Source organism: Porphyromonas sp. (assembly GCF_030529325.1).
Lineage (GTDB): Bacteria > Bacteroidota > Bacteroidia > Bacteroidales > Porphyromonadaceae > Porphyromonas_A.
Window position 1 is genome coordinate 1 of sequence record NZ_JAUMXC010000008.1, and the last position, 57671, is coordinate 57671.

The window sequence follows — 57671 nt, forward strand, 5'->3', positions numbered from 1 at the left end:
ACAAACACAAGTAATAAAAAGCACTTTGCTCATTTCCAAATCGTTACCTGTCTACTACCCTCTTACTGGTAACGTGTTGTTGCTCAATAAGATGATACCGTCTTGAATTTTCGAGACAACCTTTTTTGTCCTCTTTATGTTTGTCTTTCTGTCGGGGGAGTTGTCGCTCATTTCGTGTGAGTTCATCACGATCTTATGCGACCTTCGAATTCTTGTTGGTCGTGATGCATGAGAGTCTACTTATTTATTGAGTGTTTCGAAGTGTGCTCCTTTGCGCTGATGCTGACTCGTTCTGGGGTGTAAGCCCTTTTGATATTGAATTTTGATGCTCGCACCTTCATGTTAATATTTTTGGTTTCTAATCTTGTAAATCCGCTTATTTTGGTGTAACTTTGCACAGTTTTACTGTATCATGGATCGTAGAGAAACGTATATATTGGACTTTACTCATCCTATGAAATCTCCTAAAACTCTTGAGTTCCAACTTGATCGGAGCTATTGGGAGATGATGGATCAGGAAGAGATCTTGGAGGGCGAGGTGTCGGCCTCTGTCTTCATTGAACCCGTGCGTGACCTCTATAGGGTGACTTTTTCGTTTGACGGATTTGTTGCTGTTCCATGTGACAGATGTTTGGCACCTGTCCGACTTGATGTAGATGTCGAGGAGGAGGTATCTTTTGATTTGGGTGACGAGTTGTGTGATGAGGATGATAAGGTAATCGTGCTTTCCATCCAAGATCCCAAATATGACATCTCTATATTGATGTATGAGATGATCGTACTGTCGCTACCGCTGCTGCGGACCCATGACATCGAGGATTGCGACCCTGAGATGGTCAGATTCCTCGTCTCAGACCTCCCGGATGCCGGTGAGCCGATCCAAGAGTCCAATCCTATATGGGATGACTTGAAGAAAGCTATAAGTGAGAAGAAGTAATAACAATTAAAATAGATCAGATATGGCACATCCCAAAAGAAGACAGTCAAAGACCAGAACTGCGAAAAGACGTTCGCACGATCATGCAACAGCACCTACACTTGCCCTTTGCCCTAACTGTGGCGCATGGCACGTATACCACACCGTTTGTGGTGAGTGTGGTTACTACAGAGGCAAGATAGCTATCCGTATGGAAGAGTAATCTTTTGTGGCGATCAGACTTCCGGTCTTTGCTTACAGAGAAAAAAGAGCATCCTTGAATATAAAGGGTGCTCTTTTTTATTGGCCACTGTTCTGAACACAGACAGTTGGGGATGAAATCTCTTTTTTTTGTCTTACATTTGCAGAGTATAGATCTAAACAGAGATTATGAAGATAGCTATTGTAGGTACAGGGTATGTGGGCTTGGTCTCCGGGGCTTGCTTTGCCGAAATGGGGTTACAGGTCTACTGTGTCGACATAAATAAGGAGAAAATAGACAAACTCTCACAGGGGATAATCCCGATATATGAACCCGGCCTGAGTGACTTGGTCACCAAAAACAAAAAGGTCGGTCGTTTGCATTTTGAGACCTCTTTGGAGAAGTGTATCAATGAGGGAGTTGAGGTTATATTCATTGCTGTGGGTACTCCGTCAGGTGAGGGTGGGGCAGCAGATCTTTCGGCTGTATATGCTGTCGCCAAAGAGATCGGGGGACTCATTTCCAAATATACACTTGTCGTGACAAAGAGCACGGTCCCGGTGGGTACGACGATGAAGGTCAAGGGACTTATACGAGAGGAGCTCAACAAGAGAGATGAATCGATAGAGTTTGATGTGGCATCGAATCCCGAGTTTCTCAAGGAAGGGGCAGCCATCAAGGATTTCATGAGTCCTGATCGTGTTGTCGTTGGTACAGACTCCGAGCGTGCCAAGGAGATAATGACAAAACTTTATCGTCCATTTACCATAAACAACTTCAGGGTGATCTTCATGGATATAGCCTCATCCGAGCTCACCAAGTATGCTTCCAACGCTATGTTGGCAACCCGTATCAGTTTCATGAACGAGGTGGCAAACCTCTGTGAGGCTATAGGAGCCGATGTAGAGAGTGTACGCAAGGGAATGGGCGCCGATAAACGCATCGGTAGCTCTTTCTTGTATGCCGGTTGTGGTTATGGTGGGTCATGTTTTCCCAAGGATGTCAAGGCATTATCTGATACAGCGAAGAAAGCGGGATTGGAGATGAACATCATCAGAGAGGTTGATCGTATCAACGATGATCAAAAACTCCAACCATATCGCAAACTATCAAAACAATTGGGAACAGATCTAACGGGAAAGGTCATAGCCGTATGGGGGTTGGCTTTCAAGCCTGAGACAGACGATATGAGGGAAGCTCCATCTATCTATACCATCTCAGCGATAGTAAGTGCCGGTGGAGAGGTTAGGGCATTTGACCCCGTGGCTGTAGAGGAGGCGAAGAAATGCTTGCCGAGTTCGGTCTATTATGCTGAGGATATATACGATGCAGCTAAAGGTGCTGATGCTGTGATCCTTCTCACCGAGTGGAAGCAATTCCGCATGCCTGCGTGGGAGCGTATCCTTGAGGCTATGAGAGGACGTGTCCTCATCGATGGGCGAAACATCTATCAACCTGACGAACTCAGGGCTTTGGGCTTTGAGTACATGGGTATGGGTCGGTAGTGGACTGTTGTCTCGGAATATTCACTTTTTAAATTTGGAAAAATCATGAATGAACGTGTCATCAAAAGTCTACTTGACACTGACCTATATAAATTTACGACAGGATATGCCTATTCAAAATTATTTCCGAGGGCATATGGCCAGTTTAGGTTTGTAGATAGGGATGGTATAGATTATCCTGAGGGGTTTGCAGACCTTGTACGGGATGAGATACAGAAGATGAGCGAGATCGCTCTCACCGCAGAGGAGGAGGCTTTCTTGTACAATGCTTTACCTTATCTTCCTCCGACATACATAGACTTTCTGAAGGGATATAGATTTAATCCTGCCGAGGTCTCTGTGGGTATGGAAGACGGGCGTCTGAGCATTGTTGCGGAAGGGTTGCTGTATCGTGTAACCCTTTGGGAGACACCTATTCTCGCTCTCGTTTCAGAGCTTTACTTCAAGGCTACGGGACAGACTCCTGACATGGAATATTTGCGCAGTACCCTTATAGCTAAAGCTGAGGGGATGAAAGCCAATGATCTTAGAGTCTCCCTTTTTGGTATGCGTCGTCGTTTCAGTGGGGAGGTTGAGAACCTTGTCACAAGTATGCTTAAGGAGCATGGTGGAGATAGTTTGTTTGGTACAAGCAATATGTATTATGCCATGAAGCATGGACTGAGGGTCACCGGTACGCACCCTCATGAGTGGGTACAGTTCCACGGAGCTATATATGGTTATAAGATGGCCAACTATATGTCTATGGAGCATTGGATTGATGTCTATGATGGAGATCTTGGTACCGTGCTTACAGATACATATACCACAGATGTTTTCATGCTTAACTTTAGCAAGAAGCATGCAAACCTCTTTACCTCTTTGAGGCACGATAGTGGAGATCCTTTCTTGTTTGCAGACAAAGCTCTGGCTCGTTATGCGGAACTCAGAATTGATCCTAAGATGAAGTATCTTGTCTTTTCTGACAGTCTCAATGTTCCTAAAGCTGTCAAAATCAAAGAGTATTGTGATGGTAAGATCGGAGCGACATTTGGCATAGGGACTAATCTCACAAATGATGTTGGAAACAACGTCAAACCTCTCAATATCGTGATGAAACTCTTCAAGTGTCGTATGTCTAAAAGTCAACCTTGGCAGGATTGTGTCAAGCTTTCCGATGTCGCCGGTAAACACACCGGTAATGAGAATGAGATCCGACTTGCCAAGGAAACTCTTGGTATAAAGTGAGCATCTAACCTAACATAAAATACATGCCATGAAAGAAGAATTGAAGAAACAGTGTGAGTTACCGGATAATGCTTTTCGCCCTCTCAAGCCGGGAGAAACCTATACTCCTATTATTCCTGATGCTGTGCAGTCTCCTCGAGAAGTGACCGTATGGTCTGTCGCATGGGGGATTCTTATGGCTGTCATCTTTAGTGCTGCAGCTGCATATCTTGGCCTGAAGGTCGGTCAGGTTTTTGAGGCTGCTATTCCTATAGCGATTATTGCTGTGGGATTATCAAGTGCGACCAAGAGAAAGAACGCTCTTCTCGAAAACGTGATGATACAGTCCATCGGAGCTTCGAGTGGCGTCATTGTTGCAGGGGCTATCTTTACTTTGCCTGCGATCTATATCCTTCAAGCCAAGTATCCCGAGATCTCGGTGAGTTTCTTTCAAGTCTTTATGAGTTCACTCCTTGGCGGTATCCTTGGCATTTTGCTTCTCATTCCTTTCCGTAAGTATTTTGTCAAGGAAAAGCACGGTGAGTTCCCATTCCCGGAAGCAACGGCAACAACTCAGGTCCTTATTTCCGGTGAAAAAGGTGGTAGCCAGGCTAAGCCTCTCGTTATTGCCGGACTTGTAGGAGGACTTTATGACTTTGCCGTATCTACTTTTGGATGGTGGCATGAGGTATTTAGCAGCCGTGTTCTTCCTTTTGGTGAAGCTATCGCAGATAAAGCAAAGATCGTCTTTAAGCTGAACACCGGAGCGGCAGTTCTCGGCCTTGGTTATATCATAGGTCTGAAGTATGTAGCTATCATCTGTGCCGGATCGTTTCTTGTTTGGTGGGTCATCGTCCCCGGGATGTCTCTTTTCTTCAATGACGTTGTGCTTACTTTCGGAGATCCTAATATTACAGCGACTGTCGGCAGTATGTCGGCTGAAGCAATCTTCCGTACCTATGCTCGTGACATTGGTATCGGAGGTATTGCCACTGCAGGTATCATCGGTATCATTCGCAGCCGCAGCATCATTGCTTCGGCGTTGAGCCTTGCCGGAAAGGAACTCAAGGGGAAGGAAGGAGCTCAGAAAGTCACCGATCCACGTACACAGAGAGATCTCCCTATGAAAGTCATTGCATGGGGAACTATCCTGGCTCTTTTGATGACCGGAGTATTCTTCTATTCGGGTGTCGTGGACAATCTCCTATTTGCTTGTGTCGGTCTTGTCCTTGTCGCTCTCATTGCCTTTCTCTTCACTACCGTAGCTGCCAATGCTATTGCGATCGTGGGCTCTAACCCTGTGTCAGGCATGACCCTTATGACCCTTATCATCTCCTCTATTATCCTTGTGGCTGTTGGAATGAAAGGATCTGCCGGTATGGTTTCAGCTCTTATTATTGGTGGTGTTGTCTGTACTGCTCTATCTATGGCCGGTGGGTTTATCACTGACCTGAAGATCGGCTACTGGCTCGGTTCTACTCCTATGAATCAGCAAAGATGGAAGTTCCTCGGGACTCTTGTCTCTGCTGCTACTGTGGGAGGAGTCATCATGATTCTCAACAAGACCTATGGTTTTACCGACGGTACTCTTGCTGCTCCACAGGCCAATGCTATGGCAGCCCTCATCGAACCTCTCATGTCCGGTACATCTGCCAAGTGGGCACTTTATGGTATCGGTGGTGCTCTTGCTATTTTGCTTACGATTTTCAAGGTGCCGGCACTTGCATTTGCCCTCGGTATGTTTATCCCACTCGAATTGAATACTCCGCTGCTCGTTGGAGGACTCATCAGCTGGTTTGTCAGCACGCGTAGCAAGGATGCAAGTGTAAATAAGGCTCGTCTCGAAAAGGGGACTCTCCTTGCATCAGGATTCATTGCCGGTGGCGCGCTCATGGGGGTTGTCAGTGCAACCATGCGCTATCTTGAGTTCAATTTTGTCGACAAAGCTTGGCTCGAAAGCTCTGCATCACAGTGGGTGACTGTTATTGCTTACCTTGCAATCATCGCTTATCTTGTCTTGGCATCCAAAACGAAGTCAAAGGAAGATGGCAAGTAAGCCTTTCTGAGGCTTCAGATGAGATTTCACCATAAAAACAGAGGGTCTGTGGTTGCAGTGTCAGCCACAGACCTTTTTTTGAAACAGGCTTTATCGTCACGATGATTAAGGCTTATTTCGTCGGGATAAATATTTCGATCAATGAACTATCTTTGTTCCCTCATGGTTCTAAGCATTAGTGAACTAACTACTTTAACGACAAAAATCTCATAAAACTATATCGCCCGATGGTACATCAATATCAATTAAAACTTAATCCGCAAACGGCAAGTAACGAAGACAATATTAAAAGGTTTGTCGCCAAACATCATGCCCTGAAGTACGAGGAGATTACCTCTGTCAGGGTCTTGAAAAAGAGTATTGATGCCAGACAGAAGAATGTTTTCATCAACCTAAAAGTCGATGTTTATGTCAATGAGCAGCCACCTGAGATAGCCTATGTCCCTACCGAGTATCCGGATGTTTCCTCGGCGAGACAGGCTGTTGTTGTAGGAGCAGGACCTGCCGGTCTCTTTGCTGCACTGCGATTGATAGAGTTGGGAGTGCGTCCTATCCTCATCGAGAGGGGTAAGGACGTGCACCGACGCAAGCGAGATCTTGCACTCACAGGTACAGAGCATATTGTCAATCCCGAGTCCAACTATAATTTTGGCGAGGGTGGTGCCGGAGCATTCTCCGATGGTAAACTCTATACGAGGAGTAAGAAGAGAGGTAATGTAGATAAGATCCTCAATGTCCTCTGTCAGCACGGAGCCAGCACGGCTATCTTGTATGATGCTCATCCTCATATAGGTACGGATAAACTTCCGCTGGTTATCGAAAATATCCGCAACACAATCATAAGATGTGGAGGCGAGGTCCATTTTGACACTAAGATGACAGGCCTTCTCATGTCCAAGGGGTGTGTTCAAGGTGTTGAAACAGCCGATGGCAGGACTATCCTCGGAGATGTCATCCTTGCCACCGGACACTCTGCAAGGGATGTGTATAGATATCTTGCAGCCTACGGGGTGATGATAGAGCCCAAGGGTTTGGCTATGGGTGTGAGGTTGGAGCATCCCTCTCACCTTATCGATCAGATACAGTACCATAGTCCGGAGGGTAGGGGAAAGTATCTTCCTGCTGCGGAATATAGTTTTGTTACCCAAGCACGCGAAAGAGGTGTTTACAGCTTTTGCATGTGCCCGGGTGGTTTCGTTGTTCCTGCTGCAAGCGACCTCAAACAGGTGGTTGTCAATGGTATGTCTCCTGCCAATCGTGGATCACGCTGGAGCAATTCGGGGATGGTCGTGGAGATACGCCCCGAAGATGTGATGAGTGGAGCGATCAAAAGTCCCAATGTTATTGATCCTTATGAGATGGATGAAAAACTGCGAGCCGTCAATACTTCTCTTTCTCCGGAGCGGATCAAGGAGCTCAATACTTACATCTTACCAATGCTCAATCTGCAGGAACAACTTGAGCGGCTCTGCTGGCTCAAGGGAGGACAGACACAAGTTGCACCCGCACAGCGAATGGCAGACTTTGTCAATGGTAAGCAGAGTGTAGATCTTCCCAAGACTTCCTATACACCCGGGCTCACCTCCTCTCCCCTAAGAGAGTGGATGCCTAAGTTTATCAGTCAAAGACTCAGTGAAGGCTTCCAAACTTTTGGTAAGAACAGTCGCGGTTTTTTGACCAACGAGGCCGTGATGATAGGTATGGAGACTCGCACATCTTCTCCCGTGAGGATCATAAGGGATAAAGACTCCCTCCAACACATCAGTCTCAAAGGTCTTTATCCTTGTGGCGAAGGGGCAGGGTACGCAGGGGGGATAGTATCTGCAGCCATCGATGGTGAACGCTGCGCTGAAGCCTTGGCGCAGAGCTATTCAAACGACTGATCCAACATTTACCTTAATACAAGCAATCACAGGCCTATAAATAGGCCTCAACGAAGATGCCTACCTTGTTTCATCAAGGTAGACACCTTCATTTCTCAAGTTCGACACATTGATTTTTTGGGGTAGCTTCAATTGTGGAAGCTGTTATTTGGGTTGTTAATAAATGTGTATATATTCGCGGTAGTCTTATTCAATAATAAGATTTACTTCGACAACTCAGAATAACACTTTACTATGATAAAGAACATAAAGCGTCTCTGCTATGCAATTAAGTTTATGGTTGGTTTCATGGGACTCGCTATTCTTATTCTCCGACTTAAAGGAGTTTCAGAGTCCGGAATTACAGAAATATTAAAAGGGGTGGGCTTTCTCGGCATAACCCTCATGTTTTTGTTGGATGCGTATTCGATGGTTCGTGAATTCTCGTCGACTGAAGGGGGTGTTAGAGAGAAGATTTATTTGGGTTTAAAGGTACTAATTTGGTTCGGTGGTGCTTATTATTTTGGTTATCTGGGAGTCAGTGCACTTCTGTAACTTTGAGTCATTTCTGTCTGATTGCCTTTTGTCTAACTGATATAATTGCAAAAAAATGACCGGGAAACCTATTCTCTACATTGATGATGGACAATGTGCTTGCCAACTTTCAATCGGGTATTGATCGGTTGGATGAGGCTACGCTGCAGGCTTATGAGGGGAGATTAGATGAAGTGCCGGGGATCTTTGTACTGATTGACAGCATTAAGGTGTGTCCTGCGGTGAATAACCCTTCAGCCCCTTTGGGGAATATTGAGGTATGATATTACAGATGAGGGTGATAGTATCCGAATAATTCACAAAAGATATAGCAGTCTGTTTTGTAAAACAAAGTGCAAAAGTGTTGTAAAAGAAGTAAATACTTTGTATCTTTGTGGTGAAATAGTATGGTTTCAGAGGAGACAGGTACTGTCTTCTCTTTTTTGTATTTGTAAAAAGCGAACTCTAAACTCTATGATTGAAGTCAGCAAGGTGCGTGAAGTCGTCGAAGAATTTGTGTCGACCCACGAAGGTTTTTTTATCGTACATGTGGAAGTTGCGTCGGGCAACAGAGTCATCGTTGAGATTGATCATGACGATCACGGTGTGGATATTGACACTTGCATTACTCTCAATCGATTTATCGAGTCCAGGATTGATCGTGAGCCGGAAGACTATGAGTTGGAGGTTTCCTCTGCCGGTATCACTACTCCTCTACGTTCGGTAAGACAGTACCGCAAGTACATCGGAAAAGAGCTTGAGGTGCTCCTCACGACGGGTGTCAAGGAGCTTGGCGAACTGAAAGAGGTGGGAGAGGAGTCTATTGTCCTTGCCGTCGTTAGGATGGTTATCCCCGAGGGAGGTCGCCGCAAGAAACCTGTCGAGCAGGATCTGACCATTGCGTACAAGGACATCAAGAAAGCCGTCTATAATATTCGCTTTTGAAAAAAGAAGAGATAATAAGAAACAATAATAAGATACGGTATACACACATGAGCAAGAAAAAAGAATCGGTGAGCATGATTGAGTCTTTTTCGGAATTCAAAAATCTTAAGAATATCGATAAAGAAACACTCGTAAAGGTACTGGAAGAGTCGTTCCGTAACGTCATCGCCAAGATGTTTGGCACAGATAGTAACTTCGACGTGATCATCAATCCTGACAAGGGAGACTTGGAGATCTGGCGTCGTCGTATCGTTGTAGAGGATGGAGAGGTTGAAAACCCTATGCAACAGATTTCTCTGTCTGAGGTGAATGAAAATGAGGAGGACTTCGACCTTGGGGAGGAGTATGTGGATAGAGTCTACTTTGAGGATTTTGGCCGTCGTGCAATCCTTAACCTTCGTCAGACCCTTTCATCAAAGATCCTTGAACTTCAGAAGGATAGCCTTTATGCTTACTACAGCCAAAAAGTAGGTGAGCTCATCGTGGCAGAAGTATATCAGGTATGGAAAAAGGAGGTGCTCCTTCTCGACTATGATGGCAACGAGCTTATATTGCCTCGTAACCTCATGATCCCAAGGGATAGATTCCGCAAGGGTGACAGCATCCGTGCAATCATCGATAGGGTTGAGTACAACAACAATAATCCTAAGATCATCCTTTCGAGAGTGTCAAACGAATTTTTGATGCGTCTATTCGAACTCGAAGTGCCTGAAATCAATGATGGTCTTATCAGCATCAAGAAAGTCGCTCGTATCCCCGGAGAGAGAGCAAAGATTGCTGTCGAGTCTTACGACGAACGTATCGATCCGATCGGGGCATGTGTTGGTATGAGAGGTTCGAGAATCCATGGTGTGGTGAGAGAACTGCATAATGAGAATATCGATGTTGTCCACTATACTTCTAATCTACAACTTTTTATCCAGCGTGCTCTCAGCCCTGCTAAGGTGTCAAGCATCAAGGTCATCGAAGAGACAAAGCATGTGGAGGTATTGCTCCGTCAGGATCAAATATCTCTTGCGATCGGTAAGGGTGGTAATAATATCAAGTTGGCTTCTCTTTTGACAGGATATGAGATCGAAGTCTTTAGAGATGAGGCTGATGCGATGGATGAAGAAGATATCTATCTCGATGAGTTTGATGACGAAATCGATGTGTGGGTCATCAATACATTCAAGAGCATCGGCTGTGATACAGCAAAGGCTGTATTGAGAAAGTCAAGAGAAGAACTGATACGTGCGACAGACCTCGAGGAAAGTACCATTGATCATGTGCTTGGGGTGCTCCGCGCTGAGTTTGAAGATGAGGAGGAACTTCAGGAAGAACTTCCTGTCGAGCCGACAGATGACAACGAAGATGAAAAACCTGAAGAGAGGTAATGCTTGGGAGGGTATGACTTCCGCTTGATATCCGGCATGGTTGTATAAAACTTTTGCTCTGCTACTTGTCGAAATCGTACCTGCATGCCCCTACGAATGTATTACTCTTGTGATCCAACTTAAAACGATAAAAGTATATAGGAAAATATATGTCCAGTATAAGAATAAATAAAGTCATCAGAGACCTCAATGTGGGGCTTCCAAGTGTGGTGGAGTTCCTTAGGAAGAAAGGAAGCGAAATAGACGAGAATCCAAACTCAAAAATTTCTGCCAACGAGTTGAAAATGCTTGTGCAGGAGTTTTGCAAGGATTGGAGCAAAGACGAGCGTGAGGCATTGATCGCTAAGTATATTGCGCCCAAAGATGCTCCGACAGGTGATTCAAAGAAAGACCCTGCGAAGGCAGAGTCTCCTAAAGCGGAGAGTGTCACACCTACAACGCCAAAGGTGGGCATTAAGGTCACCGGACACATAGATCTTGATGCAAAGAAGCCTGCAACAAAGCCTTCGGCACCTCAAAAGGTGGAAGAACTCGTGGATAAAAAGGAAGAACCTCAAAAAACTGTTGAGGTCAAGCCTGCCGAATCTCAACCCAAAGTGGAGGAAGTAAAGAGTCCGGAGCCTCCTAAGGTCGACGAGACGCCTCGTCCTCCTAAGGTGGCAGAGCCTGTTGTTGTAGAGCAACCAAAGGTTGAGGAAAAAAAGAAAGAAGAAAAAGCTAAGGAGCCTGTCAAACCTATTAGCGATAAAAAAGAGAAAAAAGAAGAGGTGGTGAAATCCCAAGATACACAAAAAAGTGCCTCTGAAGGGGAGAAAGAGGAGTCAAGCATATTCCGCCTCAAGAGCGATGCCCCATCTGTGGGAGTGAAGGTCGTGGGTGTGGTAGACCTGTCTACCTTGGAGTCTTCGAGTCGTGGACCTAAGAGTAGTGAGAAAGGACGCAAAAAGCGTAACCGAATCAGTGGGGCACAGAAAGTCGATGTGACTAAGGTGCAAGGTGCTGAGGAGAAGAGAGAAAAGCATCACTCCAAAGATAAGAATGCCAACCGTCCTCCAAAGCAAGAAGTAGGGCGTAAGGCTAAGAAAAAACAAGCTGCTCCACCTCCAAAACCTGAGGTCACTCAGGAGGATATCCAAAAGCAGATCAAGGAAACGCTTGCTCAGATGCAGAGTAAGAAGAATAAGGGTACTGCTCAGGCTGCCAAGTATCGTAAGGATAAGAGAGAAGCACACCGCAGGGAACAGGATGAACTTGAGAAGATACAGTCTGAAGACCGCACACTTCAACTAACCGAGTATGTGACAGCCAATGACTTGGCACAGATGATCAATGTCCCTGTCAATGATATCATCATGCTCTGCTTCAATCTTGGTATGATGGTCTCTATCAACCAGCGTCTTGAAAAGGAAACAATAGACCTTATCCTTGATGAGTACGGTTATGAACCGGTATATGTTGAAGCTCAGGTGCTTGATGCAATCCAGGAAGAGGAAGATAGTGAGGAAGACCTTTTGCCAAGAGCTCCTATCGTAACCGTCATGGGGCACGTTGACCACGGTAAAACGTCCTTGCTCGATAGTATCCGAAATACTGATGTGATCTCCGGAGAAGCGGGTGGTATCACTCAACACGTGGGTGCTTATAGTGTGACCTTGAAGAATGGTCGCAAGCTCACATTCCTTGATACACCCGGACACGAAGCCTTTACGGCAATGCGTGCTCGTGGAGCTAAGGTGACAGACATCGTCATCATTGTTGTTGCTGCGGATGATGGTGTGATGCCTCAGACCAAAGAGGCTATCAACCATGCTTCATTGGCAGGTGTGCCTATTATCTTTGCAATCAATAAGGTTGATAAGCCCCATGCTAACCCTGAAAAGATCAAGGAAGAGCTTGCAAATCTCAATTATCTTGTGGAAGATTGGGGAGGTAAGTATCAGTCTCAGGAGATATCTGCAAAGAAAGGAACGGGTATTTATGAGCTACTTGAGAAGGTCCTCCTTGAGGCAGATATCCTTGAGCTCAAGGCTAATCCCAATAAAAGAGCTGTGGCTACAGTCCTTGAATCCACAATGGAGATGGGGCGTGGCTATACAACCAAGGTTTTGATCCACGAGGGTACACTTCATGTCGGAGATCATATCCTTGCCGGCGTGCATTATGGCAGGGTAAAGGCTCTCTTTAATGAGAGAGGAGCCAATGTTCAAAGTGTAGGTCCTTCTGATCCTGTAAAAGTGCTTGGACTCAATGGCGCTGTACAGGCCGGTGAGGCGTTTAATGTCTTGGAAACTGAACAAGAGGTGCGTGAGATCGCAAGTAAGCGTACACAGTTGAAGCGCGAACAGCGTGAACGTACTCAGCGCATACCTACGCTTGAAAGTCTCGGGCAACGCATTGCCGAGGGTAAGGTACAAGAACTCAATGTCATCGTCAAGGGTGATGTGGATGGATCTGTCGAGGCATTATCTGACTCTATCGTTAAGCTTTCAACAGAAGAGATCCGTGTCAATGTTATCCATAAGGCTGTCGGCCAGATCTCTGACTCTGATGTTATCTTGGCTTCAGCTTCGGATGCTGTAATCATAGGGTTCCAGGTTCGCCCTGCTGCTTCTGCTAGGAAGTTGGCTGAGAACGAGGGTGTTGAGATACGTACTTATTCTATCATTTATACTGCTCTTGATGATGTCAAGCAGGCGATGGAGGGTATGCTTTCACCTGAGATCAAGGAGCGAGTTACTGCAAACCTTGAGGTTCGTGAGACATTCCGTATCACAAAGGTCGGTACTATTGCCGGTTGTATGGTGAAGGATGGTAAGGTATCACGAACAGATAAGGTGCGTGTCATCCGCGATGGCATTGTGATCTTCTCGGGTGCTCTTGGTTCACTTAAAAGATTCAAAGACGATGTCAAAGAGGTTGGTAATGGATTTGAGTGTGGTCTCAATATTGACAACTTCAACGATATCTCAGTTGGCGATATCATAGAGGCTTACGAAGAATTTGAGGTTAAGAAAAAACTGTAAGAGCTGAGCAAAGTTTTAATTTAAATAAAGTCTGCGATCATGCATTGGTTAGATATTGTATTATCCGTCCTCTTGATCGTTGCAACATTGAAAGGCCTGCTTGACGGATTTGTCAAGCAGGTTATTTCTATTGTGGCGATAGTGTTGGCAGTCTATCTTGGGCTCACGTATGGAAGCCAGGTTGGGGCACTTGTCATAACGGGAAATGCTGATCCGATGGTTATTGCCGGAGTTGGGGGATTGATTGTTTTTCTTATTGCAGTGATGATCGGAGTTGTGGTGCAAAAATCTTTGGGGGCATTGTTTAACACGACACCATTAGGCATTATCAATAGATTGCTTGGAGCTATTCTCGCTTTTTGTGGAACTGTGATCTTGTTGTCCGCTCTTATTGCGGCATGGGATGCTATTGTAACAGGTATGGGATGGACCTTTAATTATGAAAAGATGCTTATCTATCCTAAACTGTTGGAGCTTTTTAAAACAATATGGTATAGGTAGCTGTTTAGTAAGCGCAATATGAATACATAAAGAAAGAATTGATTTATGTCAGAAACAGAAATACTATCAGAATCAGATAAAATAATTGCAGATGTCACGGACTCGGAGTATAAGTATGGGTTCACGACAAATGTAGATACAGAGTATATCCCCAAGGGGCTTAATGAAGATATTATCCGCCTCATTTCACAAAAGAAGGGTGAGCCTGAGTGGATGCTCGAGTTCCGCCTTAAATCTTTTGAAGCTTGGAAATCTATGGAGATGCCGGATTGGGCACATCTTAATATTCCTGAGATTGATTTTCAAGATATTATTTACTTCGCAGCCCCTAAGAAGAAAAAAGATGGAGAAATTGATCCCGAGTTGATCGAAACATTTGATAAACTTGGTATCCCTTTGCATGAACGCAAGATGCTTGCAGGTATGGCTGTAGATGCCGTCATGGACAGTGTTTCGGTCAAGACTACTTTTAGAGAGACATTGGCAGAGAAAGGGATTATCTTCTGTTCGTTCAGTGAGGCAGTTAAGGAGTTTCCGGATCTTGTGCGCAAATATCTTGGTAAGGTTGTCGGCTATAGAGATAATTTCTTTGCAGCCCTCAACTCTGCTGTTTTTAGCGATGGGTCATTCGTTTATATTCCCAAGGGCGTTCGTTGTCCTATGGAGTTGTCGACTTATTTCCGTATCAACGCAATCAATACCGGACAGTTTGAGCGAACTCTTATAGTTGCTGATGATGATTCTTATGTTTCTTATCTTGAGGGTTGTACAGCTCCGATGAGAGATGAAAATCAGCTCCATGCTGCCATCGTTGAGATTATAGCAGAGAACAATGCTGAGGTGAAGTATTCAACAGTACAAAACTGGTTCCCGGGAGACAAAGAGGGACGTGGAGGTATCTATAACTTTGTTACAAAGAGAGGTATATGCCGTGGCCACCACTCCAAGATTTCTTGGACTCAGGTAGAGACCGGCTCAGCAATCACTTGGAAGTATCCTAGCTGTATTTTGGCCGGAGATTACTCTATCGGTGAGTTTTATTCTGTCGCAGTTACCAACAACTACCAGCAGGCTGATACCGGAACTAAGATGATTCATCTTGGTAAGAATACAAAGAGTCGTATCGTCTCCAAAGGTATTTCTGCAGGTAAGAGTGATAATACTTATCGTGGACTGGTAAAGATCGGTAAGAGTGCAGAAAATGCTCGTAACCACTCTCAATGTGATAGCCTTTTGATGGGCGATAAGTGTGGTGCTCATACCTATCCATATGTTGAGGTAGAGAATGATACTGCAATTCTTGAGCATGAGGCAACCACCTCTAAAATCAGTGAAGACCAAATCTTCTATTGCAATCAGAGAGGTATAGGTCCTGAGGAAGCTGTTGGTCTTATTATCAACGGTTATGCGAAGGAAGTCATGAATAATCTTCCAATGGAATTTGCTGTCGAAGCTCAAAAACTGCTTACAATCTCTCTTGAGGGCTCTGTTGGATGATGGAGCTCTTCATATAATCCAAATTACAATCAGTCAAAACAAAATAGAATATATTATCTCAAACATATGTTACAAGTTAAGAACCTACATGCTTCCATTGATGGAAAAGAGATCCTTAGAGGTATAAATCTTACTGTCCGTCCCGGGGAAGTTCACGCTATAATGGGGCCTAACGGTTCCGGTAAGAGTACATTTTCCTCTGTCCTTGTTGGTCATCCGGCATATGAAGTTACAGAAGGCGAAGTAATATTTGAAGGCGAGGATATTCTAGACCTCGAACCAGAAGAAAGGTCTCACAAGGGATTGTTCCTTAGTTTTCAGTATCCCGTAGAGATCCCCGGGGTAAGTATGGTTAACTTCATGCGTACTGCTCTAAATGAGCAGCGTAAGGCGCAGGGAAAGTCTCCTCTTTCTCCTTCTGAATTTCTTAAAGTGATGAGAGAGAAGAAAGATCTCGTCCAGCTCAAGAGTGATCTTGCGAATCGTCCTGTTAATGTCGGATTTTCCGGAGGAGAGAAGAAGCGCAACGAGATCTTCCAGATGGCTATGCTCGAGCCAAAGTTGGCTATCCTCGATGAGACAGACTCCGGTCTTGATATTGATGCACTCAAAGTTGTTGCTCATGGTGTAAACAGCCTCAAGACTCCTGAAAATGCGACTATTGTTATCACTCACTATCAGAGACTTCTAGACTTCATTAAGCCTGACTTTGTTCATGTCTTGATGAATGGACGCATAATCAGCTCAGGTGGACCTGAATTGGCTCTTGCTCTTGAGGAAAGGGGCTATGACTGGCTCAAGGAGGATGGAGCTCTCTAAATATAAGAAAGGATTGAAAGTATGGAGAAGACAATAACTCAATCATTTCTGGATCGCTTTGACCGAGAGAAAGACACGTTGAGTGCCAATTCACCGAGCTTGCTCAATCAAGCTCGTCAGGCAGCTTACGACTATCTCAAGGAAAATGAGCTCCCCAAGACATGGAGCGAGAAGTATAAGCGATTTGACATAGATACCCCTCTTTCAGGGGAGTGGGCGCTGAATCTCACCCGTAAGTCTTATGGTGTTGACCCTCTCAGAGACTATCCTTGTCGATTGTCTTATATGGCTACGGTACAAAGTTTTGTTTTAGATGATCGTATCTACAAGATGTCGGATGAGGCTCCGAAGGCAGTCTTTATCGGAAGTCTTTCTGATTTTGAGAGTAAGCACCCGAACATTGCTGAAAACTACTATAACAGGATGTCTTCGGTACAGAATGACGCCCTGTCAGCTTTGAATACTCTCTTTGTACAAGATGTCCTTGTGGTTTATCTGCCCAAGAATGTACGTGCAGAGAGCCCCATGCATGTGATCAACCTGTCCGGTATTGCCCCGGATACGATGACATCTCCGAGATTTCTTGTGATTGCAGAGGAGAATAGTCATGCAACACTCCTTTTCTGTGATCACGCAGCTACTGAAAACAGATCTCTTCGAAATAGTGTGATTGAGATTTATGCCGAAGCAGGAGCAACTGTCGAGTGCTATGATGTTGAAGAGACCGGAGACAATACTATCCGCCTTCACAACCTGCATGTCCATCAGGAAGCCAATAGCTCTGTTGTAGTCAGCAGTCTTACCATACATAATGGACAGACTCGTAACAACTTCTACTCTGACCTTAGAGGAGAGAGAGCTTCATTTGTGCTTAGTGGTCTGTGCATTTTGGACGGTGAGCAAAAGGCTGATAATTACTCTATCATCCGTCACTCTGTTCCTAACTGTCATAGTAACGAACTCTTCAAGTACAGCCTTAATGATCGAGCTCTTGGTAGCTTCTGCGGTCGTATATATGTGGCGAGAGATGCACAGAAGACCGAAGCTTACCAAAACAATCGTAACCTTCTTCTCTCCGATACTGCGAAGATGTATTCAAAGCCTCAGTTGGAGATTTATGCAGATGACGTTAAGTGTTCGCATGGTATGACCACCGGGCAGTTGGATACTTCCGCACTCTTCTATATGTGTCAGAGAGGTGTGCCTTATATGGAGGCCAAGTTGATGCTTACAATTGCATTTATGTCGGATGTTTTGGAGTCCATTCATCTCGAACCTCTCAGACACAGACTCGAAGAAGTTGTTGATAAGAGATTCAGGGGTCTCCCTGCGACATGTGGTGAACACTCTTGTTGCGGGATGAAGGGTTGATTTTGATATCTGTAATCTGTTTTTATATAAGGGATGCCATTATTTGGCGTCCCTTTCTTGTATAAGACCGGCATAATCAGCGTTCAAACAGACATGGTCTCAGCGAGATTTGTTTCTGTCTTTATTTGTGCGTTCTTTAACGTAATCAAAGGGGGATAAAAAGGGTGTCCAACTTGACGCATCAAGTTAGACAACTTAATTCATCAAGTTAGACAACTTAATTCATCAAGGTAGGCACATTGATTTGTTAGGATGTACGTGCCTCTTTTTCTTCAGCTTGTCGTGTCATGGACTTCTATCTTAGTGATCGTATTTTTTAGATTTTCTCGTTTGTCTCATGTTTTGTGTCCTTACTCTCCGATGTCGGATATGAGAAATAACCGATTTAGTGTTACCTAATAGTAGCGTTTATGGTAAAAAATCTTATCTTTGTTCCCTGATTACCTAACGTAGATAAATCATTAAATAAATATCATAACAACTTACAACACAAATGCAAAACAAAGGCTTAGTTAAAGGAGTAGCATTGGTAATGGTTTTGATATGTGCGTATTACCTGTCATTCTCGTTTGTGTCAGGTCACTACACCAACAAAGCCAAAGAATATGCTCAAGGTGATCCGATGAAAGAGATCAAGTATCTTGACTCCCTTTCGTCTCAGAAAGTATGGTTGGGACAGACCTTAAAGCAAGTGCGAGACAATGAGATCGGTCTCGGTCTTGACTTGAAGGGAGGTATGAACGTCATCCTCGAACTTAATGTTGCTGATGTCGTCAAGAATCTCTCCGGAAGTAGCCAAGATCCTACTTTCCTTGCTGCCATGGACTCTGCAAGAGACATTCAGATGCGCTCACAGAAGGACTTCATCACTGTGTTCATTGATGAGTTTCACAGGCTTGATCCCGGAGCAAGACTTGCAGCTATCTTCGGTACTCTTGAGTTGAAGGATCGTATCTCTACATCTTCTTCGGATTCAGAGGTCGAAAAAGTCCTCCGTGCTGAGGTGCAGGACGCTATCGATAGCTCATTCAAGGTCCTCCGTACACGTATCGACAGATTTGGTGTCGTAGCTCCAAATATCCAGAGACTTGAAACTCATGGACGTATTCTTGTGGAGCTTCCCGGTGTCAAGGAACCTGAGCGTGTACGTAAGCTCCTCCAAGGTAGTGCTAACCTTGAGTTTTGGGAAACATACACTGCTACAGAGGTTATTCCTCACCTTCAAAGAGCCGACATGGTACTTGCTCAGCTTTCTAAAAGGACAACTGCTTCAGAAACTGAGGAAACAGTAGCAGAAACAACAGAAATGGCAGCCGAAGAGGCTCCTGTCTCAGGCGTTGATAGCTTGGCTATGGCAGCCGGTGTAGCATCAACAGAGGTGGAAGCTACTCAAGTCAGCGATGAGCATCCTCTCCTTTCTCTTCTCCAGCTACAGAATATGGGACCTGCTGTCGGTGTGGCAAGATCAGCTGATATCAACGCTATCGACTCTATGCTCAATTTGCCACAGGTGAAAGAGATACTTCCTCGTCAGCTTAAGCTCAGATGGAGTGCGAAGGAACAAGTTGAAGGCTCCAAGATATATACACTTTATGCTATCAAGCAGACCCGTCGTGATGGTGCAGCTGCGCTTTCTGGTGATGTGATCACCACTGCTGAGAGCACAATCATCAATCAGCATGGTAGACAAGATCCGGGTGTGTCTATGTCTATGAATGCAGAGGGTGCTAAAGAATGGGCTCGACTCACAAAGGAAAATATCGGTCGTTCTATCGCAATTGTCCTTGATGATGTTGTCTACTCGGCTCCCAACGTCACAGGTGAAATCCCTAACGGTCAGTCTCAGATCTCCGGTAGCTTTACGGTAGATGAAGCTAATGACTTGGCGAATACGCTCAAATCCGGAAAGATGGCTGCATCTGTACGTATTGTTCAAGAAGATGTTGTCGGTCCATCACTCGGTAAGGAAGCAATCAATGCGGGTATTGTATCTTTCATCATTGCCCTTATCCTCCTCATGATCTACATGTGTGTCATGTATGGTCTCCTTCCCGGTTTGGTTGTCAACGGTGCTCTCATCCTCAACCTTTTCTTGACCCTTGGTATCCTTGCATCTCTACATGCGGTGCTTACACTTTCAGGTATTGCCGGTCTTGTCCTTACGTTGGGTATGGCTGTGGATGCCAATGTACTTATCTTTGAGCGTATCAAGGAAGAGCTACGTGGAGGTAAGTCCATGCTCAAGTCTATAGAGGATGGTTACAAAAATGCTTTCTCGGCGATCATTGACTCCAATGTGACCACTATCATCACAGGTATCATTCTTTATATGTTCGGTACAGGTCCTATCCGTGGATTTGCAACTACTTTGATCATCGGTCTTATCTGTTCGTTTATCACTGCAGTCTTCATTACACGTCTTGTGTTTGAAGGTCTTGCGCGCAGAGGCAAGATGAACAACGTGACTTATACAACAGCGGTATCCAAGAACTTCATGGTCAATGCGAAACTCAATATCATCGGTAAGATGAAGAGTGGTTTCCTTCTCCCTCTCGCTCTCATTATCGCAGGTGTAGCAGCTATGTCTACAATAGGTCTCAATAGTGGTATCGACTTCACAGGTGGTAGAAACTATGTGGTGAAGTTTGATAGAAACGTTACGACAGCAGAGGTGTCTGAACTACTTAGCTCGAGCTTCGACGGTAGCGTACGTGTCATCACCATCGGCACACCTGATCAAGTACGTATCTCTACAAACTACCGAATCATTGAGAATACCCCTGAAGTAGATGCAGAGATTGAAAATAAACTGTACGAAGGTCTCAAGCCTATCATCGGTGAAAATGTGTCTCATGACATGTTTGTGGATAAGTATATACAGAGCTCACAGAAAGTAGGTGCAAGTATGGCGGACGACATCAAGAGTGGTGCAGTCATCGCAGTCATCGTGTCACTCATCTTTATGGCGATCTATATCTTGATCAGATTTAGGGATATCGCTTTCTCTATCGGTGCTTTTGCTTCTGTGACAGTGACTACGCTTATTATCATCTCACTATATGCGATCTTGTGGAAGATCATGCCATTCTCTATGGAGATTGACCAGAACTTTATCGCAGCGGTACTTGCTATCATCGGTTACTCTATCAACGATACCGTGGTTGTCTTTGACCGTATCCGTGAGACACTCAAGGATTACCCTACTCGCAACAGATTTGATGTCTTCAATCAAGCTATCAATTCAACTCTTGCACGTACATTCAACACCAGCTTCAGTACGTTGCTTGTGGTGTTGGTGATCTTCTTCTTTGGAGGTGCAAATATCCGTAGCTTCACATTTGCGATCATGATCGGGGTTATCTTCGGTACATATGCGACACTCTTTGTTGCTACTCCGATTGCTTACCTAATCAACAATCGTAAGTTCAAGAAATTGCAAGAAAGAACAAAATAAGATTCTACTTGTGATAACTAAAAAATAGAAAGAGTCTCTCATTGCTTATTTTGTAATGAGAGACTCTTCCTTATTATTGGGGGAGTCTGTTGTCAAGATTTCTGATTTATAATGTTTGGCACAAATCATGGAGGAAATACAAAAAGGATATTTTTTGGAAAAAATATACCTTTGAACATACAATCACAGAAGGTACTAAAAGTACGCTCAGTATATAGAAACATCAGGATAAACAATAGCATATGTGCGGAATAGTAGGATATATAGGTTTTAAGGATGCTTGTCCTATACTTACCGATGGACTTAAACGGCTTGAATACAGAGGTTATGACAGTGCCGGAATAGCTCTTCTTGACGATGAAGGTGAGTTGAATGTCTACAAGGAGAAAGGTAAAGTAAGAAGTCTTGAAGAGAAAATGAATAGGGTGAATCGTACCGGAGTTGTCGGTATTGCTCATACAAGATGGGCTACTCACGGTGAACCTTGTGAACGTAATGCTCATCCGCACTACTCTTACAGCAAAGAAATTGCGATAGTACACAACGGAATTATAGAAAACTATAAGGAGTTGAAGACCATACTGCTTGATGAAGGTTTTGTCTTTCATAGTGATACAGATACCGAGGTGCTGTCTTACTATATCGAGTATGTCAAGAAGACGCAAAATCTCCCATTGTTTGAAGCCGTCCAAACCGCACTGAGAAGTGTGACAGGAGCCTATGCCGTTGCCGTGCTCGACAAAACTAGTCCTGACTATTTGGTTGCTGCACGCAAGGGGAGTCCTCTTGTTGTTGGGATCGGAATCGACAATAGTGAGTTTTTCATAGCATCGGATGCTACTCCGATTGTCTCGTATACTCGAAACGTTATTTATGTGGGAGAGGAGGAGATCGTAGGACTTCATATAGGTACTTCGCCTCGCGTAGAGTCTATACATGGAGATGTGATTGAATACCAAACTCAAGAAGTTGATCTTGATATCAGCATGATAGAGAAAGAAGGTTTTGACCACTTTATGCTGAAGGAGATATTTGATCAGCCTCGTTGTCTCACTGAATGTCTGCGAGGACGGGTAAGTCAAGAGCAAAAGCGGATAATATTGTCATCATTCGAGATGTCTCGAGAGCGTCTCCTGAAAGCAAGTCGCATCATTATATTGGGCTGTGGAACATCATGGCATGCCGCCCTCATAGGTAAGCAGCTTATCGAAAGGATGGCCCGTATCCCGGTGACAGTAGAGTATGCTTCCGAGTTTAGGTATCGAGATCCTTTCATATCTCCGGATGATATCGTGATAGCCGTGAGTCAATCTGGAGAAACTGCCGATACTCTTGCAGCAGTAATGTTAGCAAAGGAGAGGGGGGCATACACTTATGGTGTTTGTAATACGGTAGGGTCTTCTATTGCCCGACTTACGGATGTCGGAACATATATTCATGTGGGACCGGAGATCGGTGTCGCATCTACCAAAGCATTTGTAGGCCAACTTGCTGTGCTTACTATGCTGGCTCTTTGTTTGGGATATGAGCGGCAGGAGATATCTAAGGATTACTATCAAAAACTTGTTGAGGAATTGCCTCAGTTACCTGAAAAGATCCAAAGAGTACTTGGTCAAAATGAAAGGATAAAGCAGCTCAGTCAAAATTTCAGTGATACACGCGATTTTCTATACCTTGGTCGAGGTCTTAACTATCCGGTAGCACTCGAAGGGGCTCTTAAACTCAAGGAAATATCTTACATCCATGCCGAAGGATATCCGGCAGCAGAGATGAAACATGGTCCTATTGCTTTGGTAGATGAAAATATGCCTATCGTTTTTATAGCCATTCGGGATAATATATATGATAAGGTCGTAAGCAATATTCAGGAGGTTAAAGCTCGTAAGGGGAAAATATTGGCGATTGTCAATGATAATGACGAAGAAGTATCTAATCTCGCAGATTGCGTGATAGAGGTGCCTCAGACTTTGCCGGAATTTACCCCTCTTGTTACGGTTGTGCCACTTCAGTTGCTGTCTTACCATATAGCCGTCAACAAAGGTTTAGATGTGGATCAACCGCGTAACCTTGCAAAGTCTGTGACTGTAGAGTAGGGACCGGGGTACGTAGATTTGGAGACATATATTTTTGATCTTTCCACTAAAACAAATCTACATATTAACATACTCGGAGGGGGGATATAACAAATAAAATTGAGTAACTTTGCGCGGAGTGCTGAAAGGTACGATCACCTCATATAATTTCGCAAGATAATCATACCTTAGTAAAGAAATATGGAACCACTAAAACACGAGTGTGGTATTGCTGTGGTGCGTTTGAGAAAACCCCTCGAATACTATCATCAACGATATGGCACATGGATGTATGGCATAAACAAGATGTACCTCTTGATGGAGAAGCAACACAACAGAGGACAGGAAGGTGCAGGTATCGCCTGTGTCAAGTTGGCAGCTTCGCCGGGTGAGGAGTATATGCATCGAGAACGAGCTCTTGGAAATACAGCCATTACCAAAATCTTCAATTCTATCCATTCTATTTTTAATTCCGTTTCCCCAGAACAATTGAGCGATCCTGTTTACGCAACAGAGCATGTGCCATTTGCTGGGGAATGTTATTTAGGGCACTTGAGATACAGCACGACCGGTAAAAAAGGGCTGGAGTTTGTGCACCCGATGATGCGTCGGAGCAATTGGAGAGCAAAGAGCCTTGCTGTATGTGGGAACTTCAATCTGACTTCGGTGGATGTCATTTTTGATAAGATTTCTTCCGTGGGACAACACCCACGCAATATGTCTGATACACATATTCTCCTCGAGCAGATTGGACACCGACTTGATAGAGAGGTTGAGCACCGATTCAGAGAAAGTAAGGCAAAGGGTCTTACAGGGATGGATATCACCAATGATATAGAGGCTCGTATCAATATGACAACACCACTCAAGGAGTGTTCTCCTGACTGGGATGGTGGGTACGCGATGTGTGGACTCACCGGTAGTGGAGAGATGTATGTCATGAGAGACCCATGGGGGATCCGTCCTGCCTTTTACTATATTGATGACGAGATTATCGTTGTAGCCTCTGAGCGTCCTGTGATACAGACCGTCCTCAATGTTACTTATGACCGTGTGCAAGAACTATGTCCGGGGCAGGCCATCACGATAGATCGTACAGGGCAGAAAGTGGAGTTGACACAGATACTTGAACCAAAACAAAACAAGGCCTGCTCTTTTGAGCGTATATATTTCTCTCGTGGTAGTGATATAGACATCTATAAAGAGCGTAAGCAGCTTGGAAAAAACCTTGTTCCCCAAATTCTAAAGAGCATCAATGGGGATTTGGATCATGCTGTTTTCTCCTTTATCCCAAATACTGCTGAAGTGGCTTACTTTGGTATGGTAGAGGGCTTGAATGAGCATCTTAATAAAATTAAAGCAGAGAGGATAACTTCTGCAAAAGATCTCTCAAAAGAAGAAATTGAAGTAATCCTTCAGTCCCGAATACGTGCTGAAAAGGTGGCTATCAAAGACATAAAATTGAGAACCTTCATCGCGGAGGGTACGAGCCGTAATGATCTTGCAGGGCATGTCTATGACGTGACTTACGGTAGCCTTAAGAGGGGAGAAGATGCTCTTGTTGTCATCGATGATAGTATCGTGAGAGGAACGACTCTAAAAGAAAGTATCATCAGTATACTTGATAGGCTTGGACCTCGTAAGATTGTTATTGTGTCCTCATCTCCCCAAGTACGATATCCTGACTACTACGGCATAGATATGAGTAAGATGAAGGAGTTTGTGGCATTCCGTGCTGCGATAGCATTGCTTATGGAGCGAGGTAAACAGGTCATTATTCATGATACCTATGCTCGCATATGCAAGGCCATGGAAGAGGGTAACAGTCGTTCGGAAAACTTTGTTAAGGCGATCTATGAGCCTTTTACTCTTGAAGAAATAAATGCCAAGATTGTCGAGCTGCTCAAGCCCGACTTTGTCAAGTCTGAGGTCGAGCTTGTATACCAGACCATGGAAGGGTTACATGATGCTATTCCAAATCATCCGGGTGATTGGTACTTCTCCGGGGATTATCCAACTCCCGGAGGAACTCATCTTGTCAATAGAGCTTATATGGACTATTACGAGAATGACTTTAAGAAGATCTGATAACTACTAAAAGCTAATATATGAGAAAGAAAGGTGTACTTGTCCTCTCTGATGGGACAAGATATGAAGGGGAAGTGTTTGGAGCGGAAAAGCCTGTAAGTGGTGAGGTTGTGTTCAGCACCGCAATGACAGGATATACTGAAAGTCTCACTGATCCCTCTTTCGAAGGACAGATACTCGTATCTACCTATCCCTTAGTCGGTAATTATGGATTGCCTGCTCAGGAGACTGATCCGGAGACCGGGCTCACTCTCTTGCAAGAGAGTTACAGAATGCATCCGGAAGGTTTTATTGTTCATGACTACTGCGAAGGATACAGCCATTGGAATGCTGTTGAAAGCCTTGAAGATGGCATGAAGCGCAATGGAATCACAGGGCTTACGGGAATAGATACCAGAGCTCTTACTCAGAAACTGCGTGACCACGGATCACTTATCGGTAAGATAATTGTTGAGGGTGAGGGCGACATAGAATTTGTTAATACTGATGAAATAAACCTTGTTGCAAAAGTCTCTACCAAAGAAATCATCACATACAAAGGCTCTCTCGGTAAGGAGGTTGTTTTGATTGACTGTGGTGTCAAAGAGAATATCCTCCGTAGCCTTTTGCGCAGAGGTCTTACAGTACACAGAGTACCTTGGGACTATGATTTCACTGGCATGGAGTTTGATGGTGTATTTATCAGTAATGGTCCCGGAAATCCCAACTTGTGTACCCCGACCATAGAACATATACGTAAGGCGATGACTATGGACAAGCCAATCGCAGGTATCTGCATGGGAAATCAACTTATAGCTCGAGCAATAGGTGCGGGAGTTATCAAGATGAAATACGGACACCGCTCTCACAATCAGGCTGTACGTATGGTTGGTACGGATAAGTGTTTTGTTACAAGCCAAAATCACGGTTTTGCAGTGGATCCGGATACGCTCCCTACAGATTGGAAGCCTTACTTTATTAACCTTAATGATGGCTCAAACGAAGGCCTGATTCATGAGTCAGGCAAGATGTTCTCTGTACAGTTTCACCCCGAAGCATGTAGTGGACCTACGGATACGGAGTTCTTCTTTGATGATTTTGTAGCCTTATTGACCAAGTAAATAGTGTAAAACTAAGGAAAAACAATCATAGAAATATGTCAGTAAAGAAATATAATAAGGTGCTGGTGCTCGGATCCGGTGCTCTCAAGATTGGTGAAGCAGGAGAGTTTGATTACTCCGGATCACAGGCACTAAAGGCTCTCAAGGAGGAAGGTATATCCACCGTCCTTGTAAATCCTAATATTGCAACGGTGCAAACCTCTGAGGGGGTTGCCGACGTCGTATACTTCCTTCCCGTTACACCATACTTTTTGGAGCGAGTCATTGAGAAAGAGCGCCCGGATGGTATCCTTCTTGCTTTCGGGGGGCAGACGGCTCTTAACTGTGGTGTGGCTTTACATCGTTCGGGAGTCCTTCAGAAGTATGGTATTGAAGTCTTAGGCACACCTGTTCAGGCAATCATAGATACAGAGGACCGTGAACTCTTTGTGCAAAAGTTGGATGAGATCGATGTCAAGACCATCAGCAGCGAAGCTTGCGAAAACATTGAATCTGCAAGAGTCGCAGCTAAGAGGCTTGGTTATCCTGTTATCATCCGTGCAGCTTATGCTCTCGGAGGCTTAGGTAGCGGTTTCTGTGACAATGAGGAGGAGTTGAATGTTCTTTGTGAAAAAGCTTTTGCTTTTGCTCCTCAAGTGCTTGTGGAGAAGAGTCTGAAAGGCTGGAAAGAAATTGAGTATGAGGTCGTACGTGATAAGTACAACAACTGCATCACCGTATGTAATATGGAGAACTTTGATCCTCTCGGTATTCACACGGGAGAGAGTATCGTCATTGCTCCATCTCAAACGCTGACCAATAGTGAGCATCAGAAACTTAGGGAAATCGCGATAAAAATCGTTCGCCATATAGGCATTGTCGGTGAGTGTAATGTCCAATATGCTCTTGATACACACAGTGAAGATTATCGAGTGATCGAGGTCAATGCACGCCTTAGTCGTTCATCGGCTCTTGCATCCAAGGCAACGGGTTATCCTCTTGCTTTTGTTGCTGCAAAGCTCGGCCTTGGCTATGGACTGTTTGATCTCAAAAACAGTGTAACAAAGCACACCTCTGCATGCTTTGAGCCGGCTCTTGACTATGTGGTGTGTAAGATCCCTCGCTGGGATTTGAGCAAGTTCCATGGTGTGTCTCGAGAACTTGGCAGTAGTATGAAATCCGTAGGTGAAATCATGGCTATCGGACGCACCTTTGAGGAAAGTATCCAGAAAGGTTTGCGTATGATAGGGCAGGGTATGCACGGCTTTGTTGAAAATAAAGAACTTATTCTTGACGATATTGACGGCGCACTCCGACAGCCTACAGACAACCGTATATTTGTCATCAGCAAGGCATTTCGAAAGGGTTATACTATTGAGGATATCCATGAACTTACTAAGATAGACCTCTTCTTCCTCCGTAAACTAAGGAAGATTGTAGATACTGCTGAAGAACTTGAGCAGCTCACAGATATATCTCAAGTCTCAAAGGACCTTATGAGGCGAGCTAAGAAAGAAGGTTTCTCCGACTTTCAAATAGCAAGAGCGATCTATAAGCATACCATAGATGATATTGAGCAGGCCCAAGATAGAGTGAGAACTTACCGCAAGGAGCTTGGTATTGTTCCTGTCATCAAGCAGATAGATACTCTTGCTGCCGAGTATCCTGCTCTTACCAATTATCTTTACCTCACTTATGGTGGCGAGACGCATGATGTACAGCCTGAGCACGACAATCGCAGTGTCATTGTTCTTGGTTCCGGAGCATATCGTATCGGTAGTTCTGTCGAGTTTGACTGGTGTGGCGTCAGTGCGCTCCAGACCATTCGTAGGGCAGGGCTTCGTTCGATTATGATCAACTATAATCCTGAGACAGTAAGTACTGACTATGACCTCTCTGACAGATTGTATTTTGATGAGTTAAGCTTTGAGAGGGTACAAGATATCATCGAACTTGAACAACCAAGAGGTACTATTCTCTCTACCGGAGGACAGATTCCGAATAATCTGGCTGTAAAGCTTGCTGCCAAAGGAGTGACAATCCTTGGTACTCAAGCAAAAGATATAGACAATGCCGAAGACCGTCATAAGTTCTCTGCTATGCTCGACCGCTTGGGCATCGATCAGCCCGCGTGGAAGGAGCTGACTTCTCTTGAAGATGTCACGGCTTTTGTCGAACAAGTGGGATATCCCGTGCTTGTCCGTCCATCTTATGTGCTTTCAGGTGCAGCTATGAATGTTTGCTCCAATGATGACGAATTGCGCCGCTTCCTTGAGCTTGCTGCCAACGTGTCTCAGAAACATCCTGTTGTCGTGTCTTCATTCATTGAGCATGCAAAGGAGGTTGAGATGGATGCTGTTGCGGATCATGGCGAACTCGTTGCTTATGCTATCAGCGAGCATATCGAATTTGCAGGTGTGCACTCCGGAGATGCTACCATACAGTTCCCGGCACAGAAGATTTATATAGAGACCATCCGACGCATCAAGCGCATCACACGTCAGATTGCAAAGGAACTACATATTTCAGGGCCGTTCAATATCCAATTCCTTGCGAAGGGCAATGAGATCAAGGTTATCGAATGTAACTTGAGAGCTTCTCGCTCATTCCCATTCGTGAGTAAAGTCCTTAAGATCGATCTTATCGACTTGGCAACTAAGATCATGCTCGGTGAACCATACGAACGTCCACAAAAGAATGCCTTTGATCTTGACTATGTGGGTATCAAGGCTTCACAGTTCTCTTTCTCTCGCCTCCAAAAAGCAGACCCCGTACTTGGAGTGGATATGACCTCTACGGGAGAAGTGGGATGTATTGCTTCGGACTCCAATGAAGCTATTCTCAAAGCAATGCTCTCGGTAGGTCAGAGAATTCCGGAGAAGGCTATACTTATGTCCACGGGAGGTGCCCGCCAAAAGGTGGATATGCTCGAAGCTGCTAAGGCCCTCCATCGCAAGGGTTATGAGATATATGCGACCCAAGGGACGCATGCGTTCTTGGAAGATAATGGAGTGCCATCCAAGCTGTGCTACTGGCCGAGCGAAGAGGGAAAGCCTCAAGCACTTGATCTGTTGCAGTCACGCACAGTGGATCTTGTTGTCAATATCAACAAGAACCTTTCAGCCCGCGAACTTACCAATGGGTACAAGCTTCGCCGTGCAGCGACAGACCTTAACATCCCACTTATCACGAATGCTCGTTTGGCCTCAGCCTTTATTACAGCATTCTGCAAGCTCTCTTTGGAAGACATCAAGATCAAGAGCTGGCAAGAATATTGATAATAGGATAAAGTCCTAAAAAGGAGGAAGCCCCAAGTCGATATATACCGACTTGGGGCTTCCTCTTTTTTAGATTTCCACAGATATATAGGCTTTAAGGGATATAAAGGAAGCTCGAGATTAAGTTGTCTAACTTGCGAGCGACAGTTGTCTAACTTGTGAATGATGGTTGTCTAAAGAGTTTTGACAAGGTCGGGGACTTTTTCTCGCGTCCATGCTCCGATTGTTTTATAGGAGCATACACAATTATTGTGTAAATTTGTACCCCAATAAACCAAACTATTTATGCAAAAAATTAGAAATATCGCAATTATAGCACACGTTGACCATGGTAAGACTTCTTTGGTCGATCGTATGCTTCAGGCCGGTAAACTTTTTCGCGATGAAAAGGAGGTGCCGGAACAACTCCTTGATAGTAATGACCTTGAAAGGGAGAGGGGGATCACAATCCTCTCCAAGAATGTCTCTATCCAGTATAAAGATTACAAGATCAATATTATAGATACTCCGGGGCATGCGGACTTTGGCGGAGAGGTGGAGCGTGTCTTGAATATGGCAGACGGTTGTTTGCTCCTTGTCGATGCTTTTGAGGGCCCTATGCCTCAGACACGTTTTGTCCTTGGCAAGGCTATCGATATGGGACTCAAGCCTATTGTTGTGGTGAACAAGGTGGACAAGCCCAACTGTCGCCCGGAGGAAGTTCAGGAAATGGTGTTTGACCTGATGTTCAATCTCGATGCTACTGAAGAGCAGTTGGACTTCCCTACCTTTTTCGGATCTGCCAAGGAGGGTTGGATGTCGGATGATTGGAAAAAGCCTCAGGCAGATATTACTCCACTCCTTGATGCCATTATCGAATATATCCCTGAGCCTGAGATGCTGGAAGGAGCACCACAGATGCTTATCACCTCGCTTGACTACTCTTCGTATGTCGGCCGTATAGCGATCGGTCGTGTTCATAGAGGGACAATCCGTGAAAATATGGATGTCATCCTCATGAAACGTGAGGGAGGGCAGCAAAAGTGCCGTATCAAAGAACTCAATGTCTTTGAGGGGCTTGGACGCAAGAAAGTGGAAAGCATCTCCAGTGGCGATATTTGCGCTGTCATAGGTCTTGAGGGATTTGAGATTGGTGACACCATCAGCGATGTCAACAATCCGGAGGCCCTACCAAGCATTACCATCGATGAGCCTACGATGAGTATGCTCTTTACGATAAACAACTCCCCCTTCTACGGCAAAGAGGGTAAGTTTGTCACATCAAGACACATATATGATCGCCTGATGAAAGAGTTGGATAAGAACCTCGCACTCCGAGTCGAACCTACGGACTCTGCCGATGCTTGGCTTGTCTACGGGCGCGGTGTCTTGCACCTTTCTGTATTGATAGAGACTATGCGACGTGAGGGATATGAGCTTCAGGTAGGACAGCCCCAAGTGATCCGCAAGGAGATCGATGGGCAGATCTGTGAGCCTGTTGAGGAGCTTACCGTCAATGTGCCGGAGGAGTATTCCAGCAAGATCATAGACATCGTCACACGTCGTAAGGGTGAAATGACGATGATGGAAAGTAAAAATGATCGTATCTTCCTCAAGTTTACCATCCCATCGAGAGGTATCATTGGTCTCAACAATGCGGCTCTTACCTCCTCAGCCGGAGAAGCCATTGTGGCGCATCGCTTTTTGGAATATCAACCTTGGAAAGGTGATATGGATAGTCGCAACAACGGTTCTCTTATTGCCTTGGAGACCGGTACAGCGTATGCTTATGCACTGAATAACCTGCAGAGTCGTGGTAAGTTCTTCATTTCTCCACAAGAAGAAGTCTACGAAGGACAGGTCATTGGTGAACACAGCAAGGAAGGTGATCTCACTGTCAATGTCTGCAAGAGTAAAAAGCTCACCAATATGCGTGCTTCAGGTAGCGATGACAAAGTCGCTCTGGCTCCTCCCGTCATCTTCTCATTGGAGGATGCTCTCGAATATATCAAGGGTGATGAATACCTCGAAGTGACCCCTAAGAGCATGCGTATGCGTAAGATACTTTTAAGTGAGGTCGAGCGTAAGAGAGCCGGTCGGTAATTCCGCATCAATATAAACAAACGATAATCCATGCGTCGGTACGAACCATTCATGTTCAAGCACTTCAAAGTACATCAACAAGAAAGTGCCATGAAGGTCGGTACCGACGCTGTCCTTTTGGGGGCTTATGTGACTCTTCCTTCTGACGAGCCTGTCCGAGTGCTTGATGTGGGGAGTGGTACGGGTATTGTGGGTATGATGATAGCTCAGAGAGCACCCTTTGCACAGGTGGACTGTGTCGAAATATCTCATGAGGCAGTGGAGGAGTCCGGGAGGAGTGTCGAGGAGTCTCCTTTTGCTGATCGTATCCGTGTTTTTTGTTCGGACTTTTCAGATTTTTCTGGCTCCGAAAAGTATCACCTCATTGTGAGTAATCCTCCGTTTTTTACTGAAACACATAAAGCGAAGGGTAGACTTCGCAACCAAGCAAGACACATGGAAGGACTTACTCCGGAGGTGTTCTTTGATGGAGTTCGTAGGCTTCTTATATCTTCCGGGAGGGTTACAATCATCACGGCTGTAAGCTCCTTTGAACGTTTCTGTAAAGCAGCTTCCGCCGAGGGGTACTTTTTGGCCGAAGTGCTATTGGTACGACCTACAAAAAATGCCGATGTGAAACGTATTGTGGCGACATGGAGCCGTATTGAAACAGATAGGATTAAGTTCGATGATCTGTTTATCGAGGTCAGCCGACATCGCTATTCAGAGGCTTTTAAGGCCATGACAGGAGATTTTTATTTGGACAAGAAATAGTATGCACATTCTTTTTTGTATCTTGCCCACTCGGAGGTGATATACCGGCTTAGTCCAATTTTACCGATAAGCCGTAAAATTTGTGATGAGTAAGACTGAGTGTTCGGAGTGCACACGAAAAATATAAAAACATTGTATTTCACTCTCCTGAACACTCAAGTTGAGCCCCTCTATTATTGTATATAATCTTAATTCTTACTAACTTCGCACCCTTGAAGTACTATGATTTTTGCTGAATAAATCAAAAACATTATATAATGGCAACTTTAGAAAAAATTAGAAACCGTGCGGGTCTCCTTGTTATTATCATAGGGTTGGCTCTTTTGGCCTTCCTCATGGGAGACTTCCTAAGACAAGGTACTACCTTGTTTAGAGACTCACAGATGAATGCTATCGTTGTGGATGGCGAAGTGATCAAGATCAATGAATACGAAGCTCGTGTAAATCAGGCACAAGATTTGTATCGCATGCAGACCGGTAAAAATAACCTCTCTGATGTCGAGATGAATCAGCTCCGTAACCAAGTTTATACTTCTATCGTGTCTGAGCGTATCCTTGATGCTAAGACCGCAGATCTTGGTATTTCTGTCAGTCCTGCAGAGGTTTTTGACCTTGTGCAAGGTGATTTTATCTCTCCTGTGATCATGAACTCTCCTTTGTTCATGGATCCACAGACCGGAGTGTTTGACAAGGTTGCTCTACTAAACTTCTTGAAGAGTATTGATGCAAAGCAGATCAACAGCTATCCTGCTGAACAGAGAGATCAACTACTTGAACTTCGTAACATCTGGATTGCTATGGAAAATAATGTCCATGACTTCCGCTTGAATGAAAAGTACACCAATCTCATCTCTAAGGCTATGGTGGCTAACAAACTCGAGATTGAAGATCAAGTGACAAGCTCTCTGACAAGTGCAGATCTTGCGTTTGTTGCAAGACCATCAAGGACTGCTCCTGACAGTTTGGCTGTTGTTGACCAAAGTGCTGTAAAGGCATTTTACGATATGCACAAGGAAGCTTTCAAGACAGATGAATCTCGTACAATCGACGTGGTTTATAAGTCTATCCTGCCTTCTCAGTCAGATATAGATGCGACACGCCAAGATATCGAAACTGCACGTAGAGAACTTATCGATGGTGTAAATCCAAACGATGTCATCTCTGAGTTTTCTGACGAACAGTCTTTTGATGCTTACCTTCCACTTAATTTCTTCCGCAATGCGTTCTTCAACTCAACGCTTGCTGATGAGATATCTTCTGCAGAGCCCGGACATGTGACGGATCTTACTTATACAGATAATACATACAGTGTGGCGAAGCTCCTCGGTACAAAGGTTGCTCCGGACTCACTCCTTGTACGTCATATCCTATTGCCTGCAAATGATGCTTCGGTCGACAGTTTGTTTAATGTCGCTAAGGGTGGTCTTGATGCATTCAGTAGCGCAGCGATCAATCACTCACTTGATAGCAGAAGCGGTGCAAATGGTGGCGAGCTTGGCTGGTTTACAGAGTTCTCTTCCGTTCGTTTCCTCAGTCCTGAGTTCAGAGAAGCGATTTTCTCCGCTTCTGTTGGTGCTCCTGTGAAGTTTACTTCGCAGTACGGTACTCACATCCTTCTTGTGGAAAAGGCTACTGCTCCTGTCAAGAAGTACAATGTGGCTTATGTGACCAAGAAAGCGACTCCAAGCTCAAGGACTATCAACGAGCTTTACAATGAGATGAACTCATTCCTTGCAAAGAATAATAACGCTGCTGCCATCGACACTGCGGCTATTTCTGCAGGTTTCCAAACGTTGAAGGATCTTCCTATTTATGGTATGCAACCTAACGTCGCAACTTCAATCGGCAATAGCCGTTCGCTTGTTCGTTGGGCTCTTGATAATAAGGTTGGTGCTGTTTCTGAAGTTAAGGAGTGTGGTGATAAGTATGTCATTGCAGTTGTCAAGAAGGCTACTCCACGTGGATACCTTCCTTTTGAAGATGCAAAGTCTCAGATCGAGCCTATTATCCTCAACAAGGCTAAGGTCGATGCTATGTACAACTCTGTCGTAGCTGCAGACTATCCATCACTTGAAGCTTATTCACAAGCAATAGATGTCCCTGTAGACTCTGTTAAGTTTGTCAAGTTTGACACAAACCGTATCGAAGGTATCGGCTTTGAGCCTGCACTTAATGCTGCGGCAGCATATGCTCCACTCAACAAGCTTGTTCCTGTGAAGGGTAACAACGGAGTATATCTTGTCAATGTGATGTCTCGTGCAAATGAAGATGCTGTGGAAGCAGACGCTGCTCGTGGTATGATCGAGAGCTCTCGTCAGGCTGCTGTTCGCATGAGACTGCTTCAAGCTCTTATCCTCAAGTCTGATATTGAAGATACGAGAGTACGTTTCTATTGATACCCCTTTGGGAATCTTATTCCTATAAATGATATCTTAGCGAGTGAGTCAAATCATGGATTTGGCTCACTCGTTTCTTATGTATTAGATGACCAGACATGGTTTTGATGATCTGAAAATCATATCCATTTGGGACTACAGACATGACTCCGCGTTATTTATTTGTCTTATATGAAGTCTCGTGATATCGATTGCCGGCAGTCTATCCTTGGGGGAGGCACTTAAATTTCATCTCTCTTATTGCCTTTGGCATTTGTATTTTCCTTATCTTAGTTCCTCAAATAATAGTTCTATGAAAACAGACCTGAGAGAGTGTAGACCGCATTTTGTGGATAGAGACATCAGCTGGCTCTATTTCAATAGGCGTATATTATTTGAGGCTCAGAGAGCGGATATCCCTTTGCTTGAAAGACTCAACTTTCTTGGGATTTATTCAAACAATCTGGATGAGTTTTTTAGAGTCCGGATAGCCCTTTTGAGAAGAACTATTGATGGCTATGAGTCAGGAGTAACACCTTCGGTCAGACAGGAGACTATCGAACGTCTTCGTCATATATATAAGATCAATGCGGAGTTGAATAAGATGTTTGAGGATACATTTTCGAGTCTTATATCTGCTCTGAAAAGCGAGGGGATAATGATGATCCGTGAGACCGAACTCTTGCCGGGAAAGCTCGAGGATGAGGTGCATAATTTCTACATGACCGAACTCAATGCTTCTACAAACCCCATTTTCCTCAGAAAGATCAAGTCCATAACCGATGTTTTGGATGAGTCTATTTATCTTGCTGTTGAGCTTAAAGAGATAGATAGTTCCGGGAATGTGCTCCAAGAGGATATCGCTATTATCCGTCAGCCTGTAGAGAAGTTTGGACGGTTCATCCGCTTATCCGATACAAGTGATGGGAAAGTATACATCATGTTTTTGGATGATGTTATTCGTCACAATCTCAAGTATATTTTCGTTGGTAAGAAATACAATAGCTTCAGAGCCTACACCTTTAAGTTTACAAAAGACTCTCAGATGAAGATAGATGAGCAAGATAATGATGGAGTCTTGCAGCGTATCTCCAAAGGGCTGAGTAAACGAAGTAAAGGGGACTTGTTGAGAGTTGTCTTTGATAAGGAGATGCCTAAGAGCATGCGTGACAAACTATTCAAGAAGGCTCAGTTGGATCGTAAGGATGCTAAAATCCCGGGAGGACGCTATCACAATACCAAGGATCTGATGGATTTTCCATCCTGCGATAGGGCAGACCTGCTCTACCCGGTGCAACAACCCATAGGTGAACACAGTGACGACATATCTCAGAGTATTATAGACAAGATACTTGTCAAAGACAGGGGGTTGCACTTCCCTTACCAGAGTTTTGACAGATTTATCCGAGTCCTTAGAGAGGCTGCCATTAGTGATGATGTCAAGGAGATAAAGGTCACGCTTTACCGTGTTGCCCGCGAATCCAATGTCGTCAATGCACTTATCGCAGCTGCTCGAAATGGAAAGAAAGTCACAGCAGTTGTTGAGCTATTGGCAAGATTTGACGAAGCAAGTAATATCTTGTGGAGCCGAGAGATGATGGCCAATGGCATCAAAGTGGTCTTTGGTCCTGAGAAACTCAAGATACATAGTAAGTTGGTATATATATCCACCAAAAATGGGGATATTGCTTGTGTGAGTACCGGTAATATGCATGAGGGGACAGCAAAGGTGTATACCGACTATATGCTTTTTACTCATGATAAACGTATTGTACAAGAAATCAATAAGGTATTTACGTTTATCGAGCAACCTTATCTGCATGTCTCGTTTAAGAACCTTTTGGTTGCTCCCAATGACATGCGTAATCGATTTGCAAACCTCATCCATAGGGAGATAAAAAACCGAAGAAAGGGCTTGAATGCTTATATAAAGGTTAAAGTAAACCATATCACCGATCCTCGCATCATCAAATTGCTCTACAAAGCCTCTGAGGCCGGAGTCAAGATTGAGTTGCTTGTTCGAGGCAATTGTTCGATAGTTCCCGGGGTTGAGGGTTGTAGTGATAATATCACAGTCAATGGTATTATAGACAGGTATTTGGAGCATTCTCGGATATTTATCTTTTGTAATAATGATAAGCCGCTTTACTTTATCGGCTCTGCAGACTGGATGGAACGTAACCTTGACAGACGCATTGAGGTTGCAGCTCCTGTTTATGATGAAGATCTCAAGGCTGAATTGCGGATGATTGTTGAAAAAGGTCTTGCCGATAACCTCCAAGGGCACTGGGTTAATACTCATGGTAATATGCCGAGGAGGAAGGCCAAAGCCAAGGATATTGTTCACTCTCAGAGCGAACTTTACAAGTATTATTTGAAAAATCAGCAACTTGGGGAATGAGTAGGGCTGAGCGTCGATCTGACTTACTCATCATTATTGAGATAAAATCAGGCCCAAAATTGATGCTTAATAGTAAAAAAATCGTACCTTTGCAGCAAGGTAGGAGAGATAAAGCCTTCCAATCGGATGAAAACGTGGATAGATTTGTATGCTTGCAACCACGCGATAAAAAATGCTAAAAAGATTCATACTCAAGCGTATCTCCGGATGGGAGATGAGTTTCTGACTCTTTACTGCTTTTATCATTTGCGGCACGGTATCCACGAAGGATATCGGGCTTTTTCTTTTTATACCCCACATATCACATAACAATAACTACTAAAAAATAGATAGACTATGAGTTACCTATTTACGTCCGAGTCTGTGTCTGAGGGACATCCTGATAAGGTTGCCGATCAGATCTCCGATGCCATTCTCGATCATTTTTTGGCTCTTGATCCTCAGTCTAAAGTCGCTTGTGAGACACTTGTCACTACGGGACAGGTTGTCGTAGCAGGGGAAGTCAATTCGACTGCTTATGTCGATATTCAAGAGGTCGTCAGAGACGTGATCGCGGGGATCGGTTACACTAAGAGCGAGTATAGATTTGATGCAGAGTCATGTGGCATCTTTTCAGCCATTCATGAACAAAGTTCGGATATCAACAGAGGGGTCGTCAGAGCAGAGGCTTCAGAACAGGGGGCAGGAGACCAAGGTATGATGTTTGGTTACGCAACGAGTGAGACCAAGAGCCTCATGCCACTACCGATAGAGTTGTCTCATATTCTTCTCTACGAACTGGCAGATATTCGTAAAAACGAATTGCACCTTATGCCATATCTTCGTCCTGATGCCAAGAGCCAGGTGACAGTTGAGTACAATGATGACCGCACTCCACGCAGGATACATACCATTGTCATCAGTACTCAGCATGATGAGTTTATCCTTGTTGATAAGGGTAGGACTCAAGATGAGGCTGACCGCATGATGCAGGCAAAGATCGAAGATGATGTGAGAAACATCCTCCTGCCACGAGTCATGAAAAAGTATCCTGAGACTATTGGTAAGATGATGGATGAAAACTTTATCCTACACGTCAATCCGACAGGAAAGTTTGTCATCGGCGGACCTCATGGAGATACGGGTCTCACAGGTCGTAAGATCATTGTCGATACCTATGGTGGTGCTGCATCACATGGTGGAGGGGCATTCAGCGGTAAGGATCCCAGCAAAGTGGACCGCTCGGCAGCATATGCGGCTCGTCACATCGCGAAGAACCTCGTAGCTGCAGGAGTGGCTGATGAAGTACTTGTACAGCTTGCTTATGCTATCGGAGTAGCTCACCCCGTCAGCGTATTTGTCAATACCCACGGACGCGCCAATGTCGCTCTTTCTGACGGTGAAATCGCACAGAAGATCAGTGAAATCTTTGACCTCCGACCATTTGCTATCGAGCAACGTCTCCAGTTAAGACGTCCTATTTATCGCGAGACCGCATCTTATGGTCATATGGGACGCGATCCTCGCAAGGTGACAAAGACATTCAAGTCAAGATACACTGAGCCGATCACAACGGAAGTAGAGCTCTATACTTGGGAGCGCCTTGACTATGTTGATAAGATCAAGGCAGCCTTTGGGCTATAAAATACCCACGTAACAATACAAGAAAGGCTCAACCGTCATGCGTACGGTTGAGCCTTTTTTGTATTGTCAATACTACTTGATCGAGCCGTTTTTTACACGAGACGGTAGACGACAGCCCCATGTGCAGGGACATCCACCTCAATAGGTTCATGTGATGAAAGCATAGCTGCCCCTCGGCTGTCACTCAGTATGTCCTCAAGGATGACAGGTCTATTGTCCTCCATCCCCAAGATCTCAAAGGCATGCATAGGGATTGTGATCTCGTACTTGCGCGGATATTCTGCAAAGTTCACCACGACAAGGAATGTTTCTTTACCGTCACTGCGTAGGAAGAAGTAGTCTCGTGAATGGTCGATATCCGGCTTATGATTAGCATACATGAGGTCAAAAAATCCTCCTTTGTTTAGTGCTTCGTATTCTAACATCCCATTGAGGAGTTTGCTGTACTTTGTGCGCAACCTTTTTTCTTTATCGGTGAGTTCTTTGTCAGAGAACATACTTCGTTTCCCGATCCAACGTCTTACGCTACCTACACTCCAGTAGTCAAAGATGGAGGTGCGCCCATCCAAACCTGAAAAACCTTCGGTATCCATCCCTCTCTCTCCAAGCTCTTGCCCGAAGTAAGTCATTATCCCGTCCGTAGCCCCAATAAGGGCTGACACTACCATCGCAGGGAAAGCTTTTTCTCCGTCCCCGATCATAAAGTCGGAGCCCAAACGTACCTCATCATGATTTTCCATAAAGCGCAACATGTGTCCTTTGACATGCTCTTGTTCAAAATGGATGCGGGTGATATCCGATGCAGGCCTGTGTCCTCGGAGTACTTGGGTGAGTGTGTCGTACAGCCCGTCTTTATCATACAAGTAGTCAAAACCTGCTTGTACATATGATGCGTACTCATGAGGGCGATATACCTCTGCTATGAATAATATATGTGGATATTCTTTGCGTAGCTCCCCTATACACCATGTCCAAAATGCCAGAGGTACCATCTCTGCCATATCGCATCGAAATCCATCGACACCCTTCTGTGCCCAATATCTAAGGATATCCAACATCTTTGCCCACATGGGAGGTCTTGGCTCGAAATGACAATGTCTGCCATGCACATAATCGACACCATAGTTGAGTTTGACTGTCTCGTACCAGTCATGTGTCGTGGGTGTTGCTGAGAAACAATCATTTCCGGTTGCTCTTGCAGGCCTCTCTATATATTCGTGTTTATCGTCCTTGAGCACCAACGTCTGATCCGGGATGTAGTAGAAATCATTTTGAGGTGAAAAAACTACTCCTCTGTCATCTTTACATCCAAAATCTTTTGTGTCACCGGGAGCTGAATCCGAATGATAGGTCCGTGCTACATGGTTGGGGACAAAGTCTATGATGACTCCCAGGCCTGTGTCATGGGTGCGAGCAATAAGAGCTTCGAACTCCTGCATGCGTTGAGAAACTTTTGAGGCCAGGGTGGGTGAGACGTCATAGTAGTCCTTGATGGCGTATGGCGAGCCGGCTTCTCCTTTGACTATGCTTGACGGATCTGCAGGAATATCTCTAAAGGCTGTCTTGGTGGCATGCTCCAAAACTCCGGTATACCATATGTGAGTGATCCCCAGATTTTTGATCGATTTCAGAGCTTTGGATGAGAACGAACTGAACTTTCCTACACCATTTGTTTTGATGTTGCCGTTCGGAACACATTCCCCTGTCTTATTGCCAAATAGGCGTGGCAGGACTTGATATATAGATATTTTACTCTTGTTCATGAATTACCTCCTTTTTCTTATTTACATGGTTAACATCTGTTTAGGGCAAAAATACCAAAGTTTCTCTGAATAGCTCTGTTTTAAGATTGTCGTGTAGCCATAAATCTTCGAAAGATAACTTGGAGGAACTAAAAAAGTCGTCTAACTTAAGACATCAAGGTAGGCACGTTGATTCGTCAAGGTAGGCACGTTGTTTTTGAGGGTCGTATATCTTTCCAAGATGGGCTCTTCGGGGAATTTGTTTGGATTGGATGAATGGTTCCATAAAAAACAGAAGAGTTCGATACGAGAAGTATCAAACTCTTCTGTCTAAAGTTTTCTTCTTCTTATGGCGCCGGATGTTTTTTCCTTTCAGTCAGTACCTCTCTGGAGAGAGCAAAAAGGCTTTATTTGATGCTGTTTCTTCTGAGTTGATCAAGAAGTTCGGTATAGAGATGATGAGATGTGTCGATGTTTAGAAAGTAGGGTAGAGCGTGCCCTTGGAGCAACAGATGACGAAGCTCGGTTGCTGATATGTCAAATACCGGAGCATCTACTATCGTGACATTGTTTGGGATGGTAGAGGCCGGAGGTGCATCGTACCCGGGGCGAGGGTAGACTATGATATCTGTCTCGGTCATCAATCTACTTCCCTCGTACCACTTCGGCATCGTGAGGAGGCTATCCAACCCGACCAGTAGTGTGAACTTGTGATCCGGATATGTTTCTTTCAGATGGCTGATGGTACGATAAGTGTAGTTGGGCTTGGGGAGAGATAGTTCTACAGTAGAAACCTTCAGCTTAGGATGTCTGCTTACCTGATAGGTTGCCCATCGAACTCTGAACTCTTCGTCCAATAGTTCGGATTGCGCCTTGAAGGGATTGGTTGGAGTCACGATCAACCATAGTTCACCCACGTCCGGCAGCATCTCCACTACATAGTTGGCGAGGCATAAGTGCCCTATGTGCATGGGATTGAAGGAACCCGAAAAGAGTACTATGTGCTTTGCCATATTGAGGTGAACTTAGTGATTTATAAAGTCGCTGATGAGTGTATAAGCCTCATCGCATGCCTTGGAGAGATCATCGTTGATCACAGTCTTGTCAAACTGAGATGCATACGAAATCTCAAACTCTGCTTTGGCAAGACGTTTCTCTATCACTTCAGGAGTATCTGTCCCTCTATTGGTGAGCCGTTCCCTCAATGCATCGAGATTTGGGGGCATGATAAATATCGTCATGGCTTGCTCGCCATAGATACGCTTGACATTGAGTGCTCCGATTACATCTATATCAAGGATGACGTGTTCGCCCCTTTGAATTTTGCTATCGACTTCACTTTTTAGTGTGCCATAGAAGCATCCCGCATAGACTTCTTCGTACTCCAAGAAGCCTCCTTGATCAATACGGCGCCTGAACTCATCTTCTGAAATAAAATAGTACTCTCTCCCATCTACCTCTGCTCCTCTTGGAGATCTGGAGGTTGCCGATACTGAAAAATTGAGGGGTAATCCTTGAGATATCAGGTGATTAATTATTGTCGATTTGCCTGTACCTGAGGGTGCTGAGAATATGATGATCTTTCCGGTGTTCATAGGCTTCCTTATAGTACGTTTAGGACTTGTTCTTTGATTTGTTCAAGCTCGTCTTTCATCTTGACTACAATCTTTTGAAGCTCCGAGTGGTTAGATTTTGATCCGAGGGTATTTATCTCTCGGCCTATCTCTTGGGCAATGAATCCGAGCTTACGTCCGACTCCTTCTTCGTCACTTTCCATTGTTTTGATGAAGTAGTTGAGATGATTGGACAAACGGCTCTTTTCCTCGTTTATATCTAGCTTCTCGATATAGTAGATCAGCTCTTGCTCGAGTCTGTTTTTATCATAGTCTGTCTCTATATACTTCTGTAGACCCTCTTCGAGCTTCGCACGTACATTGTCGATGCGTTCTTTCTCGTAGGGCTCTACTTCAGCAAGCAGACCACGTATCTTCTCTATGTTATTTTGAAACCCTTTTGCTAAGGCTTCTCCTTCCTGAGTCCTGAAGCTTATATGTGCTGCAATAGCTTTTTCCAACGCCTCCATAGTGATGCTTTCGTAGGTTTCCTCTTCACCATTGTTATTATTGGAGATATAGATGTTGGGCATAGAGAGGAGGGTACGCATGGGATCTTGGGGCATCGGTATACCCGTCTCCGAGGATATCCTTTGTAGCTCTTTCCAGTACTGATTCATTAGCTGTGCATCGACTTGTGTCTTGGGGAGATTGGATAGATCTTCGAGTGTGATGAATACATCTATCTTGCCTCTGAGCAGAGCTTGGTTGACCCTTTTCCTCATTTCCATTTCCAAGGAGCGGAGGGAGGCCTGAACTTTCATGGAGATATCGGATTGCTTACCGTTGACGGAGCGTATCTCTATCGTTACTCTTTTGTTTTCGGCTTCGACTACGGCTTTGCCAAAGCCTGTCATGGATAGTATCATAGGAATCTTTTTGTAGAATTATAAAGCAGAAAGGGCATCCTCCATTCGGGCAATTGAAGTTGCCTCAGAAGGAAGGATGCCCTTATTGTCTTAGTTTTTATTTATCAAAGGTTTTTACCATGGCAACTCTTGAACTTCTTTCCGCTTCCACAAGGACAAGGATCGTTGCGACCTATTCGCTCTCCTGCAACATATGGCTGCTGTTTTTCGGCTTTTCCTGCTTGACTTGCTGCAAGTCCTGCTTGGTGTCTTGCCTCTTGTGCCTCTTGGTATTCGTCCTTGCGCTCTTGGTATCTTCTGCGATTATTCAGTCTTGGGTCATCATGAGCCTCTCTTACATCGAGTTCTCTCTTCTCTTGGCTCTCTTGTGGAGCGATAGGGATCTGACCTCTCATGATGATGGAAGTTGCCTTCTTATTCATTCGCTCAACCATCGTACGGAAGAGTTCGAAGGACTCAACCTTAAAGATGACCAATGGGTCTTTGTTTTCGTACGAAACGTTACGTACAGCATTTTGCAACTCATCCATGTCTCTGAGGTGCTCTTCCCATGCTTCATCAATCGTGTATAGTAGGATTGTCTTTTGGAATGCACGGGCAACACTCTTGGAGTGGCTTTCTACGGCTTCCTTGAGGTTACAAGGGACGTTGTACATCAACTTACCGTCAGTTACCGGCACATATACAGTCTCGATGACATTGCCTTGCTGCTCATACATGTTCTGAAGCACAGGGTCCGCAATTGTCGTGATGCGTCCCATACGACGTTTCAAAGTCTCAGTAGCTGTATCGATAATCTTGTCTGCCAAGGCTTCTGCATTGAGATGCTTGAACTCGCTCTCCGTGATTGGGAGCTCCATTGCAAAGACAGTGAACAGCTCCATCTTGAATGCTGAATAGTCACCCTGAGCATACTCTTGAGCTATAGTTTCCGCACATTGAGAAATAGTGTTGAGGACGTCAAGGCCTATGCGTTCACCCTTGAGTGCGTGATTGCGTCGTGTATATATGACTTTACGCTGTGCGTTCTTTACATCATCATACTCCAAGAGGTGCTTACGTATACCAAAGTTGTTTTCTTCAACCTTCTTTTGTGCATTTTCAACGGATTTACTGAGCTGTCGACCTTCAAGCATATCTTCTTCCTTGAAGCCCAACTTGTCGAGCATGCTTGAAATACGCTCAGATCCGAACAGACGCATGAGTCGATCTTCGAGTGAAACAAAGAATACCGAAGATCCCGGGTCTCCCTGACGACCTGCACGTCCCCTCAACTGCCTATCGACACGTCGTGATTCGTGGCGCTCTGTACCTATGATTGCAAGCCCCCCGGCTTCTTTAACTTCCGGTGTGAGCTTGATGTCGGTACCACGACCTGCCATATTGGTTGCGATGGTTACGGTACCCTTGCGACCTGCGAGAGCGACGATCTCAGCTTCTTTTTGATGGAGTTTCGCATTAAGAACATTGTGCTCTATCTTGCGCATAGTAAGCATGCGGCTGAGAAGTTCAGAAATTTCGACGGATGTTGTACCTACAAGTACCGGTCTTCCCTTATCCACCAGTGAAACTATCTCATCAATGACAGCAGAATACTTTGCCCTGTTGGTCTTGTATATACGGTCGTTTTCGTCTTTACGGGCAATAGGGCGATTGGTTGGGATGACTACCACATCCAGCTTGTAGATGTCCCAAAACTCCTTTGCTTCAGTCTCTGCAGTACCTGTCATACCTGCAAGTTTGTGATACATGCGGAAGTAGTTTTGGAGCGTAATCGTTGCTTTGGTCTGTGAAGCCGATTCCACAGTCACATGCTCCTTAGCTTCGATTGCTTGGTGAAGTCCATCTGAGTAGCGACGTCCATCCATGATACGACCGGTCTGTTCGTCAACAATCATAACTTTATTGTCCATGACGACATACTGGTCATCTCTTTCAAAGAGAGTATAAGCCTTTAGGAGCTGGTGGATGGTGTGTACACGTTCACTCTTGATAGAGTAGTTAGACAATAACTCATCCTTCTTGGCAGTCTTTTCTTCTTCGCTCATTTCCATATTTTCAAGCTCAGACATCTGGCTTGTAATATCCGGAAGTACGAAGAATTGAGGATCATCGGTCTTGCCGGTGAGAAGGTCAATGCCCTTGTCCGTTAGTTCGATAGAATTATTCTTCTCATCGATGACAAAATAGAGTTCATCTGTGGCAATATGCATGTTACGCATGTTGTCCTGCATGTAGAACTCTTCTGTTTTTAAAAGGCCTGTTTTGATACCCTCTTCGCTCAAAAACTTAATTAAAGCTTTGTTCTTGGGCAAACCTTTATAGCTGCGGAAGAGAAGAAGATAGCCTTCCTCCTGGACTTTTTTGTCTTCACTCTTGATTTTTTGTCTTGCCTCAGATAGTAGGCGTGTAGCAAGGGTCTTCTGAGCATTGACTACAACCTCGACATTGCCTCTGAACTCCTCAAACATCTGATCTCCGGAAGTCTCTATCGGGCCGGATATGATAAGTGGTGTACGAGCGTCATCCACAAGTACAGAGTCTACCTCATCCACAATAGCATAGTTATGCTTGCGCTGTACGAGATCTTTTGGAGATCTCGCCATATTGTCACGAAGGTAGTCGAAGCCAAACTCGTTGTTTGTTCCAAAAGTTATGTCGCAGTTGTAGGCACGTCTGCGCTCTTCAGAGTTTGGCTCATATTTGTCGATACAGTCCACCGAAAGACCATGAAACATATACAACGGCCCCATCCATTCTGAGTCACGCTTAGAGAGGTAGTCATTCACGGTAACGACATGGACACCATTCCCTGTGAGGGCGTTAAGGAATACAGGTAGGGTAGCTACAAGCGTTTTACCTTCACCTGTTGCCATCTCAGCAATCTTTCCTTTATGAAGTACGACGCCACCAAAGAGCTGAACGTCATAGTGAATCATATCCCATGTGACTTCGTTTCCGCCGGCAATCCAATGATTGTAGTATACGGCTTGGTCACCATCGATGGAGACGAAATCATGTTTTACCGATAAGTCTCTATCAAATTGCGTTGCATTTACTCGAATTTCCGGGTTTTCAGCAAAACGTCTTGCTGTATCTTTAACGATGGCGAATACTTGTGGCATTATCTCATCCAACTTCTTCTCCATCTTGTCCATTATCGTCTCTTCAAGTTTGTCAATCTTGGCCCAGACATTTTCTCTCTCTTGAAGTTCAAGATCTTCTATGCCAACTTTTAGACTTGCTATTTCGTCTCTCTCAGATTGTACACATGTTTGTATATCTTCTCTGAACTGACGGGTACGAGCTCTGAGTTCATCATCCGAAAGGGATACAATCTCCTTGTATGCTTCTTTAATTTGGTCGACGAAGGGAGTTATTTCCTTCAAGTCTCGCTGTGATTTGTTACCGAAGATTTTGGTAAGTAGGTTATTTATTCCCATTAACTGTATATATCTTATATATTATTATCCTATTGTTGTACAAATGCATGGAGTACTGTCATATCCAACCTAATTTTGAAATACTCCCATTCCTATGGAGCGTCCCTGCGTAGGCGGACGTATCCTGAGAACATAGCATATTGTAGCAGAAATATCCCTTATATCAAGTGGTGCTGCAATCTTTTGAGACCTAAGATCTGCTGATCTCAGGATAAAAGTTGTAGGGGCCGTTCCATATCTATATAGTCCCGAGTCTGTGAGATTTTCAGCTCGGATGAAGGCCCAGCTTGGGAGAAGTTCAAATAGTACATCTCCACGTTCCTTGATTGTAGCTCGATTGAGACAGCTTTGAAAAAGGGAATTGTCCTGACTGTCCAGCACTGCTCTTTCTCTCAGCTCATGGTCCGTGATGGCATATTGTATCCCACTGAAATCTCGCAAGAAGTCGGCAGTCTTACTTTGGACATCTTGCAAGTTCAATTTTTGACTTTCTATCAACTTCCTGTTGAGGAATATCTGCCCATCGTTTGTTACTTCTTCAACCCAGTTGCCTTGACCATATTGCGCCATAATGAAAACATTCATCAAGGCTTTGCATCTGTCATTGTGGAAGTAGCCTATTATTTCATCTCTGCTATGAAATTCTCTTGATTGTCCATTGCCTACAAGAGCAATAAGAGTCTGAGAGCTTCCCGTGCGTCCATCTATTTTGCCAAGCAATGAAGCAATGGCTCGATCCAGCCTATAGTAGGTATCAAATAACTCTGGGGTGATGTCTCGTGTGGCTTCGGCATGGTTCCCTGCAAAGAGATTTAATGCCAAGAAATCCGGTACATCATCCTTGCCAATTTCTGTATTGGTAAAGATGATATCCACGGCTTTCATTACTTCTTCATTGACAAGAGCCGACTTCTTGAATTTTGCAATCCCTTCGCCGTTTGAGTCAAAGTTATGTTTAAATCCTTGAGTAACTACAGTTTTACTTATGTAGGGTGATAGTCCTTGTCGATCAGACAGGCCGCTTACGGATGGCAGCCATACGGAGTTTTTCAGCCTATTAAGTAAACTTTCGGACCCCTCGTTCAACTTATACATATAGGATGGGTATCCCTCTTTGTAGTAGGTTGATGAGACCCACTTGCCGTTATAATCATCGATCCAGAAGACTCCGTCAGCATGCTGCCCTCCACCAATGATTGCTTCTTCTGCATTTGGTGCCAAACTGTATATGAGAGCATCTCCTCCTGTTGCTTGCCACAGTTTGTCCGCAATAGTAGGTGCCGACAAACGTTTAGGTGACAATCTTGTTGAGGTCGCATATCCTATATATTGCTCGTCATGAAAGACAGAGTTGTATGATGATACTTTCCCATTAACTGAGAGTATGTTAGGTCTCCGAGTTGCTATGCCGTTGGCAAAGGCCGTTGTGCCTGTATGCAGCATGGCATGCGAAGCTGTCGGGTCTGCTGACAATATAGGGTTCTTGACATTGCTGTATACTTGGCCCTCATCTATGAGTTTTTTCAGTCCTCCTTCAGGCAGTAGGGGATAAATCTCATCAAGGATGTCTGATCTCAATTCTTCCACCGATAGTAGCACCACAAGACGAGGTATGTTTGCCTCCACTTGTGTCTGACACATTGTCAGCAGAGCGATTATGGGTACTATCAGTTTATTCATTATACTTTACCTTATGCAAATATTATGCCAGAACTTATTTGCGTTTGCTCTTTATATAGTCCAACGCACCTGAAAATATTGCATGATCAATGAGTATGAGACCAAATAAAAGTGTGATACCCTCAGGCAGGTTTTGGAGTCCTGATACCACCCCTATTGCGCAAGAGAATATCCCCACAAAGTTAATAAAATAGAGCCAATTATTTATTCTCTTACATTTTGAAAACCACAGGGTTATTGCAAGCAATATATAGAGAGGGGTAAATAGCAACATATTTAGGTTGGGAAAGGTGTGAGGGTGATGGGAGATAAGTCCTAAAAACCAGAGAAGTATACCGCATACTCCTATTACTAAGAACATAATGCTTCTATATACTTGCAATGCGTATGGAGCTTTTGATTTGAGCAGTACAAGGACGGCATAGACGAGCAGGATCCCAATGACAACTGTTGATGGGCTTATCGGGAAATCTTTTCTTGTTCCTATTGGTCGTGTTTCTGCAGCTATCAAAATTTTCTCAATGACCAAAGGTTCATTATTGTCTTTTCTCACGGCTGCATCCAGCTCTTTTTCGAGCATCAATGGTAAAAAGGCTGCATCAGATAGACTCATCTGCTTGTCAGTTTGCATACCAAGGGGTAGGTCACACAGGAGGGTATACCAACGATCCGTTGCTGTATAGCTGCGGATGGCATTTCTGAATGTTGGAAAATTTTCCAGCCCCTTTACTGAAAAACCACCACAATATTTTTCTATGAGATCTCGTGCTTTGGTCGAACAGTTGTCAAAATAGAAGTTGTATATATAATTCCTTTGTTCGGGCTGTGCATTCCAGAGAAGAAAGTTCAACAAGGCCTCTGATTCATTGTACTTCAGGTTCAGTACCTGCTCCGAGACGCTCCTTCCCTCATAGACATAGTTTGTTAAAAATGTTTCCATCGGTTCTATGCCAAGAGCATAGATGGGTTTCCCAAGCGCAAAATTCATCAAGAAACTCGGTTGGTCGAACGAGAATAAGCCATAGTTAAATACCAAGTCCGTTCCCTTGCTGAGGTCTTTCACCCTAATAGCCGAATGCCCATAGAGCAAGAAGGGTGCGAGATCAGATGGGCCACACGTCACGAGGCTGACTCTGTATCTTTGAGGGATAGTGTCATTTTGTGCGATTGCTTTTTCTATTGATGTGAGGCCCATGCCCCACATCACAGATAGTAGATATAGTATGTGCAAATACTTCTTCATTGTCTTAAAATAGTTTAGGAATATCCGTCACTTCAGCATTTCTGTTTCGGATGACTAATTCTTTAGGATAGAGATTATTGACTCTGTTGCCAATGTTTTTGACCCATCCCAGCGGTACTCCCTTGTAAATGACACTTTGAAATCCCTTGTAGGGATCCGGATTGATGGCCTCTCTTTTTAGATAAGTCATTGCTGTTTCCTCATCTACCTCGACCTTGGGGTAGGGGGCTTTGTCAAAGATTTGAGTACTCATCGCCCATGAATGATGAGGGATGAAATCCTTCCCTTTGATATTGCCCAATATGATACCTTTGGAGAGAATTTTTACTTTGCTTTTGTTTAGATATTCTACAATCTCTTTTGCTCGAGGTGAGAGGTAAGAGTATTGATCTCCTTCTATGAGGATACGATCAAGGGACTGTATGTTTTCTTTCAATACTGGAGGCAGGGATACATCTTTTGCCCCTTTCTTCGTCTGCTTAATGTCCGGAGCTTCTGTCTTTTCTCCTGATTTTTGTACCGCAAATATTGCCAAGCCTTCTCCCTTTGCATGATGAGGGAAAAATCTGTAGACCCCGTCTATACTTCCCCTCTGTATCCCCAAACTTTCAGTATCTTGTATGTTGGGCGAGAGTATTTTGTCGACGTCAAAATTATCCAAGATATAGGACAGTTGAGCCTCATTTTCCTCGCGATTATAGGTACAGGTACTGTATATCAAGATGCCTCCGGGTTGCAGCATTTGCCAAGCTTCATCGATGATATCCTTTTGTTTTGCACTGCATGATGCAACGCTTCCTAATGACCATTCATTGCGACTGTTGGGGTCTTTTCTGAACATTCCCTCGCCTGAACAAGGAGCATCAACCAGGATCAGGTCACACTTCAATCCCGAAGCTCGTAGTTGATGAGGGTAGGCATTCGTGATGATGATTTCATCTCCACCATACCTTGTGATATTTTCGTGAAGTATCGTTGCTCTTCCCTTGTCCGGTTCGTTGGTGATCAAGACACAAGATTGAGGAAGCAGGCTTCGCATCAGAGTACTTTTCCCTCCGGGTGCGGCACATAGATCAAGTGCTACCTTGGGGGAGAAATCAAGATTGGTCAAGTAGCATGACACAAACATACTTGAAGCCTCTTGTACATAGTATGCCCCTGCGTGCCAAAGGGGATCTACTCCAAATGTCGGACGTGAGTCTATGTAGTATCCCAGATCACTCCATGGCACTCTCTTTGCGGACTGTGGACTGAGACTTATTTTCTTTGGATTTATGCGGATGCTGGTGGGGGATGGCTCTTCCATTGAGTGGCATAATGCCTCTGTCTCTTCCTTGCCAAAGGAAGACTCAAAAGCTTCCAAAAAAGAAGATGGAAGGTCGAATCTCTGTTCGATAGCCATAGGTCTTACTTGTACTTTATAAACTTAAACAAATACAAAGATAAGATAATCCTACAAGATATTCCTTTGGCCTTAGGTTCGGACAATCGCAATCTCGGAAGTGTTATCTGTGGAGTCTGAACAAAAACTCCAATCCTCCACCGTTTCTGTTACGTACGGTGATGTCTCCTTTGTGCAGAAGTACTGCGTTTTTGACTATAGAAAGACCAAGACCTGATCCACCGGAGTCTCGAGTGCGTCCTTCATTGATCCGATAAAATCGTTCAAATAGTCTGTTGAAGTGACTCTCGTCAGGTATTCCTATTCCCGTATCAGAAAATGAGAAATAATAGAAGTCTGAATCTTGATTGTACTTTGAGACACGTATGGCAATTCCCTCTCCCGCATATCTTATGGCATTGTCTGTCAGGTTGCGAAATATTGAGTATATCAGACTTGGGTTGCCTTGTATGATGGTGTTTGGGGGAACATCCCATGACAGATTTATATTTCGTTCAGCCAGCTGTTTCTGAGACTCTTCTTTGATGGTGTCGAGTACATCTGCTATATCTACAGCCTCTAATGCGAATGATTGAGGAGCATTGGTCATTTTGGTGATGAGGCTCATGTCTCTTATGATTTCTGACAGAGTCATTGTTTGTTTGTGAGCCTGGGCTACAAAGTGTTTGGCTTTTTCAGGATCAAGATTGTGCTCAAGAATAGTCTCGAGATAACCCCTGATACTCGTCACAGGAGTACGCAGTTCGTGCGCAATATTGCCTGTCATCTCCTCTTTGAGTCTGCGAGTCTTTTCGTGTAGCGTAACATCGTTTAGGATGACCTCACAACCTCCGGACTCAAATAGGTTGACATGGAGTGAAAACGTTTTGCCGTGTTTTTCGATTCTCGTCTCAAAATAACTGTCTGAAGGGGCTTCAAGGTACTTTTTTACTTCAGCAAAGACTGGATCTCTAAACAGGTCAGAGGGACTGCTTGTGGGCTCTTGTATGAGTATATTGAGATACTGGAGAAACAGACTGTTGTAAAACTCTACTTCTCTATCCCTATCATAGAAACAAATCCCCTCTTCTGAGCTCTGTACGTGCTGGAGAAGTTTTTCACGTTCATTAGCTATTTCGATCTGTTTTTCTTTGAGCTGGTTGTAGTTGTGTGTGATACGATTTCCGATTTCACCCAGTTCGTCGTCCGGAAAAGTGATGTCCGGATGCTCGTCTCTCTCTGTTGCTGTGGCAAAGTCATGAAGTTGTCTGATGGATTTTGCAAAACGGTCAGCAAGCAGGGTCATAAAGATCAGAGACACGAGGAAAAGTGCCAATATAACGTATAGAAAAGTATTATCGGACTTCAAGTCTTTGCGTAGCCCTGCATCATATGGAAGAGCCACACGGACAAAAATGCTACCATAGTCCTTGGCATAATACACATATTGAATCTCATTGGATGAGGATAGTCGGATATGAGTACCACTTTTTTGAGATCTTGCAGCATGTATCTCCGGCCGGTCAAAGTGATTGCCTAGCATAGAGATGTCGCTGATGTAGTTGTCATATATGACCTTTCCGGCTTTGTCTATCAACGTGACTCTTATGTCTTGATGAAGACTTTTTATCAGAGTGGAGAGCTGAGCCTCTGGAGTCTCTGCCTGATCGATCAAGTTGTGTATAAATACGGTGTAGGCATCCAACTTTTCTTCCAAGGCAATACTCCTGAATCTGCGCTCTTGAGAACGTTCAAAGATGATGATACTTGCGGTGAACAGCGCGAATAGTAAGGAGAAGTATAGGAATAGACGCCCTTTGTATTTAAGCCTCATAGTAGCATTTCTGTATTAAATCTATATCCATATCCCGTCTTATTGGTGATGGCACCCGCATAGTCTCCAAGTTTTTTGCGTAATCTTGTGATGTGGACATCGACCGTACGCTCGGTTACATAGACTGAGTCTGTCCATACCCTATCTATAATATCCTCACGAGAAAATATCCGATCGGGGTGAGAGGCAAGGAGTATGAGTATCTCAAGCTCGGTTTTGGTGAGGGCTACTTTTTGATTGTTAATGGTGACTTCTTTTGCTTCTGTGTCTATGATCATATTCTCAAACACAAGGTTGCTTGCCTTTGCTGTTGTCCTCTCTGTCCCCATATTATTGCGCCTTATTATGGCTTTGACACGGGCGATTACTTCCTTGAGAGAAAATGGTTTTGATATATAATCATCTCCCCCGACTGAAAAGGCAGTGAGTAAGTCATTTTCAGTGTCTTTGGCAGTGATGAATATGATGGGAGTATGATCTCCCTCTTTTCGTAGACTCTCAACCAGCTTGTACCCTGACATTCCACTCATCATGACATCTAAGAGTATGACTGAAAATCCTTTGGGTATCACAGTAAGCGCATCTTCGGCTGATGGGCTGCATACGACATCGTACCCCTCATTTTTGAGGTTAAACTCCAAAATTTCGGAGATATTGGGATCATCGTCTACAATAAGGATTGAGTGGCTCATGAGTGATATAGATATTACAATCGGATGTGAATATGTACAAATGTAAGCAATAACTCGGTGACAATAATTAGGAAAAATTGAAAATGATATGACAATAGGCGGATAAAAAGTTGTCTAAAGTGATTTGTCAAGGAACGGAACTTTCGATCAAAAGTTCCGTTCCTTGATTTCAACCTTTCTATTTCTCCTTCTGATATCGTTTTTTTATCTTGTGATAATCTTTGATGTTTGACTTACAGAAAGAAGAGGTAGGAGGGAGGTTATTTGATGTTATGTGTTTTTTATGGTGTGATTTTGTCATCAATCTTTACTTTACCTCCGTGCTTTAATACCTTGGCATCAACATAGAAGACAATCTCCTCTATGATGTTGCTACAGTGGTCTCCTATACGTTCGAGTTTACGAATGAGCAATAACAGACTCAATCCGCAGCGTATATCTTCGGGATGCGAGGACATGTGGCGAGTCAGGATTTCGGGTGCCTGGCGATAGATCTGATTGACCTCTTCATCCTTGCTTAGGATCTTGCCGACGAATGTGGTGTTTTCGGTTTCCAAACATACAAATGCATCGGATAACATGCCTATCAAAGTCTCGATCATCTCCTCTATACGCAGATCCTCGATGAGGGTTTCAGATACTTTGTTGCAGTCCTCTTCGATGACATGACGCGCCACGCTTACAGCAAAGTCTCCTATGCGTTCGAGCGTGTTACTGATCTTGATGAGAGAGAGGACGAGTCTCAAATCTATGGCCACCGGGCTATAGAGAGCTATGTAGTTTTCACCATCGCTGTCAATCTTTAGTTCGAATGCGTCAACTCGTTTTTCTTTTGCAACGATTTCTAATGCACATCCTATGTCTTTGTGGAGGAAGGCGTACTTGGCTTTTTCCAACTGTGAGATGACCAACTTCCACATGTCGTTGACACTGTTTTTCAACAGTACCATTTCTTTTTCTATGTGTTTCATATTGTGAATGTTGTATGGTGACAATTATCCGAAACGGCCTGTAATATAGTTTTGTGTTTCCTTTTTCTCGGGATTGAGGAACATCTTTTTAGTCTCGCTAAACTCTATCAGTTCACCCAACATGAAGAATCCGGTGTGATCACTCACACGGGCAGCTTGCTGCATGTTGTGTGTCACTATCACTATGGTGTAGTTCTCTTTGAGTTGATGGATGAGCTCTTCAATTTTTGAGGTCGAAATCGGATCCAAGGCACTTGCCGGCTCATCCATAAGAAGTACAGAGGGAGATACTGCCAAAGCTCGAGCAATACAGAGTCTCTGCTGCTGACCTCCGGATAATTCAAAGGCTGATTTTTTTAGTTTGTCTTTCACCTCATCCCACAATGCTGCGGCTTTGAGAGACTCCTCAACTCTTTGAGCTACAAAGTGCTTGTCTCCCATGCTATTCACTCTGAGACCATAAGCCACATTGTCAAATATCGACTTGGGAAAAGGATTGGGCTTCTGAAAGACCATTCCGACTTTTTTTCTCAGGTCATCGACAGCCATAGACTTGTCGTATATATCCATGCCATCGACCGTACAGCGACCTGTGAGAGAGGTGTCGGGGATCAAGTCATTCATGCGGTTGAACAGCCTGAGAAAGGTCGATTTGCCACACCCTGAAGGCCCGATAAATGCCGTTACGCTCTTAGCCTCTATCTTCATATTTATGCCTTTTAAGGCGTGGAAATGTCCGTAGTAAAAGTTGACATCTTTTGCTTCTATCATAACTGTTTTAGAGATGTTTCAAGTTAATTCGTTTTTAGTTTTTTTCCGACTTGTCTTCTGATTATTGTGGCTATCATGTTCATACAGAAGACAATCACGATAAGCACCAATGCTGTGCCATAAGCTATCGGACGTGAGGCTTCGATATCTGTACCACTGGTGGCGATGACGTACAAGTGGTAGGGGAGTGCCATTACTTGATCAAAGATGCTAGTCGGTAGTTTGGGTAGGAAGTATGCTGCAACCGTAAAAAGTATGGGTGCGGTCTCCCCTGATACCCGTCCGATAGATAGGATGAGGCCTGTTGTAATGTTTGGAAAGGCTGCGGGTAAGACTACTTTGTAGATAGTTTGCAACTTTGACGCTCCTAGAGCAAGGCTTCCGGAACGATAGGATTGAGGTATTGCTTTGAGAGCTTCTTCTGTTGTACGTATGATGACCGGCAAGACAAGCAATCCAAGTGTCATGGATCCCGCGATTATAGAGTCTCCAAAACCTAATGTGTTTACGAATAACGCCATACCGAAGAGTCCGAATACTATTGAAGGTATGCTGCTCAAGTTATTCGTCATGACTCTGATGAACTTTACTATCCCATTGTTCCCCGCATATTCGGTTGTATATATGGCAGACATGACTCCGAGAGGAAACGCAAAGAGCATACTGCCGGCAACAAGACACAGAGTCCCTATGATTGCGGGGAATATCCCTCCGGATGTCATCCCTTCGGCAGGGGCAGTCATGAGGAACTCCCAACTTATCACTCCCACGCCGTTGTATAGTATGAATCCGAGTATCCATGCCAATAGACCGATGACTAAAAGTCCAAGGACTCTGAGGATAAAGAATGCTATTTTTTGAGTGGCCTTTTTATTCATTGTCATTGATGATAATTATATGCCCCTGTTGGGTTGTTTTTTCGAGATGATTTCACTTGCAATACTCATAATCATTGTGATGACAAAGAGGATACATCCCAGCATAAATAAGGCTTGATAGTGGGCGCCTCCTGATGGAGCTTCCCCCAGCTCGGCGGCGATCGTAGCCGGTATTGTACGTACAGAGTCGAATAGAGAAAAAGTTATGACCGCTGCATTACCCGTCACCATAAGGACTGCCATTGTTTCTCCGATAGCTCTACCGATACCTAGTATGACAGACGCAGATATACCGGAGGCAGAGTAAGGGATGATGACTTTGTATATAGTCTGCCATTGACTTGCACCAAGTGCCAGACTTGCTTCTCTTATCGCTCTTGGGGTATTGCTCATGGCATCCTCGGCTACAGTGATGATCGTTGGCAATGCCATGATGGCAAGTATCAAGCTACCGGCAAGGGCCGTCTCTCCTACATCCAGACTGAACGTCTTTTGTACGATAGGTACGAGCACGACGAGACCGAAGAACCCATACACTACAGAAGGGATGCCTGCCAATAGTTCGATCATGGGTTTCATGAACTGTTTTGTGCGCCTGTTTGCCAATTCCGATAGGTAAACTGCTACTCCAATCCCTAATGGCAGAGCAATAATTATGGCGACTATACTTACCAACAACGTACCGAGGATAAGTGGGAGTAGCCCAAACAAGGGGGATGGTGTGGATGTCGGAAGCCATTCTTTGCCCGCAAAAAACTGCTCCAATGATATATCTCCGGAGGATAGTCTCCTGACACTTTTCCCTCTTGGGGCATACTTGTCAGGTAAAAAGGCTATGATATCCGGACTCTCTGCTATCTTTCCCTCCAGTTTCCGGGGTAGTAGTTGGTAATCTTCTCCGAATTCTTCCTCATCATACAAGTTGAATATTTCTTCAAATCTGAATACCTCTATCTCTCCCTCGTGGACTCCGAGTGTGGACCAGTCTGTGATCTCTGCATCGAATATTTCCTTGATCTCCGTAGGGCTAAGGGTGTTGATTCTGTTGCTTGAGTGGACGTAGAGTCCGTAACCGCTTTCCACAGAAGGAGATGAGAAGAGGCCTGCTCCTTCTCGGAAAAGGAATATGGTGATCAACAGAATCGTTATACTTGTTATCGCACCACTGGCTGTGAGCAAACCTTCGATAGATCTTTCTGATATGTGTCTCAATCGTTTCATTGTCAATCTTTGATCTTGACTATGATATCCGGTTTTTATTTTATTGAGATGAAACCTATCTCTCTGACAATCTTTTGTCCTTCAGGAGAAAGCGTATACCGGATGAAGTCTGAGACTTTGTTTTCCTGTTGGGCTTCGTAATAGTAATAAAGAGGACGTACGATAGGATAGCTCTTATCCTTGGCGCTCTTGATGGATGGTGCTGTAAATGTTTTGCCCTTGTCGTATGATACTTGTAGAGCTTTGACTTCCTTGCTGAGGTAAGCGACGCCGATATAGCCTATCCCCCCCTTTGTCTGACTGATAGATTGTACT

At 44.4% G+C, this 57671-nt stretch carries 40 protein-coding genes (1 of these 40 running past the window's edge); 25 read left to right on the top strand and 15 right to left on the bottom strand.

What is annotated here, in order from left to right; genetic code table 11:
• Window positions 1-412: 412 nt before the first annotated feature.
• From Q4A14_RS02320 to metK, 25 genes are all read left to right on the top strand, one after another.
• Window positions 413-937, top strand: coding sequence for a DUF177 domain-containing protein (locus tag Q4A14_RS02320; protein WP_303169643.1), 525 nt, complete (start codon window positions 413-415; stop codon window positions 935-937).
• A 22-nt stretch (window positions 938-959) separates the two neighbouring features.
• The gene (gene rpmF / locus Q4A14_RS02325; protein WP_303169645.1) at window positions 960-1139 is read left to right on the top strand and encodes a 50S ribosomal protein L32; all 180 of its coding nucleotides are present in this window, start codon (window positions 960-962) and stop codon (window positions 1137-1139) included.
• Window positions 1140-1306: 167 nt separating this feature from the next.
• Window positions 1307-2623 carry a UDP-glucose/GDP-mannose dehydrogenase family protein gene (locus tag Q4A14_RS02330; protein ID WP_303169647.1) on the top strand — a complete coding sequence of 439 codons (1317 nt, stop codon included), beginning with the start codon at window positions 1307-1309 and terminating at the stop codon, window positions 2621-2623.
• Between the two features lie 45 nt (window positions 2624-2668).
• Window positions 2669-3850 (top strand): nicotinate phosphoribosyltransferase, encoded by a 1182-nt coding sequence (gene pncB, locus Q4A14_RS02335; RefSeq protein ID WP_303169649.1) that lies wholly within the window; start codon window positions 2669-2671, stop codon window positions 3848-3850.
• 28 nt (window positions 3851-3878) lie between these two features.
• Window positions 3879-5885: an OPT family oligopeptide transporter gene (locus tag Q4A14_RS02340; RefSeq protein ID WP_303169650.1), complete on the top strand. Its 2007-nt coding sequence runs from the start codon at window positions 3879-3881 to the stop codon at window positions 5883-5885.
• A 227-nt stretch (window positions 5886-6112) separates the two neighbouring features.
• Window positions 6113-7768 (top strand): NAD(P)/FAD-dependent oxidoreductase, encoded by a 1656-nt coding sequence (locus Q4A14_RS02345; RefSeq protein WP_303169651.1) that lies wholly within the window; start codon window positions 6113-6115, stop codon window positions 7766-7768.
• A gap of 234 nt (window positions 7769-8002) precedes the next feature.
• Entirely contained in the window at window positions 8003-8302 is a 300-nt protein-coding gene (locus tag Q4A14_RS02350) for a hypothetical protein (protein ID WP_303169652.1), read from the top strand.
• An 83-nt stretch (window positions 8303-8385) separates the two neighbouring features.
• Window positions 8386-8565, top strand: coding sequence for a hypothetical protein (locus Q4A14_RS02355; RefSeq protein WP_303169653.1), 180 nt, complete (start codon window positions 8386-8388; stop codon window positions 8563-8565).
• Between the two features lie 190 nt (window positions 8566-8755).
• Window positions 8756-9226 (top strand): ribosome assembly cofactor RimP, encoded by a 471-nt coding sequence (rimP, locus tag Q4A14_RS02360; protein WP_303169654.1) that lies wholly within the window; start codon window positions 8756-8758, stop codon window positions 9224-9226.
• Window positions 9227-9273: 47 nt separating this feature from the next.
• Entirely contained in the window at window positions 9274-10602 is a 1329-nt protein-coding gene (gene nusA / locus Q4A14_RS02365) for a transcription termination factor NusA (protein ID WP_303169655.1), read from the top strand.
• 149 nt (window positions 10603-10751) lie between these two features.
• On the top strand, window positions 10752-13625 hold the full coding sequence (gene infB, locus Q4A14_RS02370) for a translation initiation factor IF-2 (protein ID WP_303169656.1): 2874 nt from the start codon (window positions 10752-10754) through the stop codon (window positions 13623-13625).
• Between the two features lie 39 nt (window positions 13626-13664).
• Complete coding sequence (locus Q4A14_RS02375; RefSeq protein WP_303169658.1) at window positions 13665-14126, top strand: CvpA family protein; 462 nt, start codon at window positions 13665-13667, stop codon at window positions 14124-14126.
• A gap of 45 nt (window positions 14127-14171) precedes the next feature.
• The gene (sufB, locus tag Q4A14_RS02380) at window positions 14172-15623 is read left to right on the top strand and encodes a Fe-S cluster assembly protein SufB (RefSeq protein WP_303169660.1); all 1452 of its coding nucleotides are present in this window, start codon (window positions 14172-14174) and stop codon (window positions 15621-15623) included.
• Window positions 15624-15689: 66 nt separating this feature from the next.
• Window positions 15690-16442 carry a Fe-S cluster assembly ATPase SufC gene (sufC, locus tag Q4A14_RS02385; RefSeq protein ID WP_303169661.1) on the top strand — a complete coding sequence of 251 codons (753 nt, stop codon included), beginning with the start codon at window positions 15690-15692 and terminating at the stop codon, window positions 16440-16442.
• A gap of 21 nt (window positions 16443-16463) precedes the next feature.
• Window positions 16464-17813 (top strand): Fe-S cluster assembly protein SufD, encoded by a 1350-nt coding sequence (sufD, locus tag Q4A14_RS02390; RefSeq protein WP_303169662.1) that lies wholly within the window; start codon window positions 16464-16466, stop codon window positions 17811-17813.
• Between the two features lie 493 nt (window positions 17814-18306).
• Window positions 18307-21267 carry a protein translocase subunit SecDF gene (secDF, locus tag Q4A14_RS02395; protein ID WP_303169663.1) on the top strand — a complete coding sequence of 987 codons (2961 nt, stop codon included), beginning with the start codon at window positions 18307-18309 and terminating at the stop codon, window positions 21265-21267.
• Between the two features lie 242 nt (window positions 21268-21509).
• Window positions 21510-23360, top strand: coding sequence for a glutamine--fructose-6-phosphate transaminase (isomerizing) (glmS, locus tag Q4A14_RS02400; protein ID WP_303169665.1), 1851 nt, complete (start codon window positions 21510-21512; stop codon window positions 23358-23360).
• Between the two features lie 180 nt (window positions 23361-23540).
• Window positions 23541-25427, top strand: a complete 1887-nt coding sequence (locus tag Q4A14_RS02405; protein ID WP_303169666.1) for an amidophosphoribosyltransferase — start codon at window positions 23541-23543, stop codon at window positions 25425-25427.
• Between the two features lie 20 nt (window positions 25428-25447).
• Entirely contained in the window at window positions 25448-26527 is a 1080-nt protein-coding gene (gene carA / locus Q4A14_RS02410) for a glutamine-hydrolyzing carbamoyl-phosphate synthase small subunit (RefSeq protein WP_303169667.1), read from the top strand.
• Between the two features lie 35 nt (window positions 26528-26562).
• Window positions 26563-29784, top strand: coding sequence for a carbamoyl-phosphate synthase (glutamine-hydrolyzing) large subunit (gene carB, locus Q4A14_RS02415; protein WP_303169668.1), 3222 nt, complete (start codon window positions 26563-26565; stop codon window positions 29782-29784).
• 285 nt (window positions 29785-30069) lie between these two features.
• Window positions 30070-31866: a translational GTPase TypA gene (gene typA / locus Q4A14_RS02420; RefSeq protein ID WP_303169669.1), complete on the top strand. Its 1797-nt coding sequence runs from the start codon at window positions 30070-30072 to the stop codon at window positions 31864-31866.
• Window positions 31867-31896: 30 nt separating this feature from the next.
• Window positions 31897-32619 carry a tRNA1(Val) (adenine(37)-N6)-methyltransferase gene (locus Q4A14_RS02425; protein WP_303169670.1) on the top strand — a complete coding sequence of 241 codons (723 nt, stop codon included), beginning with the start codon at window positions 31897-31899 and terminating at the stop codon, window positions 32617-32619.
• Window positions 32620-32876: 257 nt separating this feature from the next.
• Window positions 32877-35015, top strand: coding sequence for a peptidylprolyl isomerase (locus Q4A14_RS02430; RefSeq protein ID WP_303169672.1), 2139 nt, complete (start codon window positions 32877-32879; stop codon window positions 35013-35015).
• A 292-nt stretch (window positions 35016-35307) separates the two neighbouring features.
• Window positions 35308-37395 carry an RNA degradosome polyphosphate kinase gene (locus Q4A14_RS02435; RefSeq protein WP_303169674.1) on the top strand — a complete coding sequence of 696 codons (2088 nt, stop codon included), beginning with the start codon at window positions 35308-35310 and terminating at the stop codon, window positions 37393-37395.
• Between the two features lie 336 nt (window positions 37396-37731).
• Complete coding sequence (metK, locus tag Q4A14_RS02440; protein WP_303169675.1) at window positions 37732-39018, top strand: methionine adenosyltransferase; 1287 nt, start codon at window positions 37732-37734, stop codon at window positions 39016-39018.
• A gap of 92 nt (window positions 39019-39110) precedes the next feature.
• Here the strand turns inward: metK and Q4A14_RS02445 are convergent, their stop codons facing one another.
• The 15 genes from Q4A14_RS02445 to Q4A14_RS02515 form a co-directional block, all read right to left on the bottom strand.
• Entirely contained in the window at window positions 39111-40781 is a 1671-nt protein-coding gene (locus Q4A14_RS02445; protein ID WP_303169677.1) for an alpha-amylase family glycosyl hydrolase, read from the bottom strand.
• Window positions 40782-41167: 386 nt separating this feature from the next.
• Window positions 41168-41773, bottom strand: coding sequence for a nicotinate (nicotinamide) nucleotide adenylyltransferase (gene nadD / locus Q4A14_RS02450; RefSeq protein WP_303169678.1), 606 nt, complete (start codon window positions 41771-41773; stop codon window positions 41168-41170).
• A gap of 12 nt (window positions 41774-41785) precedes the next feature.
• A complete protein-coding gene (gene gmk, locus Q4A14_RS02455) occupies window positions 41786-42355 on the bottom strand; it encodes a guanylate kinase (protein WP_303169679.1) in 570 nt (189 codons plus the stop codon).
• An 8-nt stretch (window positions 42356-42363) separates the two neighbouring features.
• Complete coding sequence (locus Q4A14_RS02460) at window positions 42364-43242, bottom strand: YicC/YloC family endoribonuclease (protein WP_303169680.1); 879 nt, start codon at window positions 43240-43242, stop codon at window positions 42364-42366.
• 104 nt (window positions 43243-43346) lie between these two features.
• Complete coding sequence (secA, locus tag Q4A14_RS02465) at window positions 43347-46685, bottom strand: preprotein translocase subunit SecA (protein ID WP_303169682.1); 3339 nt, start codon at window positions 46683-46685, stop codon at window positions 43347-43349.
• Window positions 46686-46754: 69 nt separating this feature from the next.
• Window positions 46755-48365 (bottom strand): alkaline phosphatase family protein, encoded by a 1611-nt coding sequence (locus Q4A14_RS02470; RefSeq protein ID WP_303169684.1) that lies wholly within the window; start codon window positions 48363-48365, stop codon window positions 46755-46757.
• Window positions 48366-48399: 34 nt separating this feature from the next.
• Window positions 48400-49608: a DUF4105 domain-containing protein gene (locus Q4A14_RS02475; RefSeq protein ID WP_303169685.1), complete on the bottom strand. Its 1209-nt coding sequence runs from the start codon at window positions 49606-49608 to the stop codon at window positions 48400-48402.
• A 4-nt stretch (window positions 49609-49612) separates the two neighbouring features.
• On the bottom strand, window positions 49613-51010 hold the full coding sequence (locus Q4A14_RS02480; protein WP_303169687.1) for a hypothetical protein: 1398 nt from the start codon (window positions 51008-51010) through the stop codon (window positions 49613-49615).
• Window positions 51011-51113: 103 nt separating this feature from the next.
• Window positions 51114-52823: a cell wall metabolism sensor histidine kinase WalK gene (locus Q4A14_RS02485; protein WP_303169694.1), complete on the bottom strand. Its 1710-nt coding sequence runs from the start codon at window positions 52821-52823 to the stop codon at window positions 51114-51116.
• Window positions 52820-53515 carry a response regulator transcription factor gene (locus Q4A14_RS02490; protein ID WP_303169696.1) on the bottom strand — a complete coding sequence of 232 codons (696 nt, stop codon included), beginning with the start codon at window positions 53513-53515 and terminating at the stop codon, window positions 52820-52822. The genes Q4A14_RS02485 and Q4A14_RS02490 overlap by 4 nt, the downstream gene beginning before the upstream one ends.
• Window positions 53516-53796: 281 nt before the next feature.
• Window positions 53797-54486 carry a phosphate signaling complex protein PhoU gene (gene phoU / locus Q4A14_RS02495; RefSeq protein ID WP_303169698.1) on the bottom strand — a complete coding sequence of 230 codons (690 nt, stop codon included), beginning with the start codon at window positions 54484-54486 and terminating at the stop codon, window positions 53797-53799.
• 24 nt (window positions 54487-54510) lie between these two features.
• Window positions 54511-55272: a phosphate ABC transporter ATP-binding protein PstB gene (pstB, locus tag Q4A14_RS02500; protein ID WP_303169702.1), complete on the bottom strand. Its 762-nt coding sequence runs from the start codon at window positions 55270-55272 to the stop codon at window positions 54511-54513.
• A gap of 8 nt (window positions 55273-55280) precedes the next feature.
• On the bottom strand, window positions 55281-56135 hold the full coding sequence (gene pstA, locus Q4A14_RS02505) for a phosphate ABC transporter permease PstA (RefSeq protein WP_303169700.1): 855 nt from the start codon (window positions 56133-56135) through the stop codon (window positions 55281-55283).
• Window positions 56136-56150: 15 nt separating this feature from the next.
• Window positions 56151-57347, bottom strand: coding sequence for a phosphate ABC transporter permease subunit PstC (gene pstC / locus Q4A14_RS02510; protein WP_303169703.1), 1197 nt, complete (start codon window positions 57345-57347; stop codon window positions 56151-56153).
• A gap of 44 nt (window positions 57348-57391) precedes the next feature.
• Window positions 57392-57671 carry the 3' portion of a PstS family phosphate ABC transporter substrate-binding protein gene (locus tag Q4A14_RS02515; RefSeq protein WP_303169701.1) on the bottom strand. 536 nt of this gene lie beyond the right edge of the window, so only the last 280 of its 816 coding nucleotides appear in the window; its start codon lies beyond the right edge, outside the window — the gene reads right to left on this strand; the stop codon is at window positions 57392-57394.

What these genes read in the sequence shown, in the direction of transcription:
- rimP (WP_303169654.1), top strand. Translation starts at nt 8,756, where the DNA reads ATGATTGAAGTCAGCAAGGTGCGTGAAGTCGTCGAAGAATTTGTGTCG.
- sufD (WP_303169662.1), top strand. Translation starts at nt 16,464, where the DNA reads ATGGAGAAGACAATAACTCAATCATTTCTGGATCGCTTTGACCGAGAG.
- sufB (WP_303169660.1), top strand. Translation starts at nt 14,172, where the DNA reads ATGTCAGAAACAGAAATACTATCAGAATCAGATAAAATAATTGCAGAT.
- pncB (WP_303169649.1), top strand. Translation starts at nt 2,669, where the DNA reads ATGAATGAACGTGTCATCAAAAGTCTACTTGACACTGACCTATATAAA.
- Q4A14_RS02405 (WP_303169666.1), top strand. Translation starts at nt 23,541, where the DNA reads ATGGAACCACTAAAACACGAGTGTGGTATTGCTGTGGTGCGTTTGAGA.
- Q4A14_RS02330 (WP_303169647.1), top strand. Translation starts at nt 1,307, where the DNA reads ATGAAGATAGCTATTGTAGGTACAGGGTATGTGGGCTTGGTCTCCGGG.
- Q4A14_RS02350 (WP_303169652.1), top strand. Translation starts at nt 8,003, where the DNA reads ATGATAAAGAACATAAAGCGTCTCTGCTATGCAATTAAGTTTATGGTT.
- Q4A14_RS02470 (WP_303169684.1), bottom strand. Translation starts at nt 48,365, where the DNA reads ATGAATAAACTGATAGTACCCATAATCGCTCTGCTGACAATGTGTCAG.
- infB (WP_303169656.1), top strand. Translation starts at nt 10,752, where the DNA reads ATGTCCAGTATAAGAATAAATAAAGTCATCAGAGACCTCAATGTGGGG.
- Q4A14_RS02340 (WP_303169650.1), top strand. Translation starts at nt 3,879, where the DNA reads ATGAAAGAAGAATTGAAGAAACAGTGTGAGTTACCGGATAATGCTTTT.
- Q4A14_RS02490 (WP_303169696.1), bottom strand. Translation starts at nt 53,515, where the DNA reads ATGAGCCACTCAATCCTTATTGTAGACGATGATCCCAATATCTCCGAA.
- Q4A14_RS02375 (WP_303169658.1), top strand. Translation starts at nt 13,665, where the DNA reads ATGCATTGGTTAGATATTGTATTATCCGTCCTCTTGATCGTTGCAACA.
- Q4A14_RS02480 (WP_303169687.1), bottom strand. Translation starts at nt 51,010, where the DNA reads ATGGCTATCGAACAGAGATTCGACCTTCCATCTTCTTTTTTGGAAGCT.
- typA (WP_303169669.1), top strand. Translation starts at nt 30,070, where the DNA reads ATGCAAAAAATTAGAAATATCGCAATTATAGCACACGTTGACCATGGT.
- Q4A14_RS02445 (WP_303169677.1), bottom strand. Translation starts at nt 40,781, where the DNA reads ATGAACAAGAGTAAAATATCTATATATCAAGTCCTGCCACGCCTATTT.
- Q4A14_RS02430 (WP_303169672.1), top strand. Translation starts at nt 32,877, where the DNA reads ATGGCAACTTTAGAAAAAATTAGAAACCGTGCGGGTCTCCTTGTTATT.
- metK (WP_303169675.1), top strand. Translation starts at nt 37,732, where the DNA reads ATGAGTTACCTATTTACGTCCGAGTCTGTGTCTGAGGGACATCCTGAT.
- glmS (WP_303169665.1), top strand. Translation starts at nt 21,510, where the DNA reads ATGTGCGGAATAGTAGGATATATAGGTTTTAAGGATGCTTGTCCTATA.
- Q4A14_RS02345 (WP_303169651.1), top strand. Translation starts at nt 6,113, where the DNA reads ATGGTACATCAATATCAATTAAAACTTAATCCGCAAACGGCAAGTAAC.
- Q4A14_RS02475 (WP_303169685.1), bottom strand. Translation starts at nt 49,608, where the DNA reads ATGAAGAAGTATTTGCACATACTATATCTACTATCTGTGATGTGGGGC.
- Q4A14_RS02460 (WP_303169680.1), bottom strand. Translation starts at nt 43,242, where the DNA reads ATGATACTATCCATGACAGGCTTTGGCAAAGCCGTAGTCGAAGCCGAA.
- secA (WP_303169682.1), bottom strand. Translation starts at nt 46,685, where the DNA reads ATGGGAATAAATAACCTACTTACCAAAATCTTCGGTAACAAATCACAG.
- gmk (WP_303169679.1), bottom strand. Translation starts at nt 42,355, where the DNA reads ATGAACACCGGAAAGATCATCATATTCTCAGCACCCTCAGGTACAGGC.
- Q4A14_RS02355 (WP_303169653.1), top strand. Translation starts at nt 8,386, where the DNA reads ATGATGGACAATGTGCTTGCCAACTTTCAATCGGGTATTGATCGGTTG.
- Q4A14_RS02435 (WP_303169674.1), top strand. Translation starts at nt 35,308, where the DNA reads ATGAAAACAGACCTGAGAGAGTGTAGACCGCATTTTGTGGATAGAGAC.
- secDF (WP_303169663.1), top strand. Translation starts at nt 18,307, where the DNA reads ATGCAAAACAAAGGCTTAGTTAAAGGAGTAGCATTGGTAATGGTTTTG.
- carA (WP_303169667.1), top strand. Translation starts at nt 25,448, where the DNA reads ATGAGAAAGAAAGGTGTACTTGTCCTCTCTGATGGGACAAGATATGAA.
- rpmF (WP_303169645.1), top strand. Translation starts at nt 960, where the DNA reads ATGGCACATCCCAAAAGAAGACAGTCAAAGACCAGAACTGCGAAAAGA.
- nadD (WP_303169678.1), bottom strand. Translation starts at nt 41,773, where the DNA reads ATGGCAAAGCACATAGTACTCTTTTCGGGTTCCTTCAATCCCATGCAC.
- phoU (WP_303169698.1), bottom strand. Translation starts at nt 54,486, where the DNA reads ATGAAACACATAGAAAAAGAAATGGTACTGTTGAAAAACAGTGTCAAC.
- Q4A14_RS02320 (WP_303169643.1), top strand. Translation starts at nt 413, where the DNA reads ATGGATCGTAGAGAAACGTATATATTGGACTTTACTCATCCTATGAAA.
- carB (WP_303169668.1), top strand. Translation starts at nt 26,563, where the DNA reads ATGTCAGTAAAGAAATATAATAAGGTGCTGGTGCTCGGATCCGGTGCT.
- sufC (WP_303169661.1), top strand. Translation starts at nt 15,690, where the DNA reads ATGTTACAAGTTAAGAACCTACATGCTTCCATTGATGGAAAAGAGATC.
- Q4A14_RS02425 (WP_303169670.1), top strand. Translation starts at nt 31,897, where the DNA reads ATGCGTCGGTACGAACCATTCATGTTCAAGCACTTCAAAGTACATCAA.
- nusA (WP_303169655.1), top strand. Translation starts at nt 9,274, where the DNA reads ATGAGCAAGAAAAAAGAATCGGTGAGCATGATTGAGTCTTTTTCGGAA.
- Q4A14_RS02485 (WP_303169694.1), bottom strand. Translation starts at nt 52,823, where the DNA reads ATGAGGCTTAAATACAAAGGGCGTCTATTCCTATACTTCTCCTTACTA.
- pstA (WP_303169700.1), bottom strand. Translation starts at nt 56,135, where the DNA reads ATGAATAAAAAGGCCACTCAAAAAATAGCATTCTTTATCCTCAGAGTC.